55 protein-coding genes (1 of these 55 cut by a window edge) are annotated in these 55,844 nt (G+C 70.4%); 41 read left to right on the forward strand and 14 right to left on the reverse strand.

Annotated elements, in window-relative coordinates:
- Window positions 1-1,681: the 5' portion of a diguanylate cyclase gene (locus V5F53_RS11525; RefSeq protein ID WP_393997651.1), read on the reverse strand. It extends 914 nt beyond the left edge of the window; only the first 1,681 of its 2,595 coding nucleotides appear in the window; the start codon lies at window positions 1,679-1,681; the stop codon falls past the left edge of the window.
- A 128-nt stretch (window positions 1,682-1,809) separates the two neighbouring features.
- Window positions 1,810-2,400 (reverse strand): ribonuclease HII, encoded by a 591-nt coding sequence (gene rnhB / locus V5F53_RS11530; RefSeq protein ID WP_445329447.1) that lies wholly within the window; start codon window positions 2,398-2,400, stop codon window positions 1,810-1,812.
- Window positions 2,401-2,708: 308 nt separating this feature from the next.
- Here rnhB and ypfJ point away from each other — a divergent pair, with 308 nt between their 5' ends.
- The 14 genes from ypfJ to pgi all read left to right on the forward strand — a co-directional run bounded on the left by ypfJ (window position 2,709) and on the right by pgi (window position 16,125).
- On the forward strand, window positions 2,709-3,617 hold the full coding sequence (gene ypfJ / locus V5F53_RS11535; RefSeq protein WP_393997649.1) for a KPN_02809 family neutral zinc metallopeptidase: 909 nt from the start codon (window positions 2,709-2,711) through the stop codon (window positions 3,615-3,617).
- Window positions 3,618-3,886: 269 nt separating this feature from the next.
- On the forward strand, window positions 3,887-4,168 hold the full coding sequence (locus V5F53_RS11540; RefSeq protein ID WP_012113283.1) for an acyl carrier protein: 282 nt from the start codon (window positions 3,887-3,889) through the stop codon (window positions 4,166-4,168).
- A gap of 15 nt (window positions 4,169-4,183) precedes the next feature.
- Window positions 4,184-4,657 carry a 3-hydroxyacyl-ACP dehydratase FabZ family protein gene (locus V5F53_RS11545; RefSeq protein ID WP_393997648.1) on the forward strand — a complete coding sequence of 158 codons (474 nt, stop codon included), beginning with the start codon at window positions 4,184-4,186 and terminating at the stop codon, window positions 4,655-4,657.
- Window positions 4,650-5,837 (forward strand): beta-ketoacyl-ACP synthase, encoded by a 1,188-nt coding sequence (locus tag V5F53_RS11550; protein ID WP_393997647.1) that lies wholly within the window; start codon window positions 4,650-4,652, stop codon window positions 5,835-5,837. Before V5F53_RS11545 ends, V5F53_RS11550 begins: the two co-directional genes overlap by 8 nt.
- A 283-nt stretch (window positions 5,838-6,120) precedes the next feature.
- Window positions 6,121-7,404, forward strand: coding sequence for a beta-ketoacyl-ACP synthase (locus tag V5F53_RS11555; protein ID WP_393997646.1), 1,284 nt, complete (start codon window positions 6,121-6,123; stop codon window positions 7,402-7,404).
- Between the two features lie 37 nt (window positions 7,405-7,441).
- A complete protein-coding gene (locus tag V5F53_RS11560; protein WP_393997645.1) occupies window positions 7,442-8,194 on the forward strand; it encodes an SDR family NAD(P)-dependent oxidoreductase in 753 nt (250 codons plus the stop codon).
- 22 nt (window positions 8,195-8,216) lie between these two features.
- Window positions 8,217-9,239: a zinc-binding dehydrogenase gene (locus V5F53_RS11565; RefSeq protein WP_393997644.1), complete on the forward strand. Its 1,023-nt coding sequence runs from the start codon at window positions 8,217-8,219 to the stop codon at window positions 9,237-9,239.
- A gap of 94 nt (window positions 9,240-9,333) precedes the next feature.
- Window positions 9,334-10,269, forward strand: coding sequence for a lipid A biosynthesis lauroyl acyltransferase (locus V5F53_RS11570; RefSeq protein WP_393997643.1), 936 nt, complete (start codon window positions 9,334-9,336; stop codon window positions 10,267-10,269).
- A 192-nt stretch (window positions 10,270-10,461) separates the two neighbouring features.
- Window positions 10,462-11,415, forward strand: coding sequence for a GGDEF domain-containing protein (locus V5F53_RS11575; RefSeq protein WP_393997642.1), 954 nt, complete (start codon window positions 10,462-10,464; stop codon window positions 11,413-11,415).
- A gap of 127 nt (window positions 11,416-11,542) precedes the next feature.
- Entirely contained in the window at window positions 11,543-11,998 is a 456-nt protein-coding gene (gene purE, locus V5F53_RS11580) for a 5-(carboxyamino)imidazole ribonucleotide mutase (RefSeq protein ID WP_393997641.1), read from the forward strand.
- A gap of 4 nt (window positions 11,999-12,002) precedes the next feature.
- Window positions 12,003-13,124 carry a 5-(carboxyamino)imidazole ribonucleotide synthase gene (locus V5F53_RS11585; protein ID WP_393997640.1) on the forward strand — a complete coding sequence of 374 codons (1,122 nt, stop codon included), beginning with the start codon at window positions 12,003-12,005 and terminating at the stop codon, window positions 13,122-13,124.
- Between the two features lie 46 nt (window positions 13,125-13,170).
- Complete coding sequence (locus V5F53_RS11590) at window positions 13,171-13,542, forward strand: hypothetical protein (RefSeq protein ID WP_393997639.1); 372 nt, start codon at window positions 13,171-13,173, stop codon at window positions 13,540-13,542.
- A 191-nt stretch (window positions 13,543-13,733) separates the two neighbouring features.
- Complete coding sequence (gene rpsU / locus V5F53_RS11595) at window positions 13,734-13,964, forward strand: 30S ribosomal protein S21 (RefSeq protein WP_237345760.1); 231 nt, start codon at window positions 13,734-13,736, stop codon at window positions 13,962-13,964.
- A 532-nt stretch (window positions 13,965-14,496) separates the two neighbouring features.
- Window positions 14,497-16,125, forward strand: coding sequence for a glucose-6-phosphate isomerase (gene pgi, locus V5F53_RS11600; RefSeq protein ID WP_393997638.1), 1,629 nt, complete (start codon window positions 14,497-14,499; stop codon window positions 16,123-16,125).
- 37 nt (window positions 16,126-16,162) lie between these two features.
- On the opposite strand, the gene V5F53_RS11605 is transcribed toward pgi, so the two are convergent.
- Together V5F53_RS11605 and carA are read right to left on the reverse strand one after the other, a co-directional pair.
- Window positions 16,163-16,633 carry a CBS domain-containing protein gene (locus tag V5F53_RS11605; RefSeq protein ID WP_393997637.1) on the reverse strand — a complete coding sequence of 157 codons (471 nt, stop codon included), beginning with the start codon at window positions 16,631-16,633 and terminating at the stop codon, window positions 16,163-16,165.
- A gap of 420 nt (window positions 16,634-17,053) precedes the next feature.
- On the reverse strand, window positions 17,054-18,253 hold the full coding sequence (gene carA, locus V5F53_RS11610; RefSeq protein ID WP_393997693.1) for a glutamine-hydrolyzing carbamoyl-phosphate synthase small subunit: 1,200 nt from the start codon (window positions 18,251-18,253) through the stop codon (window positions 17,054-17,056).
- A gap of 347 nt (window positions 18,254-18,600) precedes the next feature.
- Between carA and V5F53_RS11615 the strand changes: the two genes are divergently transcribed.
- Complete coding sequence (locus V5F53_RS11615; protein ID WP_393997636.1) at window positions 18,601-19,062, forward strand: GatB/YqeY domain-containing protein; 462 nt, start codon at window positions 18,601-18,603, stop codon at window positions 19,060-19,062.
- Between the two features lie 521 nt (window positions 19,063-19,583).
- On the opposite strand, the gene V5F53_RS11620 is transcribed toward V5F53_RS11615, so the two are convergent.
- Complete coding sequence (locus tag V5F53_RS11620) at window positions 19,584-21,002, reverse strand: alanine/glycine:cation symporter family protein (protein WP_393997635.1); 1,419 nt, start codon at window positions 21,000-21,002, stop codon at window positions 19,584-19,586.
- A 288-nt stretch (window positions 21,003-21,290) separates the two neighbouring features.
- Here V5F53_RS11620 and dnaG point away from each other — a divergent pair, with 288 nt between their 5' ends.
- Window positions 21,291-23,276: a DNA primase gene (dnaG, locus tag V5F53_RS11625; RefSeq protein ID WP_393997634.1), complete on the forward strand. Its 1,986-nt coding sequence runs from the start codon at window positions 21,291-21,293 to the stop codon at window positions 23,274-23,276.
- Window positions 23,277-23,487: 211 nt separating this feature from the next.
- On the forward strand, window positions 23,488-25,488 hold the full coding sequence (rpoD, locus tag V5F53_RS11630) for an RNA polymerase sigma factor RpoD (RefSeq protein ID WP_393997633.1): 2,001 nt from the start codon (window positions 23,488-23,490) through the stop codon (window positions 25,486-25,488).
- A gap of 203 nt (window positions 25,489-25,691) precedes the next feature.
- Here rpoD and V5F53_RS11635 read toward each other — a convergent pair whose 3' ends face one another.
- Window positions 25,692-26,711, reverse strand: a complete 1,020-nt coding sequence (locus V5F53_RS11635; protein ID WP_393997632.1) for a peptidoglycan -binding protein — start codon at window positions 26,709-26,711, stop codon at window positions 25,692-25,694.
- A gap of 3 nt (window positions 26,712-26,714) precedes the next feature.
- Window positions 26,715-27,776, reverse strand: coding sequence for a flagellar motor protein MotA (locus tag V5F53_RS11640; RefSeq protein ID WP_393997631.1), 1,062 nt, complete (start codon window positions 27,774-27,776; stop codon window positions 26,715-26,717).
- A gap of 257 nt (window positions 27,777-28,033) precedes the next feature.
- Between V5F53_RS11640 and V5F53_RS11645 the strand changes: the two genes are divergently transcribed.
- The 13 genes from V5F53_RS11645 to V5F53_RS11705 all read left to right on the forward strand — a co-directional run bounded on the left by V5F53_RS11645 (window position 28,034) and on the right by V5F53_RS11705 (window position 39,580).
- On the forward strand, window positions 28,034-28,249 hold the full coding sequence (locus V5F53_RS11645) for a hypothetical protein (protein WP_393997630.1): 216 nt from the start codon (window positions 28,034-28,036) through the stop codon (window positions 28,247-28,249).
- Window positions 28,250-28,321: 72 nt separating this feature from the next.
- Window positions 28,322-29,611 (forward strand): UDP-N-acetylglucosamine 1-carboxyvinyltransferase, encoded by a 1,290-nt coding sequence (gene murA, locus V5F53_RS11650; RefSeq protein ID WP_393997629.1) that lies wholly within the window; start codon window positions 28,322-28,324, stop codon window positions 29,609-29,611.
- A gap of 62 nt (window positions 29,612-29,673) precedes the next feature.
- Window positions 29,674-31,314 (forward strand): putative bifunctional diguanylate cyclase/phosphodiesterase, encoded by a 1,641-nt coding sequence (locus tag V5F53_RS11655; protein ID WP_393997628.1) that lies wholly within the window; start codon window positions 29,674-29,676, stop codon window positions 31,312-31,314.
- Between the two features lie 116 nt (window positions 31,315-31,430).
- Window positions 31,431-31,880, forward strand: a complete 450-nt coding sequence (locus V5F53_RS11660; protein ID WP_393997627.1) for a DUF2948 family protein — start codon at window positions 31,431-31,433, stop codon at window positions 31,878-31,880.
- Between the two features lie 80 nt (window positions 31,881-31,960).
- Window positions 31,961-33,265 (forward strand): histidinol dehydrogenase, encoded by a 1,305-nt coding sequence (gene hisD, locus V5F53_RS11665; protein ID WP_393997626.1) that lies wholly within the window; start codon window positions 31,961-31,963, stop codon window positions 33,263-33,265.
- A gap of 4 nt (window positions 33,266-33,269) precedes the next feature.
- On the forward strand, window positions 33,270-33,752 hold the full coding sequence (locus tag V5F53_RS11670) for a UPF0262 family protein (protein WP_393997625.1): 483 nt from the start codon (window positions 33,270-33,272) through the stop codon (window positions 33,750-33,752).
- Window positions 33,753-33,757: 5 nt separating this feature from the next.
- Window positions 33,758-34,231, forward strand: coding sequence for an arsenate-mycothiol transferase ArsC (locus V5F53_RS11675; RefSeq protein WP_393997624.1), 474 nt, complete (start codon window positions 33,758-33,760; stop codon window positions 34,229-34,231).
- Window positions 34,232-34,359: 128 nt separating this feature from the next.
- Window positions 34,360-35,562, forward strand: coding sequence for an ABC transporter substrate-binding protein (locus V5F53_RS11680; RefSeq protein ID WP_393997623.1), 1,203 nt, complete (start codon window positions 34,360-34,362; stop codon window positions 35,560-35,562).
- A gap of 128 nt (window positions 35,563-35,690) precedes the next feature.
- Window positions 35,691-36,611, forward strand: a complete 921-nt coding sequence (locus V5F53_RS11685; protein ID WP_393997622.1) for a branched-chain amino acid ABC transporter permease — start codon at window positions 35,691-35,693, stop codon at window positions 36,609-36,611.
- An 11-nt stretch (window positions 36,612-36,622) separates the two neighbouring features.
- Window positions 36,623-37,555, forward strand: a complete 933-nt coding sequence (locus tag V5F53_RS11690) for a branched-chain amino acid ABC transporter permease (RefSeq protein ID WP_393997621.1) — start codon at window positions 36,623-36,625, stop codon at window positions 37,553-37,555.
- Window positions 37,548-38,309 carry an ABC transporter ATP-binding protein gene (locus V5F53_RS11695; protein ID WP_393997620.1) on the forward strand — a complete coding sequence of 254 codons (762 nt, stop codon included), beginning with the start codon at window positions 37,548-37,550 and terminating at the stop codon, window positions 38,307-38,309. The genes V5F53_RS11690 and V5F53_RS11695 overlap by 8 nt, the downstream gene beginning before the upstream one ends.
- Window positions 38,306-39,016 carry an ABC transporter ATP-binding protein gene (locus V5F53_RS11700; protein WP_393997619.1) on the forward strand — a complete coding sequence of 237 codons (711 nt, stop codon included), beginning with the start codon at window positions 38,306-38,308 and terminating at the stop codon, window positions 39,014-39,016. The genes V5F53_RS11695 and V5F53_RS11700 overlap by 4 nt, the downstream gene beginning before the upstream one ends.
- 102 nt (window positions 39,017-39,118) lie before the next feature.
- The gene (locus V5F53_RS11705; RefSeq protein ID WP_393997618.1) at window positions 39,119-39,580 is read left to right on the forward strand and encodes a GNAT family N-acetyltransferase; all 462 of its coding nucleotides are present in this window, start codon (window positions 39,119-39,121) and stop codon (window positions 39,578-39,580) included.
- 28 nt (window positions 39,581-39,608) lie between these two features.
- Here V5F53_RS11705 and V5F53_RS11710 read toward each other — a convergent pair whose 3' ends face one another.
- The gene (locus V5F53_RS11710; RefSeq protein ID WP_393997692.1) at window positions 39,609-41,345 is read right to left on the reverse strand and encodes an ABC transporter transmembrane domain-containing protein; all 1,737 of its coding nucleotides are present in this window, start codon (window positions 41,343-41,345) and stop codon (window positions 39,609-39,611) included.
- Between the two features lie 218 nt (window positions 41,346-41,563).
- Here V5F53_RS11710 and rpmE point away from each other — a divergent pair, with 218 nt between their 5' ends.
- Window positions 41,564-41,788, forward strand: coding sequence for a 50S ribosomal protein L31 (gene rpmE, locus V5F53_RS11715; RefSeq protein WP_393989907.1), 225 nt, complete (start codon window positions 41,564-41,566; stop codon window positions 41,786-41,788).
- A gap of 157 nt (window positions 41,789-41,945) precedes the next feature.
- Here the strand turns inward: rpmE and V5F53_RS11720 are convergent, their stop codons facing one another.
- Window positions 41,946-42,527, reverse strand: coding sequence for a hypothetical protein (locus tag V5F53_RS11720; protein WP_393997617.1), 582 nt, complete (start codon window positions 42,525-42,527; stop codon window positions 41,946-41,948).
- Between the two features lie 282 nt (window positions 42,528-42,809).
- Window positions 42,810-42,992, reverse strand: a complete 183-nt coding sequence (locus tag V5F53_RS11725; RefSeq protein WP_393997616.1) for a DUF1192 domain-containing protein — start codon at window positions 42,990-42,992, stop codon at window positions 42,810-42,812.
- A 152-nt stretch (window positions 42,993-43,144) separates the two neighbouring features.
- Between V5F53_RS11725 and V5F53_RS11730 the strand changes: the two genes are divergently transcribed.
- Window positions 43,145-44,158, forward strand: coding sequence for an NAD(P)H-quinone oxidoreductase (locus V5F53_RS11730; protein WP_393997615.1), 1,014 nt, complete (start codon window positions 43,145-43,147; stop codon window positions 44,156-44,158).
- Between the two features lie 46 nt (window positions 44,159-44,204).
- Here the strand turns inward: V5F53_RS11730 and V5F53_RS11735 are convergent, their stop codons facing one another.
- Window positions 44,205-45,023: a phosphatase PAP2 family protein gene (locus V5F53_RS11735; RefSeq protein ID WP_393997614.1), complete on the reverse strand. Its 819-nt coding sequence runs from the start codon at window positions 45,021-45,023 to the stop codon at window positions 44,205-44,207.
- A 136-nt stretch (window positions 45,024-45,159) separates the two neighbouring features.
- Between V5F53_RS11735 and V5F53_RS11740 the strand changes: the two genes are divergently transcribed.
- The 3 genes from V5F53_RS11740 (at window position 45,160) to V5F53_RS11750 (ending at window position 47,744) form a co-directional block, all read left to right on the forward strand.
- The gene (locus V5F53_RS11740) at window positions 45,160-45,813 is read left to right on the forward strand and encodes a 2-hydroxychromene-2-carboxylate isomerase (RefSeq protein WP_393997613.1); all 654 of its coding nucleotides are present in this window, start codon (window positions 45,160-45,162) and stop codon (window positions 45,811-45,813) included.
- A 156-nt stretch (window positions 45,814-45,969) separates the two neighbouring features.
- On the forward strand, window positions 45,970-46,668 hold the full coding sequence (locus tag V5F53_RS11745; RefSeq protein WP_393997612.1) for an orotate phosphoribosyltransferase: 699 nt from the start codon (window positions 45,970-45,972) through the stop codon (window positions 46,666-46,668).
- Window positions 46,669-46,673: 5 nt separating this feature from the next.
- Window positions 46,674-47,744 carry a quinone-dependent dihydroorotate dehydrogenase gene (locus tag V5F53_RS11750; protein ID WP_393997611.1) on the forward strand — a complete coding sequence of 357 codons (1,071 nt, stop codon included), beginning with the start codon at window positions 46,674-46,676 and terminating at the stop codon, window positions 47,742-47,744.
- 35 nt (window positions 47,745-47,779) lie between these two features.
- Here V5F53_RS11750 and mscL read toward each other — a convergent pair whose 3' ends face one another.
- Window positions 47,780-48,241: a large conductance mechanosensitive channel protein MscL gene (gene mscL, locus V5F53_RS11755; protein WP_393997691.1), complete on the reverse strand. Its 462-nt coding sequence runs from the start codon at window positions 48,239-48,241 to the stop codon at window positions 47,780-47,782.
- A gap of 268 nt (window positions 48,242-48,509) precedes the next feature.
- Between mscL and fabA the strand changes: the two genes are divergently transcribed.
- The 5 genes from fabA (at window position 48,510) to V5F53_RS11780 (ending at window position 53,525) form a co-directional block, all read left to right on the forward strand.
- Complete coding sequence (gene fabA / locus V5F53_RS11760; RefSeq protein ID WP_393997610.1) at window positions 48,510-49,043, forward strand: 3-hydroxyacyl-[acyl-carrier-protein] dehydratase FabA; 534 nt, start codon at window positions 48,510-48,512, stop codon at window positions 49,041-49,043.
- 219 nt (window positions 49,044-49,262) lie between these two features.
- Window positions 49,263-50,480, forward strand: coding sequence for a beta-ketoacyl-ACP synthase I (gene fabB, locus V5F53_RS11765; protein ID WP_393997609.1), 1,218 nt, complete (start codon window positions 49,263-49,265; stop codon window positions 50,478-50,480).
- Window positions 50,481-50,683: 203 nt separating this feature from the next.
- Window positions 50,684-51,532, forward strand: coding sequence for an enoyl-ACP reductase FabI (gene fabI / locus V5F53_RS11770; RefSeq protein WP_393997608.1), 849 nt, complete (start codon window positions 50,684-50,686; stop codon window positions 51,530-51,532).
- 187 nt (window positions 51,533-51,719) lie between these two features.
- The gene (locus V5F53_RS11775) at window positions 51,720-52,481 is read left to right on the forward strand and encodes a bestrophin-like domain (RefSeq protein WP_393997607.1); all 762 of its coding nucleotides are present in this window, start codon (window positions 51,720-51,722) and stop codon (window positions 52,479-52,481) included.
- Window positions 52,482-52,634: 153 nt separating this feature from the next.
- On the forward strand, window positions 52,635-53,525 hold the full coding sequence (locus tag V5F53_RS11780; protein WP_393997606.1) for a cation diffusion facilitator family transporter: 891 nt from the start codon (window positions 52,635-52,637) through the stop codon (window positions 53,523-53,525).
- A 33-nt stretch (window positions 53,526-53,558) separates the two neighbouring features.
- On the opposite strand, the gene mog is transcribed toward V5F53_RS11780, so the two are convergent.
- Complete coding sequence (mog, locus tag V5F53_RS11785; protein WP_393997605.1) at window positions 53,559-54,086, reverse strand: molybdopterin adenylyltransferase; 528 nt, start codon at window positions 54,084-54,086, stop codon at window positions 53,559-53,561.
- 280 nt (window positions 54,087-54,366) lie between these two features.
- Between mog and V5F53_RS11790 the strand changes: the two genes are divergently transcribed.
- Window positions 54,367-55,254: a substrate-binding domain-containing protein gene (locus tag V5F53_RS11790; protein ID WP_393997604.1), complete on the forward strand. Its 888-nt coding sequence runs from the start codon at window positions 54,367-54,369 to the stop codon at window positions 55,252-55,254.
- Window positions 55,255-55,358: 104 nt separating this feature from the next.
- Here the strand turns inward: V5F53_RS11790 and V5F53_RS11795 are convergent, their stop codons facing one another.
- Window positions 55,359-55,565 (reverse strand): TOBE domain-containing protein, encoded by a 207-nt coding sequence (locus V5F53_RS11795; protein ID WP_393997603.1) that lies wholly within the window; start codon window positions 55,563-55,565, stop codon window positions 55,359-55,361.
- Window positions 55,566-55,844 lie beyond the last annotated feature (279 nt).

A 55,844-nucleotide genomic window follows, 5' to 3' on the forward strand; every position in this document is an offset into this window, starting at 1 on the left:
GCACGTAGAGCGCCCCGGCCTCGCCGGGAAACAGGCGCACCGCATAGGTCTGCACCGAGCGGAACACCTCCTCCATGCCGCGACAGGACTGCAGCACCCCGCTCAGCTCGGTGAGCAGGGCGATCTCCCCCGCCCGCGTTTCCGCCGCGTGCAGCGAGGCGGTCAGGCGCGCGTTGGCCGCGCTCAACGCCAGGCCATGGGCCTGGCGCTCGGCTTCGCGCAGCAGGGCGTCGGTCCGGTCCTGCACCACCCAGATGGTGTGGCTGGCGCCGCGCCGCCCGCCCGGCGTCAGCGGCCGGCCGAACGTGTCCACGGGCACCGGGGCGTCACGACCCTTCAGCTGCAGCTCCAGCCCCGCCGTGCCGCCCCGCTCCACCGCCTCCAGGGCGCTCAGGAAGGCCGGCAGCTCATGGGCGTCGGCCAGCAGGGCGCAAATGTCCTGCCCCGCCAGCGCCTCCGGCTCCAGGCCGCACAGCTCCGCCACCCGGCGATTGGCCCGCGCCACCACCCGCCCGCGCAGGAACAGCACGCCGGCCAGCGGATTTTCCACCAGCGCCCGCTGCTCCACATCCAAAGCGTGCAGGTCTCCCGACAGGCGGCGTGCCCGCAGCGCCGACCAGGCCATGACCCCGGCCAGCAGGGAAATGATGGCGCCGCTGGCCAGCACCAGGTCCGGCAAGGCGCGATCCACCTCGTAGGTGGAGCCGGACTTAGCGGCGAACTGCACCCGCCACAGGCGATCGCCCACCACCAGGGACTGATCGGCACTGATGCCGATGGGCGCCGACGCCACCGGCGTCACCAGCCGCAGGTTGGGCTCGCGGCTGTCGTACATCAAGGTGCCCTCGGCGTCCGGATCCTCGGGCGCGGCGCTCACCACGCCGTCGGACGAGACCTTGGCATAGCCGCGATCCACCACGCGAACGATCATCTGCTGGAGGGTGCGGGCGTCGAGGGCGCCTTGCATCAGGTCGTTCAGGCGGTAAACCGCCGCCGCGAAGCCGAGCAGGGCGGCACGCCGCTGCTCGGCATTGGCCACCGGCACGCCCACCCGGTAGATGGGCGCGCGCAGGATGAAGCCGAGGCCGCCGCTGGCGTCCTGCACCAGCTTCACCGGCGGCGTGGCGACGATCCGCCCGGTGCCGGCGCCGCGCTCCAGCCCATCGAGCTGGGCCGGATTGGAGCCGACGTCGAAGCCGAACGCGCCCTCGTTGCCGCGCATGGGCTCGATGAAATGGATGACATAATAGGCCGGCCGCTGGCCGGGCGGATGAATCGCGAACGCGCCCTGGCCGCGCCCGTCCAGGCTGGTATCGGCGCGCACCTCGCCGACGAAGGCGTCGAGGTCCTCCGGTGACACGCGCCGCAGCACCTGCAATGCGGTGAAGCCCGGATAGCGCCGCACCAGATCCAGCACGTCCACATAGCGCTGGAACTGGGCGCGGTCGATGCGCCCCACGGTGGCGTAGAGCCCCTGCATGCTCACCAGCACCTCGGCATGGGCCCGCAGGCGCTGGCCGATGTCGGAAACCACCGAGGCGGCGTCGGCCGTGAAGCGCGCCTGCGCCCCCGAATGCAGCAGGTGCCGGGCCAGCCGCTGCCCGGCGAAGCTGGCGGCGAGGCCGGCACAGAAAATGAGCACCGCCGCCAGAAAGGCGCGACGCGCTGGCGTGATCGTCATGAGCCCCGACCCGTATCCATCCCGATGATGGCGCGGATCGCCCCCGCTCCCGTGCCAGCCTCCCGCATATACACCCTTCGGTTGCGGCGCACACGCGCCGCCGACATCCCGCGCGCCGGCCGGCCCCCTCAGCCGGCCTCCCCGGCGGGCGCCACCAGCGCGCGCACCGGGGCGAACGACCGCCGGTGGTGGCGGCACGGCCCGTTCGTCCGCAATGCCGCCGTGTGGGCGGCGGTGCCGTAGCCCATGTGCCGCTCGAAGCCGTAGGCGGGAAAAGCCGCCCCGAGCTGCGTCATCAGCCGGTCGCGCACCACTTTCGCGACGATGGAGGCGGCGGCGATGGAGGCCACCCGCGCGTCGCCGCCGACGATGGTCTCGACTGAACAGGATACCTCCGGCGCGTCGTTGCCGTCCACCAGGAGGAGCGCCGGCGGGCGTGGCAGGCCGGCCACCGCCCGGGCCAGCGCCCACAGGGTGGCCTGGCGGATGTTGTCGCGGTCGATGCGGGCCGGCGGGGCGAGGCTCACCGCCACCTCCGCGCTGGCGCAGATCTGCGCGTAGAGCGCCTCGCGCCGCGCCGCCGAGAGCTTCTTGGAATCGTTGAGGCCGGCGGGCACGCGGGCGGGATCGAGCACCACCGCCGCGGCCACCACCGGACCGGCCAGCGGCCCGCGCCCCACCTCGTCCGCTCCGGCGACCGGAAGGATGCCCCGCGCCATGAGCGCCCGCTCGCGGCTGAAATCCAGCCACGCGAAGCCGTCGTCGGCGTCGCGGTCCTTCGTCGGGCCGGCGCCCCGCCCCTTGGCCATCGTGCGTTTCCTCCCCCTGTCCGGGCTCGCCACCGGCACATAGCACGAAACATCGAAGCCCCTGCGAATCCCGGTCGTCCCGCCCCGGCTCCCGGAGGGGTCCCCGACGGGGCGGGGGTGGTGAGCGCGCGGCGCGCGGTGTAACACAAGGCGAGGGCGCCGCGCCCGGCCGCCGCCGGCCCGCGCGACGTCGCCGGGTGCGCGCAGGAGGCGAGCCGATGCGTTGGGAAGACTACCGCTCCAGCGACAACGTGGAGGACCGGCGCGGCCAAGGCGGCGGCGGCTTCCAGATGCCCGGCGGACGCGGCGGGCTCGGCATCGGCACCCTCATCATCGTCGGCATCATCGGCTGGGCGCTGGGCATCAATCCGGCGGTGCTCATCGGCGGCCTCGAGGCCATCAACGGCATGGGCGGCGGCCAGCAGCAGCAATATGCCCCGCCGCGCCAGACCGCGCCGCAGGGCGCCAGCCCCGGCGCCCCCAAGGACCAGCTCGGCGCCTTCGCCGCCAAGGTGCTGGCGCAGACCGAGGACGTGTGGACCGACCTGTTCCGCGCCGAGGGGCGGACCTATCAGGACCCGAAGCTGGTGCTGTTCTCCGGCTCCACCCGCTCGGCCTGCGGCGGCGCGCAGAAATCCATGGGCCCGTTCTACTGCCCGCTGGACCAGAAGGTGTATCTCGACCTCTCCTTCTTCCAGGAAATGAAGACCCGCTTCAACGCCGGCGGCGACTTCGCCTCCGCCTACGTCATCGCCCACGAGGTGGGCCACCACGTGGAAAACCTCATCGGCATCCTGCCCAAGGTACAGCAGGCCCAGGCCCGCGCCGGCTCGCGGGCGGAGGCCAACGCGCTCTCGGTGCGGGTGGAGCTGATGGCCGACTGCCTCGCCGGGGTGTGGGCCTACCATGCCAACGCGCGCTACCGCATCCTGGAGGAAGGCGACGTGGAACAGGCGCTCAACGCCGCCAGCGCCATCGGCGACGACCGCCTGCAGAAGCAGTCCCAGGGCTATGCGGTGCCCGACAGCTTCACCCACGGCTCATCGCGCCAGCGCGTCGCCTGGTTCACGCGCGGCCTGAAGACCGGCTCCACCCAGCAGTGCAACACCTTCCAGGGGCCGATCTGACCACACCGCCCGGCGGCAAGCCCAGCGCGGCGCTTGCGGCCGCCCGGGCGGCGTGCGATGACACACGGACGCGGAGGGATCGGTTGACGCAGGGTCCGGCGGACACCTGCCGGACGGACCATTGAAACCTCCGCCAGCGTTCGCTATAGGGGCCGTCAACTCATCCCAGGGCCAGACCGGCCGCACCCTCGGCCGTGGCCGTCGGCAGCGCGCCGCCCGCACATTGCGGGTGCGGCGGGGAACGGCCAGTACACGAGAGGCGTCAGTCCATGTCTTCCACGTTCGACACGGTGGCCAACATCATCGCGGAAACGTGCGATATCCCGCGGGACACCATCACGCCGGACAGCCACGCCATCGACGATCTGGGCATCGACAGCCTCGACTTCCTGGATATCGCCTTCGCCATCGACAAGGCGTTCGGCATCAAGCTGCCGCTGGAGCAGTGGACCCAGGAAGTGAACGACGGCAAGGCCACGACCGAGCAATATTTCGTGCTCAAGAACCTGTGCGCGCGCATCGACGAGTTGGTCGCTGCCAAGGCCGCGTGAGGTCGGACGGAGCTGATGCGTCCTGAAGTCTTCAAGATGATCGACCGGGTCGTCACCATCGACCCGTCGCTCACGAAAATTCACTGCCAGGGCCTGGTGCCGCAGGAAAGCTCCATCTTCGAGGGGCATTTTCCCGGCTATCCCATCATGCCCGGCGTCCTGCTCATCGAGGCCATGGCCCAGACCACGGGCTGGCTGATCCTGGCGCGCAACCGGTTCGACCGGATGCCCTTCCTCGCCACCGTCAAGGAGGGCAAGCTGCGCACCTTCGTGGTGCCGGGGCAGAACCTCGATCTGTACTCCGAAATCCTGCACGAGGGCTCCGGCTTCGTGGTGGCCCGCACCCAGGCCACCCTTGAGGGCAAGCTCGTCTGCTCGGCCGAGCTCACGTTCCGCGTGCTGCCCTGGCCCGAGGGCAAGATGAAGGCGGTGGTGATGAAGGTGGCCGAACACGTGTCCTTCCCCCTGGCGGACTTCACCGATGCCTGAGGCGCGCGGCGCGCGGCGCGACGTCTGGATCACGGGCATCGGCCTCGTGTCCGCCTTGGGCGAGGGCCTCGACGCCCACTGGGCCGCCCTGACACAGAGCCAGGGGCCGGTCACCGACGCGACCACGTTCGCGCCCTACGTGGTGCATCCCCTGGTCAAGGTCAGCTTCGACTCGCAGATCCCCAAGAAGGGCGACCAGCGGCAGATGGAGCCCTGGCAGCGCATCGGCACCTACGCCGCCGGGCTGGCGCTGGAAGCGGCGGGCATCGCCAAGAACGCGGAGATCCTGTCCCGGACCGACATGGTGGTGGCGGCCGGCGGCGGCGAGCGCGACTTCGCGGTGGACGCGGCCATCCTCAACGACCTTGCCACCTCCAATGAGCCCGGCCGGCTGCTCAACGAGCGGCTGCTGTCGGACCTGCGGCCGACCCTGTCGCTGGCGCAGCTCTCCAACCTGCTCGCCGGCAACATCTCCATCGTGCACGGGGTCACCGGCTCGTCGCGCACCTTCATGGGTGAGGAGAGCGCCGGGGTGGACGCGGTGCGCGTGGCCTACGCCCGCATCGCCTCCGGCCAGAGCGAGATCGGCCTCGTCGGCGGCGCCTACAATGCCGAGCGCGAGGACACGTTGCTTCTGAACGACCTCGACGACTTCTGCCTGAAGGGCGCGTTCCAGCCCGTCTTCTCCACCCCCGAGCCCGGCATCGCCGCCGGCTCCATGGGTGCGTTCCTGGTTCTCGAATCGCCGGAGCACGCCAAGGCGCGCGGCGCGACCCCCATCGCCAAGCTCTCCGGCGTGTGGTCGGAACGGGCCCGGCGGCAGGTGGAAGGGGCGGTGCGCGACAAGGTGCACGCCCTGCTGACCACCGCCGGCACCGCGACGGGAACCGCCATCATCTCCGGCGCCACCGGCGCGCGCGGCGCCACCGCGCCCGAGGCCGAGGCGCTGGCCGCCACCGGCCTGCCGGTGCGGGCGGTGGCCAACCGGCTCGGCCATGGCTTCGAGGCGCAGTTCATCGCCGGCCTCGCCCTCGGCGCCCTGTGCGTGTCGAAGGGCGCGCTCTATCCGGCGCTCGCGGGCGACCCGGTGGAACGCGACGGCGACGGCATCAGCCGCGTGGTGGTCACAGCGGTCGGCCATTGGCGCGGCGAAGGCGCCGGCGTGGTGGAAAAGGCCTGAGGCTCCACGCCGCCCCGTCCTCCCGGACGGGAACCGGCGGCGGATCACCCGTCCGTCGCGAACGGCCCGCGCGACCCGCGCCGGGCCGTTCGCTGCTTTGAGGCGGCCGGTCACGGGCCGGGGCATGCCGCGCATTTACCTTGCGCGCGGCTTCGGCGTATTTTCCGGCCGGACCAATGCGAGGGCGCCTCGGGCGGGCGCACCCTCGATCATCTTGCCGATGCGTTTTCGGAGCGAGCCGGTGCCCACTTCGCTCGAAAACGCTCCACTGGGGAGCCGCGACATGACGCAGGCGCATCTGGACACATTCGGACGACCCGTCGTCGTCGTCACCGGCATCGGCCTCGTCACCTCCCTCGGCCAGGGCAAGCAGGACAATTGGCGGCGCCTGACGGCGGGCGAATCGGGCATCCACACCATCACCCGCTTCCCCATCGAGGGCATGCGCACCGCCATCGCCGGCACCGTGGACTTCCTGTTCGACCACCGGGTGCCCGCTCCCGACCTGTCGGAGAAACTGGCGACGCTGGCGGTGGAGGAGGCCATCGCCGAGGCTGCCATCGGCGCCGCCGGTGATTTTCCCGGCCCCCTGTTCGCCGCCGTGCCGCCGGTGGAAATCGAATGGCCGGAGCGGCGCCAGCTCGCCGACGCGGTCGGCCATTACCCCATCGTCTATCACGACCTGCTGGCGGCGGCGGATTCGGGCAAGTTCCGCCCCTGGCATGAGCGCTTCCTGTTCGGCTCTGTGGCCGACCGCCTCGCCGACCGGTTCGGCACCCGCGGCCAGCCCATCTCCCTCTCCACCGCCTGCGCCTCGGGGGCCACCGCCATCCAGCTCGGCGTCGAAGCCATCCGCCGCGGCGACACCGAAGTGGCGCTGTCGCTGGGCACCGATGGCTCGGTGCATCCCGAAGCGCTCATCCGCTTCTCCCTGCTGTCCGCCCTCACCACCGCCAACGACAAGCCGGCCGAGGCCTCCCGCCCGTTCGCCAAGAATCGCGAGGGATTCGTGATGGCCGAGGGCGCCGCCGCTCTGGTGCTGGAGAGCTACGCCCACGCGGTGGCCCGCGGCGCCCGCATCCTCGGCGTGCTGGAGGGCTGCGGCGAGATGGCGGACAATTTCCACCGTACCCGCTCCAGCCCCGACGGGCGCCCGATCATCGGCTGCATGAACAACGCCTTCAAGGATGCCGGCATCACCCCCGACGACGTGGACTACATCAACGCCCACGGCACCTCGACCCCCGAGAACGACCGCATGGAATACGTGGGCCTGAAGGGCGTGTTCGGCGAGGAGAAGCTGGCGGGCATCCCGATCTCGTCCAACAAGTCCATGATCGGCCACACCCTGACGGCGGCCGGCGCCATCGAGGCGGCGGTGTCGCTGCTGACCATCGCCAACGGCCGCATTCCCCCGACCATCAACTATCACATCCCGGACCCCGCCATTCCGCTGGATGTGGTGCCGAACGTGGCCCGCGACGCCACCGTGCGGCGGGTGATTTCGAACTCGTTCGGCTTCGGCGGTCAGAACGTGTGCCTGGTGCTGGCGGCGGAGCCGGCGTGAGCCGCAAGGCGATCCCCGCGCGAACGGAAAGGCGCCCATGACCCAGCCCATCCTCGTCACCGGCGGCGGCCGGGGCCTCGGCGCCGCCATCGTGCGCCGCCTGGCGCAGGCCGGCCATGCGGTGACCTTCACCTATCGCTCCGCACACGCGGAGGCGGAGGCGCTCATCGCCGAGATCCGCGCCACCCAGCCCCAGGCGCAGGTGACGGCCCGGGCCCTGGACCTCGCCGACCGCCCGGCGGTGGACGCGTTCGCGGACGAGCTGGAGGCGGGCGCGACCTGGTACGGCTTCTGCCACAACGCCGGCGCCTCCTATGACACGCTCGCCGCCATGATCGACCAGGACAAGGCCGAGAGCGTGATGCAGGTGAACCATTTCGCCTTCGTGCGGCTCGCCCGCGCCCTGGTGCGGCCGATGACGCGGGCGCGCGCCGGGCGCATGGTGGCCATCGGCTCGGTGGCCGCGCTGCAGGCCAACCCGGGCAATGCCGCCTACGCTGCCTCCAAGGCGGCGCTTCTCGCCCATGTGCGCGGCCTGGCGGTGGAAACCGCCCGGCGCGGCGTGACCGTAAACTACGTGGCCCCCGGCTTCATCGACACCGCCATGCTCGAGAAGTACGCGGACTATCGGGCCCGGCTGGAGGCACAGATTCCGGCCGGCCGCTTCGCCACGCCCGACGACGTGGCGCAGGTGGTGGCCTTCCTCTTCTCCCCCGGCGCGGGCTATATCACCGGCGCCGTCCTGCCGGTGGATGGCGGGCTGTCCGCCTCGCTCGCTGCCCATCGCTGAACCCGTTTTCAAGAGAAAAAGAATGCGCGCCCTGCAACTCGTCTCCGACCGCAAGCTCGAACTCGTCGACCTGCCCGAGCCCGACGCCCCCGGCGCCGGCGAGGTGCAGATCCGCGTCAAGGCGCTGGCGCTCAACCATATCGACGTGTGGGGCTGGCGCGGCATGGCGTTCGCCAAGCGCAAGATGCCGCTGGTGGTGGGGGCGGAAGCCGCCGGCGAAATCGTGGCGCTGGGCGCCGACGTGCGCGGCCTGAAGGTCGGCCAGACGGTGGCCATGTATGGCGCCCTGACCTGCGGCCACTGCCCCAACTGCCTCAAGGGGCGCGACAACCTGTGCCAGAACGTGGGCGGCGTGCTGGGCTTCCACATCGACGGCTTCGCCCGCGACGTCATCAACATGCCCGAGCGGCTGGTCATCCCCGCCCCCGAGGGGGTGAGCTTCGAGGACGCGGGCTGCGCCGGCATCACCTTCTCCACGGTCGAGCACATGCTGTTCGACAACGCCAAGCTGGAGCAGGGCGAGACGGTGCTGGTGCATGCCGGCGGCTCCGGCATCGGCTCCGCCGCCATCCGCCTCGCCAAGGACGTGGGCGCCACCGTCATCACCACCGTGGGCGACGACGAGAAGATGGAAAAGGCGCTGGCGCTCGGCGCCGACCATGTCATCAACTATCGCCGCGACCGCTTCGAGCACGAGGTCCGCAAGATCACCAGGAAGGTGGGCGTGGACGTGGTGTTCGAGCACGTGGGCGCCGACACCTGGAACGCCTCGCTGCTCTCCATGAAGCCCGGCGCGCGGCTGGTTACCTGCGGCTCCACCTCCGGGGTGAGCGTGCAGATGAACCTGATGCAGCTGTTCCAGCGCCAGTACAAGATTTTCGGCTCGTTCGGCGCCACCATCAAGAATGTCGCCGACGGCTTGCAGAAGATGGGCCGCGGCATCCGCCCTGTGATCGATACCGTGGTGCCGCTGGAAAACTTCAACGAGGGCCTGGAGCGGCTGGAAAGCCGCAAGGTGTTCGGAAAGATCGTCGTGAAGTTCTGACCGGGCCGGCACGACCGGCCGTCAGAGCCGACGCCATGCGCCTTTCGCCGTCCTGCCGGCGTTCCCCCGGCCCCTCCCGCCCGCCGACATCGCCGTGCCGAAGCTGAAAAAACTCCTCCGCCGCCTCAAGAACCGCCTGCGCCCCATGGTGGCGCCGGTGGCGGCCGCCATGGTCGGCGGCTATGTGCGCTTCTCCATCTGGTGGCTGCGGCTGTGGCCGCTGTGGCTGTCCTCGGGCGGCATGGCCTTCTGGGCGCGCCTGTTCGGCCCGTTCTTCCCGGTCAGCAACACCGCCCGCCGCAACCTGAAGGCCGCCTATCCGGAGAAGAGCCCGGCCGAGATCGAGCGTCTGGTGCGCGGCGTGTGGGCCAATACCGGCCGCCTCGCCGCCGATTTCGCCCAGCAGGACCGCCTGTGGGACTACGACCCCGCCAACCCCGGCGCCGGCCGCATCGAGGTGAAGGGCGCCGACATCCTGGCCCGCCTGCGCGACGACGGGCGCCCGGCCCTGTTCTTCACTGCCCACACCGGAGACTGGGAGTTGTGCGCCATCGCCGGCGCCAAGTTCGACGTGCCCGGCGGGGTTCTCTATCGCGCGCCCAACAACCGCCAGGCGGCCGATCTCATCGAGGAGATGCGCGCCGGCACCATGCCCGGCCTCATCCGCGCCGGGCGCGACGCCGGCCGCGTCATGGCCCGCATGCTGGCCGACGGCCAGCACCTGGGCATGCTGGTGGACCAGTACTGGACCGGCGGCCCGCAAGTGCTATTCTTCGGGCGGCCCTGCGCGACCAATCCGACCCTGGCGCGGCTTGCCAGGCAGTTTGACTGCCCGGTGCATGGCATGCGTGTCATTCGCCTGCCGGGGGCGCGATTCCGGGTCGAGATTACCGAAGAGGTGCGCTTGCCCCGCGATGGCGAAGGCAAAGTGGATGTGATCGGCGCCATGCAGGCGGTAACGTCGATCATCGAGGAGTGGGTACGCGAGTATCCCGAGCAGTGGTTGTGGCTCCACCGCCGCTGGCGATAGTACATTGCATTCAAGGCGTTTGCGGTGCACAACACGCCTCACGTTTGGGATGTTGAATGAGAGGGGGAGCGCTTCCTCGCCGGTGGGCGGAACAGCGCTCCTTGTTCACGCCAGGCCCTGGTCCGGACGGAGCGGGCTCAGCGGATTGAGGTGACAGGTCTGTGAGCCCGGCGAAAAGACACGGCGGCGGTGATGCAAATCGTTCTGGTGGACTCCAGTCGCGTTTCCCTGAAGCTGATCAGCCAGCTGCTTCATCTCGCCGGCCATGACGTCATTCCCTTTTCGGATGGCGCCTCGGCGCTCGACTATCTGCAGAGCGGCTATCCCATCGATGTGCTGTTGACCAGCTTCGAGCTGCCCCACGTTTCCGGCCTGGAACTGTGCTGGGAGGCGCGTCTCGTCTCCAACGAGGGCCGGCCGCTGTATGTGATCGCCATGTCCTCGAATGCCGATGGCAGCCAGCTGGTGGAAGCCCTCGATTCCGGCGCCGACGATTTTGTGGCGAAGCCGCCGGTGCCGGCGGAGCTCTATGCCCGGCTGCGGGCCGCCGAGCGCCTGAACCAGGCCCGCCGCGAGCTGATCCGGCTGGCCACCATGGACCCGCTGACCGAGCTGCTCAACCGTCGCGCCTTTTTCGACCGCGCGCGGATCGCCTGCGCCAATGCCGGCGCCACCACCCCGGTATCGCTGGTGATGTTCGACATCGACCATTTCAAGGTGGTGAACGACACCCGCGGCCACGACGCCGGCGACAGCGTTCTGAAGGAGGTGGCGGCCCTGGTGCGCCACGGGCCTGGCCACGCGGCGCGGCTCGGCGGCGAGGAGTTCGTCGTCATCCTGTCCGGCCACGATGAGCAGCAGGCCTGGGAGATGGCCGAGCGGCTGCGCCTGGCGGTGGCGCAGATGAAGGTTCCCCTGCCCCAGCCGTCGAACGGAACCGTCAGCGTCACCATTTCCCTGGGCGTGGCGCAGTATCGCGCCGGCGAGAGCGTCGACGAGTTCCTCAAGACCGCCGACGTGGCGCTCTACGCGGCCAAGGCCGGGGGCCGCAACCGCACCGTCATTGCCGATGGCCCGGGCCATCCCGGCCCCGTCCGGGAGCGCGGCGCCGCGCGGATGTCGATGCGCGCGCCCAGCCACGGGTAAAAGGTTTTCCTCCGCCACCGCCACGCCGGCACGCGCGACCCTTGCCGGACCGGCGCCGATCCGATAAACGCGCGCTTTGCGTTTGCTGAGGGTGATCGAGATGGGATCGCGGCCGGTAGCGATCATCATGGGTAGCCAGTCCGATTGGGAGACCATGCGCCACGCGGTCGAGACGCTGACGGCGCTCGACATCCCGCATGACGCGCTGATCGTGTCGGCCCACCGCACGCCGGAGCGCATGTTCGACTTCGCCCGCGGCGCCAAGGCCGCGGGCTACAAGGTCGTCATCGCCGGGGCCGGGGGCGCCGCGCACCTGCCCGGCATGGTGGCCGCGCTCACGCCGCTGCCGGTATTCGGCGTGCCGGTGGAATCCAAGGCCATGTCGGGGCTCGACAGCCTCTATTCCATCGTCCAGATGCCGGCCGGCGTGCCGGTGGGAACGCTGGCCATCGGTAAGGCCGGCGCCACCAACGCCGCCCTGCTCGCGGCCTCGGTGCTCGCCCTGGGCGACGCCGCCCTGGCCGGGCGGCTGGAAGCCTGGCGCGCCGCGCGCACGGCCGCGGTCACGGAGCGTCCCGTCTGATCCCATGCTGAAGCCCGGCGACACCATCGGCATCCTCGGCGGAGGCCAGCTCGGACGCATGACGGCGCTCGCCGCCGCGCAGCTTGGCCTCAAGAGCCTGATCTTCTGCCCCGAGGCGGACAGTCCGGCGTTCCAGGTGAGCGACGGGCATGTCTGTGCCGCCTATGACGACTGGGAGGCGCTGGCGCGCTTCGCCGCCGCCGTTCAGGTGGCCACCTACGAATTCGAGAACGTGCCCCTCGACACCGCCGAGTTCCTGGCCGCCCGGGTGCCGCTGCGCCCCGGCGCCCACGCCCTGGCCGTGACACAGGACCGCCTGCGCGAGAAGACCTTCGTCAACGATCTCGGCATCGAGACCGCGCCGTTCGCGGCGGTGGACGACCTCGACGGGCTGACGCGCGCCGTGGCCGCCATCGGCCTGCCGGCGGTGCTGAAGACCCGCCGCTTCGGCTATGACGGCAAGGGCCAGGTGACCTTGCGCCCGGGCCCCGACCTCGCCGCCGACCTTGCCGCCGCCTGGGCCGCCATCGGCGCCCAGCCGGCCATCCTCGAGGGTTTCGTCCGGTTCGAACGGGAGGTGTCCATCATCGCCGCGCGGCGCGCGGACGACGCCTTCGCCGCCTATGAGGTCACCCAGAACGTCCACCGCGACCATATCCTGCACACGTCCACCGTTCCGGCCGAGATCAGCGCCGGCGCGGCGCGGCAGGCCCGCGGCTTCGCCTGCGCCATCGCTGGCGCCCTCGACTATGTGGGCATTTTCGCGGTCGAGCTGTTCGTGGTGGGGCACGGTGCCGACGAGCGGGTGATCGTCAACGAGATCGCGCCCCGTGTCCACAATTCCGGCCATTGGACCCAGGATGGGGCCGGCACCTCGCAGTTCGAGCAGCACGTGCGCGCCATCGCCGGCTGGCCGCTGGGCGGGACCGCCCGCATCGGCCGCGCGGAGATGACCAACCTGATCGGCGACGACATCGCCTCCTGGCCGGAAATCCTGGCGGAGCCCGGCGCCCACCTGCATCTTTACGGCAAGGCGGAGGCGCGGCCGGGCCGCAAGATGGGCCATGTGAATCGCATCCGGCCCGACGCATCCATTACTTCCGAGCTCGCCGCCAAAACCTGCTGACATCCCCGACTCACGGTGTGATACAACCTTTTGCGAATCAGTATTGGTGATTCTTTTCGGCGGCGGGGAAGCCCGGATGGCTCACGGCGAGGTCGTGCCCGATGTCCGGCACATGGCGCTTCATCTGGCGCGCTCAGGTCGGTTCTGCGGTTGGCGACTCATCGAAATCGAGCTGCGCTTCATCAGGGGCCTCCGGATCGCGCATGCGTTCTTCGCCGACCTCGCCTTGAGGGATGAGCTCGACGCCCTGTGCCGGGTGGCGCAGCGCCACCGCCGGCACCATCCCGCCCTGCCCGCCACCCTGCCTCCGGTGCCGCGCTTTCGCTTTCGCGGCGGCGCCCTGCCCCGTCCCCGGGTGATCGAGTTCCTCCCCGAGGCCGCCGCCCCGCCCGCGCCGCTGCCGGCGACCGGCGATTAATGAGCCGGCGCAACGGTTCGCGCGGCCTGGCAAGGCTGCGCCGACGAGTGGACAACCCCGGCCGTCTTTGATAAGAGAGCGGCTCCTTCGGACACGCCGCAGGGGCGCCGGTCGGCGCGCTGCTCCGAGGTTCGGAGTCCCAGATCGCTTCCGCACCAGATCGGCGCGCACCATCTCGAAGAGGCAAACACGTGCAAGTTCTCGTCCGCGACAACAATGTTGATCAGGCCCTTAAGGCGCTCAAGAAGAAGATGCAGCGCGAAGGGATCTTCCGCGAGATGAAGCTGCGTGGCCACTACGAGAAGCCTTCTGAGAAGCGCGCCCGCGAGCAGGCCGAGGCCATCCGCCGCGCCCGCAAGCTGGCCCGTAAGCGCGCTCAGCGCGAAGGCCTGCTGCCGTCCAAGCCGCGCCCCACCCGCTGAGCGGCGCTATTTTTCCAATCCGGTCTCGTGACGTTTGACCTCCGCGTGGATTTTCCGCGCGGAGGTTGTTGTTTGTCCCGGTGCGGCCCCGATCACGGCGCCGACGGCAGGCCAGGGCCGGAGGGCGCGGCGGCCCGGACCGGACGGGACCCGCGCCGCTCCGGCACCGGTGGCCCCATGCGTCGATTCGTGTCGATGCGCGACGAACCTGCGGCGCCGGCTGCGTCCGCCATCGGAACAAGATGCAAGCCGGGGTGCGCATGCTATAGGGAAGCGGGTTCCGCAACGGGCCGGCCCCGCCTTGGGCATGGGCGCGCCTGTGGCGGACCGGCGAGACGGCCTGCCCCGCCGTCTTCACCAACCCTTCACGCAATCGCCAATGATTGGGCGGTCACGGCACATGAGCGACGTACTGCGGCCAACGTCCGGGTGTAACCCTTCCACCGGTACGCCTTCCCCTTCAGGACCGGCTCTCGCCGGGCGGCATGGCTCTGCCGCCGGTGCGCCGGAGGATCCAAGGACCGCCTCGTCCATGACCGCGACGCAACCCTTCTGGCCCCTGCTGTCCTCACTCCGGGCCGCCGGTCCCCGCGCGCTGCGCGAGCTCAATGCCGACCCCGGCCGCTTTTCCGCCTTCTCCCGCGCCGACGGCGACCTGCTGCTCGATTTCTCCAAGACCGAGCTGTGCGCGGAAACCCTGGCGCTGCTGCTGCGGGTGGCGGAGGCCGCCGGCGTCGCCCGGCTGCGCGACGCCATGTTCGCCGGCGCCCGCATCAATCTCACCGAGAATCGCGCGGTGCTGCACGTGGCCTTGCGCGACAGCTCGCCCGAGCCCCTGGTGTTGGACGGCGTGGACGTGAAGGCGCAGGTGCGCGCCACCCTCGAGCGCCTGTCGGCCTTCGCCACCGCGATTCGCGAGGGTGCCCTCGTCGGCGCCACCGGACGCGCCATCACCGACGTGGTCAACATCGGCATCGGCGGCTCCGACCTCGGCCCGGCCATGGCCACCCTGGCGCTGGCCCCCTATCATGACGGGCCGCGCAGCCATTTCGTCTCCAACGTGGACAGCGCCCATATCGCCGACACGCTGCGCGGACTTGACCCGGCGACCACCCTCGTCATCATCGCCTCCAAGACCTTCACCACCGTCGAGACCATGTACAACGCCCGCACGGCGCGGGCCTGGATCACCCGCGCCCTGGGCGAGGACGCGGTGAGCGCCCATTTCGCCGCCGTCTCCACCGCCCGGGACAAGGTGAGCGCCTTCGGCATCCCGCCCGAACGCACCTTCGGCTTCTGGGACTGGGTGGGCGGGCGCTACTCCCTGTGGTCCGCCATCGGACTGCCGGTGATGCTGGCCATCGGGCCGCAGCGGTTCGCCGAGCTGCTGGCCGGCGCCGAGGCCATGGACCGGCACTTCCGCACCGCGCCGCTGGCTGACAACCTGCCGGTACTGCTGGCCCTCGTGGGTCTGTGGCACCGCGACGTGTGCGGCTACGGCAGCCGCGCCGTGGTGCCTTACGACCAGCGCCTCGCCCGCTTCCCGGCCTACCTGCAGCAACTCGACATGGAGAGCAACGGCAAGCGCGTCACCCGCGACGGACTGCCGGTGGCGCAGCCGACGGGGCCGGTGGTGTGGGGCGAGCCGGGCACCAATGCCCAGCACGCCTTCTTCCAGCTGCTCCACCAGGGCACCGAGGTGGTGCCGGTGGAATTCCTCATCGCCGCCGAAGGCCACGAGCCGGACCTGAAGGACCATCACGACCTGCTGGTGGCGTGCTGCCTCGCCCAGTCGGAAGCGCTGATGACCGGGCGCACCCTGGCGCAGGCCACCGATCAGTTGCGCGCGCAGGGCAAGTCCGAGACCGAGGCGGCGATGCTGGCGCCACACCGGGTATTTCCCGGCAACCGCCCATCGGTCACCCTCGCCTACCGGCGGCTCGATCCGCACACCCTTGGCCGGGTGATCGCCCTCTACGAGCACCGGGTGTTCGTGGAAGCGGCGGTGTGGAACATCAACGCCTTCGATCAATGGGGCGTGGAACTGGGCAAGGAGCTGGCCACCGCTTTGCTGCCTGCCGTGCGCGGCGAGGCGGTCCCGACCAGCGCCTCCGGCTCCACCCGGGGGCTCCTGGCCCATCTGGCGACCAGCGCCCGCTGACCGTGCGCCGCGGCCTCCGGCAGGCCGCCGGAGGCAGTCACAGCAGCGCGGTGAGTTCCGGGCTGCCCGATCGCAGCATGGCGTCCGCCATGCCGCGTGCCTCGGCCTCGCGGAGGAAATGCCGCAGCAGATCGGTGGCGGTGATAACCCCCAGCAGCGCATAGTCCTCCATCACCGGCAGCGAGCGGACCTGATGCTCATTCATCAGCCGCAGGGCAGTGACCAGGGAATCCGACGGCGCGCAGCAGATCAATTCCCGCTCCAGGAACGAGGCCAGGACCATGCCCGGCGTGGCCGGCCCATGCTCCAGCACCGCGCGGGCCACGTCGCGCTCCGAGAACACGCCGATGACGGTGCCGTGCTCGGAATTGCATTCATCCATCACCAGGACGGAAGAGATGTTCTCCCGCTTCATGAGCAAGGTGGCCTTGGCCACGGTCTCGGTGAGGCGGATGGCGATGATGCGGGTATCGCGCTTCTCGCGCAGGATGTCGTCCACGGTGATCACTGGCGGTCCCTCCTCGCCGGCTGACGGCGATGTTCCCGGGCGGCGCTCTGCGGCGTCTCTGGCCCGGGACTATGCTGGGGTGCGACAAATGATCCTGTCAATGAAAACTGCGACGATTTAGCTCAGATCGTCCCCTTGCATCTCCCAGATACCACCAGCCGGAGCAGAGGTGGCATGGAAACGCCCGACAGGGCGGGCCATCACTCCGGCTCGGCCGCGCACGGGGGCGAGACCCGACGCGGACGGAACGCGGGGAGGCTGGAAACCGGGATGGGGAAGGAACGGGGTGGCGCCAGGGAGAAGCGAAGGTGGCGCGGCAGCGGCACGCACCGCCGGGCCCCGGCAATGCCGCGGGGGACCCGGCGCCGGATCGAACCCGGCGCGCTTCGCCCGCGGGAAGGAGCGAAGCGCGCGGACCGATCAGGTTGCCTTGTGCTTCTCGATCAGCTCGACGAAGCGGCCGAACAGATAGTGGCTGTCCTGCGGGCCCGGGCTCGCCTCGGGATGGTATTGCACCGAGAACACCGGCTTGTCCGCCAAGGCGATGCCGGCGTTCGAGCCGTCGAACAGGGAGACATGGGTTTCCACCGCGTTGGCCGGCAGGCTGTCGCGGTCCACGGCGAAACCGTGGTTCATGGAGGTGATCTCCACCTTGCCGGTGGCCAGGTTCTTCACCGGGTGGTTCGCCCCATGATGACCCTGGTGCATCTTCAAGGTGCGCCCGCCCACGGCAAGGCCAATCATCTGGTGGCCAAGGCAGATGCCGAAGGTGGGCACGCCGGAGGCGATCACCTCGCGGATCACCGGCACCGCGTAATCCCCCGTGGCCGCCGGGTCGCCGGGACCGTTGGAGAGGAACACGCCGTCGGGCTTCAGGGCCAGGATGTCGGCGGCGGAGGTGGTTGCCGGCACCACGGTGACCTTGCAGCCGGCGCGGGCGAGCAGGCGCAGAATGTTGCGCTTCACGCCATAGTCCACGGCCACCACGTGATGGCGCGGCTCGTCCTGGCGGCCGTAGCCGGTCTCCCACTCCCAGGGCGTCTCGTCCCAGTCGAAGCGCTGGGCCGAGGTGACCGAAGGCACCAGGTCCATGCCCACCAGGCCGGGCCAGGCCCGCGCCTCCGCCTTCAGGGCGGCGATGTCGAACTGGCCGGAGGCCGAATGGGCGATCACCGCGTTGGGCATGCCCGCCTCGCGGATGAGCGCGGTCAGCGCCCGGGTGTCGATACCGGTGATGCCGGGAATGCCGCGCGCCTTCAGCCACGCATCGAGGGAGCGTGTGGCGCGATAGTTGGAGGGGGCGGTGATGGCGGTGCGCAGCACCACCCCGCGGACGCCGGACGCCGCCGCCATGGACACCGTCTCGATGTCCTCTTCATTGGTGCCGACGTTGCCGATGTGCGGGAACGTGAAGGTGATGATCTGCCCCGAATAGGACGGATCGGTGAGGATTTCCTCATAGCCGGTCATGGCGGTATTGAAGCACACCTCGCCGGCGAGCGTGGCCTCGGCACCAATGCCGAAGCCTTCCAGCACCGTGCCGTCGGCAAGGACGAGAACGGCGGTGGGGACGGGCTCGCTCCAGCCGTCAGCCGCAGGAGAGCGCCCGGAACCGGTCAAAACCGGCTCGGTGGGGGTCTGGTCTTGTTCGTTCGTCATGGATGGCTTAGATAGAGCGTCACGCGCCGCGTTTCCAGCGTCCGCGCGCGAAATTGTGTGCGCCAATCCCGGCGACCGAGAGTGGAACCCGCGACCGACCAGACCCATGGCCCACGCCGACGGGGCCGGCGCGCGGAGGTTCCATCGGCCTGGGCCATGGGATGTTGGAGCATCATGACGCTGGACTATTCGCGTTTGACCGGGTGACGCCGCCTTCAGCCTCGCAGCCCCCAGCCTCGCAGCCCTGACCGGCAACCGAGGCGCGCGGCTCCTCCCCCGTGCCTGACCGTCTTCAAGGAACCAGATCCGTGCTTCGTGACGATATCAATGCCGCCCTCAAGGAGGCGATGAAGGCCCAGGACAAGCGCCGGCTGGCGACGCTCCGGCTGGTCAATGCCGCGCTGAAGGACCGCGACATCGAGCAGCGCGGCCATGGCAAGGACCCCCTCACCGACGACGAGCTGCGCGCCCTCTTGGCCAAGATGGTGAAGCAGCGGGAGGAAAGCGCCAAGATCTATGACGAGGGCGGCCGCCCCGAGCTCGCCGCCCAGGAGCGGGAAGAGATCGTCTACATTCAGGCGTTCCTGCCGCAGCAGCTCGGTGAGGCCGATACCCGCGCCGCCATCGCCGCCATCATCGGCGAGATCGAGGCCAAGGGCATCAAGGACATGGGCCGCACCATGGCGGCGCTGAAGGAGCGCCACGCCGGCGCCATCGATTTCGGCAAGGCGTCCCAGTGGGTGAAGGACGCCCTCACCGCCGCCGGCTGAGCCGCCGCCGGACGACACGCCGCGCAGCCGGACCACAGGCCGCGCATCGCGCGCGCCTTCAAGCCGGGTGCATCGCGGCTGCGTCCGGGGACAGGACGGTCCAAACGCGGAGCGGTCACTCCGGGCGGCGGACGCCCGGAGCCAGTCGCGGGCCCTCCTCGCCGGCCGCCCGGAGTGAGCGTTCCGGTGACGGGTCCGGCTCGAAACCGATAGTCGCCTTGCCGGCCCGGTGGAGCGCTGGAGGCGACCTCATCCATCCCCCCTCGCCGCAGCGAGGGGGCAGCGAGGGGGCGCCGCTCCGCCGGACCGCCACGCGCGCTACCCGCGATTCGCTGCGGCGCCGTTGCGACGCCCCACCGCCCAGATTCCACGCACCGCGACTCAAAGGGGCGGCACGCGCCCTGAGGCTCCGTGCCACGGGCGGGCGCGGAGCCTCCCTCCTGGTCGGCCAGCCGCCGTTCAGCGCGGGGTGACCGGGCGCGGGACCAGCGGAGTGATTCGGGCCCGGCCCGGAGCCCGGCTCAATGCCGGCTCCAGATCTCGCCGTCGATCTCATCCTTGAGGTCGGGCATCTCGGTGGCCAGGAACACCGGCTCGTGTCCGGCCCGCCGCTTGTCGAGATAATCCCGCGCCAACCGGCCCACCAGGCCGGACAAGAGCACGATGGCGACGAGGTTGATGGAGGCCATCAGCCCCATGGCCGCGTCCGCCGTGTTGAACACGGTGGCCACGCTTTCCATCGCCCCCCAGACCACCATGGCGAGCAGCGCCACCCGCAGCACCGCGATGCCGGCCACATGGCCATGCCCCAGGAACACCAGGGCGTTCTCGGCATAGGAGTAATTGCCGATGATGGAGGTGAAGGCGAAGAAGAAGATGGCGATGGCCACGAAATAGCGCCCGGCCGAGCCGATGTGCACTTCCATCGCCGCCTGGGTGAGCTGGGTGCCGGTGACGCCGTTGCCGGGCACCAGCACGTCCGCGAGCAGGATCAGCAGGGCGGTGGCGGTGCAGATGACGATGGTGTCGATGAACACCCCCAGCGACTGCACGAAGCCCTGGCTCACCGGATGATGGGGATCGGGGGTGGCCACGGCGGCTATGTTGGGGGCGCTGCCCATGCCGGCCTCGTTGGAGAACAGGCCGCGTTTCACGCCGTTCATCATGGCGAGGGCGATGGAGCCCGCCACCCCGCCGGCCGCCGCCTCCAGGCCGAAGGCGCTGGCGACGATGTGATAGAGCATCGCCGGCACCTCGGTGATGTTGATGGCCAGGGCGTAGAGGGCGAAGCCCACATAGGCGGCGGCCATGAACGGCACCACCAGTTCCGCGGTGCGGGCGATGGCGGCGATGCCGCCGAAGATGATGATGCCGGAGCACGCCGCCACCGCGACGCCGGTGCCGAGCTTCGGCAGGCCGAACGCGCCTTCCATGGCATCGGCAATGGAATTGGCCTGGACCGCGTTGAACACCAGCCCGAACGACAGGATGAGGCAGGCCGAGAACACCGCCCCCGCCCACGGCGCCTTGAGCCCCTTGGAGATGTAGAAGGCCGGGCCGCCGCGATAGCGGCCGGTCTCGTCCCTCACCTTATAGAGCTGGGCCAGCGTGCTCTCGGCGAAGGCGGTGGCCATGCCCAGGGACGCGACCACCCACATCCAGAAGATCGAGCCCGGCCCGCCAAGATAGAGCGCCACCGCCACGCCGGCGATATTGCCGGTGCCCACCCGCGAGGCCAGCGACGTGCACAGGGCCTGGAATGGCGTGATCCCCGACTTGTCGGTGGCATTGGCCCGCAGCACCGAGCGCAGCATTTCCGGAAAGTGGACGATCTGAATGAATTTCAGCCGCAAAGTGAAATACACGCCCACCGCCAGGAGCCCGTAGATCAGGATGTAGCCCCAGAAGATCGTGTTCAGAAAATTGATGACCGTGTCCATCGCCCAGCCCCCTGGTTGCATCGGCGAGGCTATCGCCCTCAGCCGCCACGGTCCACGGCAAAGCTCGCGCCGGGCGCCGTCCCGCGCGGCGCGCCCGGCCCGGAGCGGGCGTGTGGATAACGAGGATAGCGGGGGTTCCGGGCGCGCCCGCGCCACCGCCCCGCCATCACGCCGCCCCAGCGGTCCGCTTCGATGCTGGCGTGCGCCAGGACCGGCGCACTAGGATGGGGGCAAGCGGGAGCGCGGGATCGTCCCCCGTCCCCCTCCCTTGGATGAGCTGATTCGCGAATGCGCTTTCCCCCGGCGTTCCTCGACGAGATCCGCGCCCGCCTGCCGGTGTCGGAAGTGGTGGGCCGGCGCGTCAAATTGCGCAAGCAGGGCCGCGAGTTCGCCGGCCTCTCGCCGTTCAACGCAGAGAAGACACCGTCGTTCTTCGTCAACGACCAGAAGGGTTTCTATCACTGCTTCTCCTCCGGCAAGCACGGCGACGTGTTCGATTTCCTGATGGAGACCGAGGGCCTGCCGTTCGGCGAGGCGGTGGAGCGGCTGGCCGCCATGGCCGGCCTGCCGCTGCCGGAGGTGACGCCCGAGGCGGCCGCCAAGGAGGAGCGCCGGCGCTCACTTTATGAGGTGATGGCGCTGGCGGTCCGCCATTTCGAGGAAACGCTGCAATCGCGCCTCGGCGCCAAGGCGCGCGGCTATCTGGCCGATCGCGCCCTGGGCCCCGCGCCCCAGCAGCGCTTCCGCCTCGGTTATGCCGCATCCGAGCGCTTTCACCTGAAGGAGGCCCTGGGCAAGCAGGGCGTGCCGGTGGAAGCCATGGTCGAGGCCGGGCTGCTGGTGTCGGGCGCGGACATTCCGGTGCCCTTCGACCGCTTCCGCGACCGGGTGATGTTCCCCATCACCGATCTCAAGGGCCGGGTGGTGGCCTTCGGGGGTCGGGCGCTGGAATCGGGCGTCCCGGCCAAGTACCTGAATTCGCCGGAAACACCGCTGTTTCACAAGGGCAGCCTGCTTTACAACGGCTTCGAGGCCCGCGCGAGCGCCCACAACGGCGCCCGGGTGATCGTCGTGGAAGGCTATGTGGACGTCATCGCCATGGTCGAGGCCGGCTTCACCGCCACCGTGGCGCCGCTGGGCACGGCACTGACCGAGGAGCAATTGCAGGTGCTCTGGCGCATGTCCGACGAGCCCCTGCTGTTGTTCGACGGCGACAAGGCCGGACGCCGCGCCGCCCATCGCGCCATCGACCTCGCCCTGCCCCACCTCAAGGCCGGGCGCAGCCTCTCCTTCGCCACCCTGCCCGAGGGCCAGGACCCCGACGATTTGATCCGCCATTCCGGCCGCGAGGCCATGGCGCAGGTGCTGTCCGGCGCCCGCCCGCTGGCGGTGGAACTGTGGGCGCGGGAGAGCGAGGGCGCCGCCCTCGACACTCCCGAGCGCCGGGCGGCCCTGGAAGCGCGGCTCAACGAGGTGGTGGGCGCCATTGCCGACGAAACCGTGCGCAAGCATTACCGGCAGGACATGAACGAGCGCCTGCGCGCCCTCCTCGCCCCGGCCGGCGCCCGCGGCCCCTGGCGCGAGGGCGGCCGGCAGGGCGGCAGGGCGGCCACCCAGGGCGGCGGCTGGCAAGGCGCGGGCTGGCAAGGCGGCGGGCGCGGCAACGGACGCGGCCCGGCATCCCGCGGGCGCGACGCCGGGTTCGGCTCCATCAGCGGGGAAATGGCCCAGACGGCGCTGGTGCGCGGGCCGTTGGCGACGCTGCCGCGCAACGAGGCGCTGCTGCTGTTCTGCCTCGTCAACCACCCCTTCCTGCTGGACGAGATGAGCGAGGACGTCGCCGCGCTGCCATTCGCCAATCCGGAGGCGGACCGCCTGCGCCAGGCGCTCATCGCCGCCCATCTGGACGGGCTGCACCACGAGGCCGGCCCCACCGACGACCTCGCCGAGCGGCTCGGACGGGAGGATCTCGACGGCCTTTTTCGCCGCGTCAAGGCCCTCGCCAACCCCCTGATGGACTGGCCGGCATATCCTGATACCGCAAAAGAGGACGCACGACTCTGGTGGCAGCAGCGGACGGCCTTGCATCACAAGGCTTACGCGCTATCTAGAGAGCTGAAGGAAGCCGAGCGGTCCCTGGGGGAAGACCCTAGCGAGGCGAATTTCGCCTGGCTGCGCGACGTCCGCGAGCGTCTCTCGACGGTCGAGGGGATGGAGGCGCTGGTGGAGGGATTTGGCGCCCTGTCGGGCCGCAAGGCGGTTCGTTCGGTCTGAGGCGCGAGGTCCGGCGCGGCGCGCGGCGGGGGAGAGGGTGCTTCACGTTCCGCGGGTCCGGGTCCCGCGCGAATGGATCGCCGTTCAGGCGGGCTTAACGGGCGTGCGTCCACAAAGGGCGCGACCGGAGCCGAATACGACAGGCGGCGGGGCCGGGAGGCCGCGTCGCCGTTTCGCCGTTGAAGATCGGCGAGATCATCAGGAGATGTCCATGGCGAAGCAATCTGCCGAGACGACCGAAGCGCCCGAGAAGGAGACCGACGCCCCCGACGGGCCGTTGCTCGACCTCTCGGATGCGGCCGTCCGGAAGATGATCAAGAACGCCAAGCGCCGGGGCTATGTGACCTACGAGCAGCTCAACGAGGTGATGCCTTCCGAGGAAGTCACCTCCGAGCAGATCGAGGACACCCTCGCCATGCTCAACGACATGGGCATCAATGTGATCGAGGCCGAGGAGGCCGAGAGCGAGGAAGGCGGCGAGGAGGGCGAGGCGGCGGAAGAGCCGGAGGAGGCCGAGGGCGGCGAGCTGGCCGAGCCGGCGCCGCGCGCCCTGACCCGCGCCGAGACCAAGTCCGAGCCCGCCGAGCGCACCGACGACCCGGTGCGCATGTACCTGCGCGAGATGGGCTCCGTGGAGCTGCTCTCCCGCGAGGGCGAGATCGCCATCGCCAAGCGCATCGAGGCCGGCCGCGAGGCCATGATCGCCGGCCTGTGCGAAAGCCCCCTCACCTTCCAGGCCATCATCATCTGGCGCGATGAGCTGACCGAAGGCAAGGTGCTGCTGCGCGACATCATCGACCTGGAGGCGACCTACGCCGGCCCCGAGGGCAAGAACCCGCCGGCGGCGCTGGGCGAGGAAGCCGCCCTGGCCCCCGAGGCGGGCGAGGACGGCCTGCTGGGCGACGCCCCGATCCCCGAGGGCGACGAGGACGACATGGAGAACTCCATGTCGCTGGCGGCCATGGAAGCGGAGATCAAGCCGAAGGTGCTGGAGACCTTCGACCGCATCGCCGGCTCCTATGTGAAGCTGCGCCGGCTCCAGGACCAGAATGTCGAATCGAAGCTGAAGAACGAGAGCCTGTCCCCGGCGCAGGAGCGCAAGGCCAAGAAGCTCAAGGAGGACCTCGTCCTCGACGTCAAGAGCCTGTCGCTCAACCAGGCCCGCATCGACGCCCTGGTGGAGCATCTCTACGAGATCAACAAGCGCCTCGTGTCCCTGGAAGGCCGCCTGCTGCGCCTTGCCGAGAGCTATGGCGTTTCCCGCGACGACTTCCTGAAGAACTATGTGGGCTCCGAGCTGGACCCCAAGTGGGTGCTGCGGGTGTCGAAGCTGGGTTCGCGCGGCTGGAAAGGCTTCGTGGCCCACGAGAAGGACGGCATCAAGGACCTGCGCGGCGATATCCACGCTTTGGCCACCGAGACCGGCCTTGAGATCGCGGAATTCCGCAAGATCGTGCAGATGGTGCAGAAGGGCGAGAAGGAGGCCCGCCAGGCCAAGAAGGAAATGGTGGAGGCAAATCTTCGCCTCGTCATCTCCATCGCCAAGAAATACACCAACCGCGGCCTGCAGTTCCTGGACCTGATCCAGGAGGGCAACATCGGCCTCATGAAGGCGGTGGACAAGTTCGAGTACCGGCGCGGCTACAAGTTCTCGACCTATGCCACGTGGTGGATCCGGCAGGCCATCACCCGCTCGATCGCGGATCAGGCCCGCACCATCCGCATTCCGGTGCACATGATCGAGACGATCAACAAGATCGTGCGCACCTCGCGCCAGATGCTGCACGAGATCGGCCGCGAGCCGACCCCGGAAGAGCTGGCCGAGAAGCTCGGCATGCCGCTGGAGAAGGTGCGCAAGGTGCTGAAGATCGCCAAGGAGCCGATCTCCCTCGAGACCCCCATCGGCGACGAGGAAGATTCGCACCTGGGCGATTTCATCGAGGACAAGAACGCCATCCTGCCCATCGACGCGGCGATCCAGAGCAATCTGCGCGAGACCACGACGCGGGTGCTGGCATCCCTCACCCCGCGCGAGGAACGCGTGCTGCGCATGCGCTTCGGCATCGGCATGAACACCGATCACACGCTGGAGGAAGTGGGCCAGCAATTCTCGGTGACGCGCGAGCGCATCCGCCAGATCGAGGCCAAGGCCCTGCGCAAGCTCAAGCACCCCAGCCGGAGCCGCAAGCTCAGGTCGTTCCTGGACAACTGACACCGTCAGTCCGGGGGCGCTCCCCGGGCGCGGGGGCTGGCACGGGCCGCACCGGCGGCATCACGACAAGGCGGCCACCACGGCCGCCTTTTCTTTTCCCCGGCCCGCCGGCGGGCCGGCCGGACACACCGCGGCCCCTGCCGACGCCATCGGCTGCTCCGAAGTCACCGAAAGCCCAGGCGCCGGACGCATGGGCTTTTGGCCTACCGGTCCGTCAGCTTCAGCTCGATGCGGCGGTTGCGGGCGCGGGCGTCGTCGGTGGTGCCGGTGTCGAGGGGCTGGAACTCGCCGAAGCCGGCGGCGATCAGATGCCTCGGACTCACCCCCTTGCCCACCAGATACTGCACCACCGCGATGGCGCGGGCCGCCGACAATTCCCAGTTGGAGGGGAATTGGGAGGTGGCGATGGGCCGGTTGTCGGTGTGGCCGTCGATGCGCAGGGCCCAGTCGATGTCCGGCGGGATCTGCTTTTCCAGGTCGAGGATGGCGGCGGCCAGCTTGTCCAGCTCGGCCTGGGCCTCCGGCTTGAGGGTGGCTGAGCCGGGATCGAAGAACACTTCCGACTGGAACACGAAGCGGTCCCCCACCACCCGCACCTCGGGCCGGTTGCCGAGGATGTCGCGCAGGCGGCCGAAGAATTCGGACCGGAACCGGGTCAGCTCCTGCACCCGCTGCGCCAGGGCCACGTTCAGGCGGCGGCCGAGATCGGCGATCCGGGCCTGGCTCTCCTTGTCCTTCTGCTCTGAGGTGTTCAGCGCCTCCTCCAGCGCCGCCATCTGCCGGCGCAGGGCGGCGAGCTGCTGGTTGAGCAGGTCGATCTGCGACAGCGCCCGCGCCGCCACGTCCTTCTGGGCGTCGAGGTCGCGGGCCAGCGCCTGCGCGCGGCCGGCGTCGGGGGCGGCGGGCACGGCGGACAATTGGCCGCGCAGGCGGTCGCGCTCGGCCTCGGTCGCCTCCAGCGAGGCCCTGACAGCGGCCAGCTCGCTCTCGGCGCCCTGCCCGCTGGCCCGCTCCAGGGACAGAAGCTCGGTGAGCTGGCGGATCTGCGCCTGAAGGCGCTGCAACACGTTGTCCTTGCCCGTCATCTCCTGGGTCAGGAAGAACTGGGTGAGCATGAACACGGACAACAGGAAGATGAACACCAGCAGCAGCGTCGACAGCGCGTCAACGAAGCCGGGCCAATAATCGATGTGGCGGTCACGCCCGCGGCGGCCAAGGGCCATGGCTCACCTCCGCTCAAGGCCGCGCTCGGGGCCACGCTCGCCGCCGGAGGTCCGCTCCAGCCGCTGCACCAGATGGCGCAGGTCCTCCTGCTGGCGCCCCTGGGTGTCGATGAGCTGCTTGATGAGCGCCTGCTCCGAGCGCAGGTGCGTCACCAGCCCCTGCAGGCTCTCGGCCAGATGCGACATGGCGCTGGTGACCCGCTGGGAGCCGGCCTCCGACATGGTCTTCTCCAGCCGGTTGATGGCGCTGACCAGGGCCTCGGTGTCGGCGCGCGGCGGCGGCAGCGCCAGCGGCGCGGCGCCCCCCGCCACCGGCCGCGGCGCGTCGGCCTCCGCCGGCAGCCGGTCGAGATCGCGCACCGTGGTGGAGAGCCAGTCCTCGAGATCGGTATAGAAGCGGGTCTGCGCCTGCCCCGCCTGCAGATCGAGAAAGCCCAGAACCAGCGAGCCGGCAAGGCCGAACAGCGACGACGAAAAGGCGATGCCCATGCCGCCCAGCGGCGCCGCGAGCCCCGTCTTCATGTCCTCGAACACCGAGCCGGAATCGGGCCCCACCTGGAGCGAGCCGATCACCGCGCCGATGGACGAGACGGTTTCCAAGAGGCCCCAGAAGGTGCCGAGCAGGCCCAGGAACACCAAAAGGCCGGTGAGGTAGCGCGCCATGTCGCGGCTCTCGTCGAGCCGGGTGCCGATGGAATCGAGGATGGAACGCATGGTGGTCTGCGAGATCGCCATGCGGCCGATGCGGTCGCCCAGCAGCGCCGCCATGGGCGCCAGCAGGGTCGGCGAGCGCGACACCGCCAGCCCCGGGTCGGCGAGGCGGAAGGAATTCACCCATTCCACCTCCGGGAACAGCCGCGCCACCTGCCGGATGGCGAGGATGATGCCCACCGCCAGCACCCCGAAGATGACGCCGTTGAGGCCGGGATTGTTGAGAAAGGCGGCCAGGATCTGCCGGTGCAGCACCGCCGCCAGCGCCGCGCACAGCGCCAGGAACACCACCATGCGCACCAGGAAGATGCGCGGCGACGACAGTTTCAGGAAGGGATCGACGACGCGCGCCATGCTCGCTCCAAGTGGGGCTCCAGAGGCACCGGTGGGGGCTCCAGAGGCACCGGTGGGGGCTCCGGGGGCCGGGAGGCGGCCGGCGGGGGCACCCGCCCCCGCATCCCGGACTATGGCATAGCACGCGGAAAATGACACCGCGCCGCGCGCGCCGATGATGGGGACGCGGCAGCTTGGAACCGTTCGAGGCCCGCCCGGGCCCCGCGCCGCCGCCGGCGGGCCTTGCGCCCGGGCCGCGCCGGCACTAATCCGGTTCCATGTCGCAGCCATCGGACAAGTCGGCCCGCCTCGCCGCCGCCCTCAGGGCCAATCTGGCGCGCCGCAAGGACCAGGCCCGCGCCCGGCGCCAGCCGGCGACGCCCGACGCGCCGCCGCCAACCGCAGCCCGCGCGCCGAACGATGGCGCACGCGCAGGTGGTATCGAAGAGCCGTCAGGCGAGCCGGCGATTGTGCCGGACGAGAAGGCGCGCTAGAGCTACTTTTTTAAGGAGCGCCGCGGCCGGACCGGATGCCGGCTGCGTGGCTCCCCCGGGGACAGGACCAGCATGGACAAGATTCGCATCGTCGGCGGCCACGCGCTCAAGGGCACCATTCCCATCTCCGGTGCCAAGAACGCAGCCCTCCCGCTGATGATCGCGAGCCTGCTCTCCGAGGAGAAGCTGGTGCTGGAGAATGTGCCGCGCCTCGCCGACGTGGCGCTGCTGCAGCGCATCCTGGGCAACCACGGGGTGGACATCACCACCAACGGCAAGCGCAACGGCGACGACCCCGACGCCGGCCAGACGCTGGAGATCGACGCCCGCGTCATCGTCGACACCACCGCGCCCTATGAACTGGTCTCGCGCATGCGCGCCTCGTTCTGGGTGCTGGGCCCGCTGGTCGCCCGCATGGGCGAGGCGAAGGTGTCGCTGCCCGGCGGCTGCGCCATCGGCACCCGGCCGGTGGATTTCCACCTCGATGCGCTGCGGGCGCTCGGCGCCGAGCTGGACATCGACGCCGGCTATGTGCGCGCCCGCGCGCCCAAGGGGCTGAAGGGCGCCCGCATCGTGTTCCCCAAGGTCTCGGTGGGCGCCACCCACACCGCGCTGATGGCCGCCACCCTCGCCGACGGCCAGACCGTGATCGAGAATGCCGCCCAGGAGCCGGAGGTGACCGACCTCGCCGACTGCCTGGTGAAGATGGGCGCGCGCATCCAGGGCGCCGGCACCTCCACCATCCAGGTGGAAGGCGTGCCGCGCCTGCGCGGCGCCCGCCATGCGGTGCTGCCGGACCGCATCGAGACCGGCACCTACGCCATGGCCGCCGCCATGGCCGGCGGCGACGTGCTGCTGGCCGGGGCCCGCCCCGACCTGCTGGAGAACGCGCTCGACATCCTGCGCGCCACCGGCGTGGAGATCGACGCCACCAACGAGGGCATCCGGGTGCGCCGCAACGGCACCGGCATCCTGCCGGTGGAGGTGAGCACCGCCCCCTATCCCGGCTTCCCCACCGACCTGCAAGCCCAGTTCATGGCCCTCATGACCAAGGCCAAGGGCCGCTCGCGCATCACCGAGACCATTTTCGAGAACCGCTTCATGCATGTGCAGGAGCTGGCCCGGCTCGGCGCGCGCATCCAGCTCGACGGCGACACCGCCACCATCGAGGGCGCCGAGCGCCTCACCGGCGCGCCGGTGATGGCCACCGACCTGCGCGCCTCCGTCTCCCTGGTGATCGCCGGCCTCGCCGCCGAGGGCGAGACCCTGGTGCAGCGCGTGTATCACCTCGATCGCGGCTTCGAGCGGCTCGAAGCGAAGCTCTCGCGCTGCGGCGCGGAGATCGAGCGCATCAGCGGCTGACCCCCCACGGCGGGGGGGAACGACGCAGGCCCGCATTGACACCTCCGCGAAGGTATGAGGACATGGCGCGGCAAATTGCCCGACGTTCCGCCGCCCGTGATGCCGGCGACGGGCAGCAGGACGCCGGGCTGGGGCCGGTGCTGGTTTCGAAGGTCGCAGTGGGCGGATCCAACTGGAAATACTGGAGACTTTATCTCCTCATCGCGCTGCTCGCGTGCGGGCTGTTTGCCCTCCTGAGCTTCGGAAACGTGCTGGAGCACGCGGCCCAGGCGACGGGGCGCTACACGTCGTGGCGCGTGGAGGATCTGTTCGCGCTGCTGACCGCGGCCACCTTCGCGCTGATCGCCGTCTTGACCGTGCACGAGCGCCAGCTTCAGGCCGCCATCGGCCAGCGCAAGCGGGCGGAGATCCAGGCGCGGACCGCCTCCCGCTATGATGCCCTGACCGGTATCGCCAATCGCGCCGTGTTCCAGGAGGAATTCGCGCGCGCCGTCGGCGCCGCCCAGGCCACCCACGCCCGGCTGGCGCTGATGGTGATCGACATCGACGCCTTCCACTCGGTCAACGAGACCCTGGGGCATCGCGGCGGCGACCGGGTGCTCTCGACCGTGGCGCTGCTGCTGCGGACGCTGATGCGCAAGGACGACATCCTCGCCCGCCTCGGCGGCGACGAGTTCGTGGTTCTCTCCCCGGTGACCGCCGACGACAGCGGCGACCTGTTCCGCCTGGCCGAGCGCATGCTCAAGCTGGTGCGCGAGGGGGTCGACGCCCAGGGCATGCCCACCGGCGTGTCGGTCTCCATCGGCATCGCAAAGTTCCCCCGCGACGGCGATTCGGAGACCGTCCTGCTGCGCTGCGCCGAGACCGCCCTGGCGCAGGCCAAGGCGGTCGGGCGGGACCGCTACGCCCTGTACGATTCCACCCTCGACGCCCGCCGCCGCGCGCGCCTCGACACCGAGGCCGAGCTGCGGGAGGGGCTGGAGCACGACCAGATCGTCGCCCTCTACCAGCCGCTGGTGGACCTCAAGACCGGGCATCCGGTGGGCTTCGAGGCGCTGGCGCGCTGGAACCATCCCCAGCGCGGCCTGCTCGGGGCACCCGAATTCATCCCCATCGCCGAGGATGCCGGCCTGGTGGGCCGCCTGCTGACCGCCATGCTCCGCCGCGTGTGCGAGGACACCCGGCATTGGCCGGACGGGGTATCCATCGCCGTCAACCTGTCGCCGCCGCAATTACTCGACCCCGCCCTGCCGGACGAGATCCTGAGCATCCTGGCGCAGACCGGCGTGCCGCCGCGGCGGATCGAGATCGAGATCACCGAAACGGCGCTCCTGCAGGATTTCGAGACCGCCCGGCGCACCATGTCGGCGCTGCGCGCCGCCGGCATCCGCATGTCCCTGGACGATTTCGGCACCGGCTTTTCCAGCCTGCGGCATCTCCAGGAACTGCCCATCGACAAGATCAAGATCGACAGTTCCTTCACCCGGCGGCTGATCGGCGATCCCCAATGCCAGAAGATCGTGGCCTCCATGCTGGGGCTGGCCACGGCGCTGGAGCTGGTCACCGTGGCCGAGGGGGTGGAGACCGCGCAGCAGGCGGACTGGCTGCGCGCCCATGGCTGCACGCTCGGACAGGGCTATCTGTTCGCGCGGCCCGTGCCCGCCGCCGAGGCTCTTGCCACGCTCCCCCGGCACGAGGCGTGACGCCATCGGCGGCGGCGTCGTCGCCATGCGCGGGCGCCACATTGAAACCTGCCCTGCCCCTCTCTATGTGGAATGCAGCCGCGCACCGGCGCAGAAGATCCAAGAAGGCGCCCGCCATGACCGATCTCAAGCTGCTCGCCCTCGACGAGGAAGACCTCGCCGTCGTCTCCGCCCATCTGCAGGATGCGGTCGTGAAGGTGGAGGACATGGGCTTCCTGCCGCGCGTCCAGCGCTTCGCCCTGCTCCTCAACCGGTTCGACTGGGACCAGCAGGTGGTGGCCAACGAGAAGGTGCGCCGGCGCGCCGGGCTGCATTTCGAACGGGTGCGCGACGCCAAGTGCCGGGGCCTGGACGTGGCGACGCTCAACGGCGTGCTCAACCTTCTGGCCGTCACCTTCATTCCCACCGACACCCCCTCCGGCTATGTGCTGCTCACCTTCTCCGGCGGCGCCGAGGTGCGCCTGGAGGTGGAGTGCATCGAGGCCTGCCTGAAGGATCTCGGCCCGGCCTGGGGCTGCGCCCATGCCCCGCGCCACGAGGGCAAGGCCGGCTCCGACGCCGCCTGAGCGGCTCGCCGCCGCCGGGCGCGACGCAAACGACACGGCGGGGCTTCCCTCCGCCTCCGCTCTGATCTAGCAAGGCGCCCATGCCTATCCGTCTCGACACCGAACATTCCGATTTTCCCGCGCGCTTCGCCGCTTTCCTCGGCTCCAAGCGGGAAGCCTCCGTCGATGTGCAGGACCAGGTTTCCGCCATCATCGCGGATGTGCGCGCGCGCGGCGACGCCGCCCTGGTGGACCTGTCGCGCACCTTCGACCGGGTCGATCTGGACGCCCTCGGCATCAAGGTGAGCGACGCCGAGCTCGACGCCGCGCTGGCCTCCATTCCGGCCGAGACCCGCGCCGCGCTCGAATTCGCCAAGGCGCGCATCGAGAGCCACCACGCCCGCCAGCGGCCGAGCGACGACACCTATACCGACGCGGCCGGCGTCACCCTCGGCCATCGCTGGACCAGCGTCGATGCAGTCGGCCTCTACGTGCCCGGCGGCACCGCCGCCTATCCCTCCTCGGTGCTGATGAACGCGGTGCCGGCGCAGGTGGCGGGCGTGCCGCGCATCGTCATGGTGGTGCCGGCGCCCGATGGGCAGATCGCGCCGCTGGTGCTGGCGGCGGCCCGGCTCGCGGGCGTCAGCGAGGTCTATCGCGTGGGCGGGGCCCAGGCGGTGGCGGCGCTGGCCTACGGCACCCAGACCATCGCCCCGGTGGACAAGATCGTCGGCCCCGGCAACGCCTATGTGGCCCAGGCCAAGCGCCAGGTGTTCGGCAAGGTGGGCATCGACATGGTGGCCGGCCCCTCGGAAGTGCTGATCCTCGCCGACGCCGACGCCAATGCCGACTGGATCGCCGCCGACCTGCTGGCCCAGGCCGAGCACGACACCGCCGCCCAGTCCATCCTGGTCACCGATTCCGACGATCTCGCGGCCCGGGTGGTCGCCGCCGTCGAGGGTATGCTGGAGACCCTGCCGCGGGCGGAGATCGCCCGCGCCTCCTGGCGCGACCACGGCGCCGTCATCAAGGTGCGCGACCTGGACGAGGCCCCGGCCCTGGTGGACCGGGTGGCCCCCGAGCACCTGGAGATCCAGGCGCAGGACGCCGACCGGCTGGCCGCCCGCATCCGCCATGCGGGGGCCATCTTCATCGGCGCCTATACGCCCGAGGCCATCGGCGACTATGTGGGCGGCAGCAACCACGTTCTGCCCACCGCCCGTTCGGCGCGCTTCTCCTCGGGCCTGTCCGTGCTCGACTTCATGAAGCGCACCTCCATCCTGAAGCTGGATGCCGACGCCCTGGAACGGCTGGGCGACGCCGCCGTGCGGCTGGCGGAGGTGGAGCGCCTGCAGGCGCACGGCCGGTCGGTGTCGATCCGCACCAATGCCGGAGCAGGACGGTGACGGCATGAACGCGAAATCCCCTGCCCGTCTCTCTTCGGTCACGCTCGACGATTCCTCCATCGGCCATGCCGGGCCGGAGATCGACCACGAGCGCGCCACCGCCATCTGGGACCTGATCGAGGACAATTCCTTCTTCCCGTGCGGCGACCCCGGCGAGGGGCCCTACAAGCTTCATATCTCGCTGATGGACAACCGCCTGGTGCTCGACATCAAGCGCGAGGGCGACGAGCAGGTGGTTCAGCACCATCTGTCCCTCACCCCCTTCCGCAAGGTGGTGAAGGATTATTTCCTGATCTGCGAGAGCTATTACGCCGCCATCCGCACCGCCTCGCCAAGCCAGATCGAGGCCATCGACATGGGTCGCCGCGGCGCCCACAATGAGGGCTCGGAGCTGCTGCAGGAACGGTTGAAAGGCAAGATCGAGGTGGATTTCGACACCGCCCGGCGCCTGTTCACCCTCATCTGCGCCCTGCACTGGAAGGGCTGAAGGCGATGGCCTCGGCGGCGGACCCTTCGGTCACCCGCTCGCGGTCGGTGCGGCCGCAGGCGGTGCTGTTCATGTGCGGGCAAAACGTGGTCCGCTCGGTGATGGCGGCGGCGCTGCTGCGCCATCTCTACGGCAAGTCCATCTATGTGGGCTCGGCCGGCGTCATCGCCGGCGATCCCGACCCGTTCGTGACCGCGGTGATGGAGGAAATCGGCCTCGACGTGCACAAGCACCGGCCCAAGACCGTCGAGGACCTGGAGGAATACGAGGGGCTGGGCTTCGACCTCGCCATCTCGCTGTCGCCCGACGCCCACCACCGCGCCCTGGAGCTGACCCGCACCAACGCCCTCGACGTGGAATACTGGCCCACGCCCGACCCCACCCGCGAGGGCGGCAACCGCGAGCAGCGCCTGGACGCCTATCGGGCCGTGCGCGACGAGCTGGAGCAGCGCATCCGCGCCCGCTTCCGGCATACCTGAGTGTGCGAAAGGACGCGCCGGCGCGCCATATCTGCGGCGGAAACGCCGGTTCTTCCATCTTGTGAAGGCGCCGCGCCTCTGCGACCTTGCGGCAGCACCGCCGTCGCCATCTTGAGGACACGCGCTCCATGTCGCTGAAGGGTCATCTCTCCGCCACCGCCCTGACTGGCGTTCTTGCCGGCCTCGTTGCCGGCACCCTGGCGGGGCCGCTCGCCGGCGCCGCGCGCGCCGAGCCGGTGAAGGTGGGCCTCGTCTCCACCCTGTCCGGCCCGCCGGCGGTGCTGGGCCAGCACCTGCGCGACGGCTTCCTGCTGGCGGTGAAGGAGCTTGGCGGCAAGCTGGGCGGCCAGGAGACCGAGATCATCGTGGTGGATGACGAGCTGAAGCCCGATGTCGCGGTGCAGAAGGTCAAGGGCCTGATCGAGCGCGACAAGGTGGATTTCGTTGCCGGCGTGGTGTTCTCCAACGTGCTCGGCGCCATCGCCAAGCCGGTGACCGCCAACGAGGTGTTCCTGATCTCCGCCAATGCCGGCCCCTCGCCGCTGGCCGGGGCGGGCTGCAACCCGTTCTTCTTCGCCGCCTCCTACCAGAACGACCAGGTCCACGAGGTGCTGGGCCAGCACGCCCAGAACAAGGGCTACAAGCGCGTGGTGCTGATGGCGCCCAACTATCAGGCCGGCAAGGACGCACTGGCCGGCTTCAAGCGCCGCTACACCGGCGCGGTGGTGGAAGAGATCTATACTCCGCTGGGCCAGCTCGATTTTTCCGCGGAGCTCGCCAAGATCGCCGCAGCCAAGCCGGACGCGGTCTTCACCTTCATGCCGGGCGGCATGGGCGTGAACCTGGTGAAGCAGTATCGCCAGGCCGGCCTTGCCGAAACCACGCCGTTCCTGTCGGCCTTCACGGTGGATGAAACCACCCTGCCGGCCACCGGCGAGGCGGCGCTCGGCTTCTTTTCCGGCGCACCCTGGGCACCAGACCTGAAGGTGCCGGCCAATGCCGCGTTCGTGGCGGCATTCGAGAAGGAATATGGCTACGTGCCGGCGCTCTACGCCGCCCAGGGCTACGACGCCGCCAAGCTGATCGATTCGGCACTGAAGGCCACCGGCGGCAAGACCTCCGACAAGGCGGCCCTGCGCGCCGCCCTGAAGGCCGCCGACTTCCCCTCCGTGCGCGGCTCCTTCACGTTCAACACCAACCAGTTCCCGATCCAGGACTTCTATCTTGTGACCGCGGCCCGCCGCCCGGACGGCAAGTTCGAGACCCAGGTGACGGAGAAGATCTTCTCCGCCTATGGCGATGCCTATGCCGAGAAGTGCACCATGAAATGACGGCGCGCCGCGCCGCCTGACGCCGACCGCCCTGGCGTTCCGCATGCCCTGCGCCCCGCCTGCCCTGGCGCCCCGCCTGCCCTCTTGTCCCGCCTGCCCTCTCGTCCCGCACGGCCCCTCGCCCCGACATGTCCCTCGCCCTGCTCCTGGTCCAGATCCTCAACGGCCTGCAGCTCGGCCTTCTGCTGTTCCTGGTGGCGGCGGGGCTGACGCTGGTGTTCGGGGTGATGGACGTCATCAATCTCGCCCATGGCGTGCAATACATGCTGGGGGCCTATCTGATGGTCACGGCCACGGCCCTCACCGGCTCGTTCTGGCTGGGCCTGGGGCTGGCCATGGGAGCGGCGCTGATGCTGGGGCTGGGGCTGGAACGGCTGGTGATCCGCCACCTCTATGGCCGCAGCCACCTCGAACAGGTGCTGGCCACCTTCGGCATCATCCTGTTCCTGAACGAGGCGGTGCGGATGATCTGGGGCGCCTCGCCCCTCTCCATCCCCATGCCGGCGACCCTGGCGGGCACGGTGACGCTGATGGACGGGCTGCACTATCCGGTCTACCGGCTGGTGCTGATCGTGGTGGCCCTGGCGCTGGCGGGCGGGCTCTACCTGCTGGTCACCCGCACCCGGTCCGGCATGCTGCTGCGCGCCGGGGCCACCAATGCGCCCATGGTGTCGGCGCTGGGGGTGGACATCACGGCCCTGTTCGCGCGCGTGTTCGCCTTCGGCGCCATGCTGGCGGCCTTCGCCGGAGCGCTGGCCGGGCCCATCCTCTCGGTGGAGCCGGGCATGGGCGACAGCCTGCTGATCCTGGCGTTCGTGGTCATCGTCATCGGCGGCATCGGCTCCATGCGTGGCGCCTTCGTGGCGGCGCTGCTGGTGGGGCTCATCGATACCCTCGGCCGGTCCTTCCTCACCGACCTGCTGAAGCTGGCCATGCCCGCCCCCGACGCCACCCAGGCCGGGCCGGCGCTGGCCTCCGTCAGCGTCTATGTGCTGATGGCCGTGGTGCTGTTCTTCCGGCCGCGCGGCCTGTTCCCGGCTCCGGCGTGAGGGCCGTCCCCATGCGCCCCGCTCTCATCCCCCTGCTGCTGCTGGCACTGCTGGCGGCGGCGCCGCTCGTCGGCGACACCTACACCCTGTCGCTGCTGGCGCGGGGCATGATCTTCGCCCTGGCGGCGGTGAGCCTCGATTTCATCCTGGGCTATGGCGCCCTGGTCTCGTTCGGCCACGCCGCCACCATGGGCATCGGCGCCTATGCGGTGGGAATCCTGGCGGAAGAAGGCATCGGCGACGCGCTGATCGCCTTTCCCGTGGCCATGGCCGCGGCCGGCCTGTTCGCCGGCCTCACCGGTGCCATCTCGCTGAAGACGCGCGGCGTCTATTTCATCATGATCACCCTGGCCTTTGGCCAGATGGCTTATTTCCTGGCCCAGGCCCTCTCCGCCTATGGCGGCGACGACGGGCTGGCGCTGGCCACCCGCTCCACCCTCGGCGGCGGCCGCTGGCTGCGCGATCCGCTGGTGTTCCACTATCTCACCCTGGGCCTGCTGGCCCTCACCCTGCTGGTGTGCCGCATGCTGGTGCGCGCGCCGTTCGGCCGGGTGCTGGAGGGGGCGCGGGAAAACGAGCGGCGGGTGGCAGCGCTCGGCGTCGATCCCTATCCCTATCGCCTCATCGCCTTCACCATCGCCGGCGCCCTGGCCGGGCTGGCCGGGGCGCTCTATGCCAATCTCACCGAGTTCGTGAGCCCGGCCTACCTGTCGTGGCACCGCTCCGGCGAGTTGATCGTGATGGTGGTGGCGGGCGGCGTTGGCACCCTTTACGGCGCCATTCTCGGCGCCCTCGGCGTGGTGCTGCTGGAAGAGGGCCTGTCGCAGCTCACCGCACACTGGCGCATCCTGTTCGGGCCGCTCCTGGTGCTGCTGGTGCTCACCACCCGCGGCGGCCTCGCCGCCCTGCTCGGCTCCGGCGGCGGGGAGCGGCGCGATGGCTGAGCCGCTGCTGTCCATCCGCGCCCTGGCCAAGGCCTATGGCGCGCTGCGCGTCACCGATGGCGTCGATCTCGACGTGCACGCGGGTGAGGTCCACGCCATCATTGGCCCCAACGGCGCCGGCAAGACCACCCTGGTGGCGCAGATTGCCGGCGAGGTGGCGCCCGACAGCGGCCACATCCGCTTCGCCGGGGCCGACATCACCGCCCTGCCGGTGCATCGCCGGGCGCGGGCGGGGCTGGCCCGCTCGTTCCAGATCACCTCGGTGCTCAGCGGCTTCACCGCGCGGGAGAATGTGGCGCTGGCGGTGATGGCGGCGGAGGGGCGCACCCTGCGCTTCATCCGCCCCGCCGCCGGCGATCGCGCCGCCACCGCCCGCGCCGAGGTCCTGCTGGAGCGCGTGGGCCTTTCGGCACGGGCCGCCGCGCGCGCCGCTGCCCTCAGCCATGGCGAGCAACGGGCGCTGGAACTGGCCATGGCCCTGGCCGGCCGGCCGCGCCTGCTGCTGCTGGACGAGCCCATGGCCGGCACCGGCCATGCCGAATCCGCCGCCATGGTGCGGCTGCTGGAAGAGGCGCGGGGCGAGGCCGCCATCCTGCTGGTGGAGCACGACATGGACGCGGTGTTCCGGCTGGCCGACCGCATCAGCGTGCTGGTGGCCGGCCGCGTCATCGCCTGCGGCGCGCCGGATGCGGTGCGCGCCGACCCCGCGGTGCGCGCCGCCTATCTCGGCGACGGGCTGGAGGGCGCGGCATGAGCGCGGCACTGCTCACCGTCCGCGGACTAGAGGCCGGCTATGGCGCCGCCCCGGTGCTGTTCGGGGTCGATCTCCAGGTGCCCGAGCGGGGCGCGCTGGCGCTGCTCGGCCGCAACGGCATGGGCAAGACCACCACCGTGCGCGCCCTGATGGGCCTCATTCCGACCCGGGCCGGCGAGGCGCGGCTCGGCGGGGCCCGGCTCACCGGCCTGCCGCCGCACCGGGTGGCGCGGGCCGGGCTCGGCCTGGTGCCCGAGGGCCGGCAGGTGTTTCCCACCCTCACCGTGGAGGAGAACCTGGTCGCCACCGCCGCCGCGCCGCGGACCGGGCTGCCGGCGTGGACGCTGGCCCGCGTCTACGCCCTGTTCCCGCGCCTGGAGGAGCGACGGCGCCACTTCGGCAACCGGCTGTCCGGCGGCGAACAGCAGATGCTGGCCATCGGCCGTGCGCTGATGACCAATCCCCGCGTGCTGATCCTCGACGAGGCCACGGAGGGCCTCGCCCCGCTGATTCGCGACGAGATCTGGCGGGTGATCGAAATGCTGAAGGCGGAGGGCCTGTCGCTGATCGTCATCGACAAGCACATCGCCGCCCTCGCCCGCATCTGCGAGCAGGCGGCGGTGATGGAGAAGGGCCGCGTGGTCTGCGCCGGGCCTTCTGCCGCCGTCCTGGCCGACCCTGCCGCCCATCGGCTGCTGTCGGTGTAACCGCCCACCCCGCCGGAGCGGCGACGGGACAGACCGCCGGCGCCCCCGGCGCGGCCCCGGCGCCGGATGACGCCGCCGCTCGCCCCCAACCCCGGACCGCCCATGCCAGAGCCCACCTTTCTCCTGCGCTCCGCCACCGCCATCGACCGGCCGGCCATGGCCGACCTGTGGGTGGACAGCTGGGTAAGAACGCTGCCCGAGATCGATTTCGAGGCCCGCCGGGCGTGGCTCGCCGGCCATCTCGACACGCTGGCGGCCGCGGGCACGCTGATCCGCGTGGCGGAGGCGGAGGGCATCGTCGCCGGCTTCGTGGCCATTCATCCGGGAACCGGCTACCTGGACCAGATCGCCGTCGCCCCCGCATTCTGGGGACGCGGCGCGGCCGAGGCGCTGATGGCGGAGGCCAGGCGCCTCTCGCCCGCCCGCGTGGCTCTCGACGTGAACCAGGAGAACCCGCGCGCGGTGCGCTTCTATGTGAAGATGGGCCTCGTCATCACCGGCGAGGGGGAGAACCCCATGTCCGGCCGGCGCACCTTCCACATGGAATGGCGCCCGGCTGGCTGATGTCGCCGCCGGCGGGTGCGCGGCGGCCTTACGCCGCCGCGTGGAACTGGAGCGCGGCGAGGCGGGCATAAAGGCCCCCCTTCGCCACCAGCTCGGCATGGCGGCCCTCGTCCACGATGCGCCCGGCTTCCATCACCAGGATGCGGTCGGCGGACAGGACGGTGGACAGGCGATGGGCGATGACCAGGGTGGTCCGCCCTTCCATGGAGCGCTCCAGCGCCGTCTGCACCAGGGTTTCGCTCTCGGCATCGAGGGCGCTGGTGGCCTCGTCCAGCAGCAGGATCGGCGCCGCCCGCAGCATGGCGCGGGCGATGACGATGCGCTGGCGCTGGCCGCCGGAGAGCATGACGCCGCGCTCGCCCACCTCCGTGTCCCAGCCGCGCGGCAGGGCGGTGGCGAACTCGTCCACCACGGCGGCGCGGCCGGCGGCCTCCACCTCGGCGTCGGTGGCCTGCGGACGGCCCAGGCGGATGTTGCCGCGCACGGTATCGGCAAAGATGGCGACGTCCTGCGGCACCAGCGCCAGCTGTCGGCGCACCGCCACCGGGTCGCAGCCGCGGATGTCGATGTCGTCGAACAGGATGCGGCCGGCCTGCGGATCGTAGAAGCGCTCCAGCAGCTGGAACACGGTGCTCTTGCCGGCCCCGGAGGGGCCCACCAGCGCCACCCGCTCGCCGGGGCGGATGGTGAAGGACACCCGGTGCAGCGCCGCCGAATCGGGACGGCCGGGATAGGCGAAGCTGACTTCGTCGAAACGGATGGCGCCGCTGAGGCGCGCCGGCAGTGCCACCGGCTTGGCCGGCGCCTTCACCTGCGGCTCCACCCGCAGCAATTCGCCGATGCGCTCGGCGGCGCCGGCGGCGGCGGAGGCCTCGCCCCAGGTCTGCGACAGGTCGCCGAGAGAGGTGGCGGCCAGCACCGCATAGAGCACGAACTGGCTCAGCGCCCCGGCGGTCATGGTGCCGTTGAGCACCGATTGCGCGCCCACCCACAGCACCGCGACGATGGAGGCGAACACCAGGAAGATGCCGATGGCGGTGAGGATGGCACGGGCGCGGGTGGCGTCCCGCGCGGCGTCGAAGGCGCGGTCCACCGCACCGTCGAAGCGGGCGCGGGCGGCCTCCTCGGCGGTGGCGGCCTGCAGCGCGCGCATGGCGGAGAGCGCCTCGGCGGCATAAGCGGAAGCATCCGCCAGGGTGTCCTGGGCGGTGCGGGAGCGGCGCCGCACCCGGCGCCCGGACGCCACCAGCGGCAGCACGATCACCGGAATGGCGATCAGCACGAGGCCGGACAGATGCGGGCTCGTCACCACCATCATGACGATGGAGCCCAGGCACAGCATCAGGTTGCGCAGGGCGGTGGAGGCCGAGGCGCCCACCGCCGCCTTGATCTGGGTGGTGTCGGCGGTGAGGCGCGAGGTCAGCTCGCCGGAGCGGGCGGAATCGTAGAAGGCGCCGTCCAGGGTCACGAGGCGGGCGAACACCGCCGTGCGCAGGTCCGACACCACCCGCTCGCCGAGCGTGGTGACAAGATAATAGCGCGCGGCGGAAGCGGCGGCGAGCACCGCCACCACCGCCACCAGCACCGCGAAATAGCGATCCACCAGCCCGGCCTGGTCGGCGGCGAAGCCGAAGTCGATCATGCGCCGCACCGCCAGCGGCAGCGCCAGGGTGGCGAGCGCGGCCACCAGGATGGCGCCGAGGGCGGCGGCGAGCCGGCCGCGATAGCGCTTCAAGGTCGGCCACAGCCCGGCCAGCGGCCTCAGGCTGCGCCGGCCACGGGGGGCATCGCCCCCGGACGCGCGGGGCTCGGCCCCAGGGCTCGGGGGCGCGCGGTCGTGGGCGGCTTCTGGTGCGAGGTCGGCTTGTGTCACGGGAGGCTCTCGGCTATAGACCCGCCACTTCCGGCAGGAAACGACTTTCAGCGCGTCGGGGTCTTATGGGGTCGTCTCATGAGCCCGGCGAGGCGAAAAGGATTGAGACCATGAAGAGCGACATCCATCCCGACTACCATTTCATCAAGGTGGTCATGACGGACGGCACCGAGTACACGACCCGGTCGACCTACGGCAAGGAGGGGGACACCCTCCAGCTCGACATCGATCCGCGCACCCATCCCGCGTGGACCGGCGGCACCCAGCAGCTGATGGACCGTGGCGGCCGCGTGTCGCGCTTCAAGAACAAGTTCGGCGCCCTGCTCAAGGGCTGAGCCGAAGGGGTCCGTGCCTCAGGGAGAGCTGCGCGCACGCGTCGCAGCCTCTCTTACGCCGGCATGACGGCGGCGGCGCGGAACAGGTGGGGTACGCCCGCGCCCGAGCGGCCTCTCCTCCCGGTCCCGCGCATCCGCTTGCGAGGCGCGCGCGGACCTACGGGACGTCCTCCCGCGTCAACACGTCCCAGCCCATGTCGTCCAGCGACAGATCCTCCAAAGGGAGATCGTCGGGGAGATCGTCCAAAGGCAAATCCCGGGGCAGGTCCCGCGACGACACGAGATGAAGCCGCGGGCGTCCAGCCGGACGTCGCCGCGGCTTTTCCATTGGCGCGCCCACGCGCAACTCCACGGGGGCGCAGCCCTCGTCCGATACGGGATGCGCCAGGGCATCGAGCCCCACGAGCAGTTGGGCGGCAAGACCCGACACCTGCAGCAGCACCACCTGCAACGCCGGCGCGCGGGCCTCGCGCAGGGCCGGCGTCAGCGCCCGCGCCACCTGGCCCGGCAGGTCGAGCTGCTCCGCCGCGTCGCGGGCGCGGCACGCGGGCATGTCGCCCTCGGTGGCGGCGCGCAGCAGCAGCAGGGTGGCCGACAGATCCAGCAGCAGCACGCCGAGCGCGCCGCGCCCCGCCTCCTCCAGGCCGACGCACACCCGCTCATCGGCCAGCCGCGCCCGCGCCTCCGCCAGCAACGCCATGCCGCCGTCGAACATCGCCTCCAGCGCGCGCGTTCCCATGTTCGCGTCCCGTCCCACGCCCCGCCTCTTTCTCAAGGGGCGACACCAAACGCTGGCGCGCGCCAAAGGTAAAGGCCGGGTGATCACGGTGCTCTGGGGAAATCGGGCACAGGCCGGTGGCATGGCGCATCGCCGGACCGCCAAAAGAAGAGCCGCCATGCGGCGGCGGCTCAGTCTCACAGGGAGGAATGCCGGGCGGTCGATGCGGATGGGACGACCACCTGACCCCACCAGTTTCACGCCGGAAGGTTAACGCGGAATGAACGCTCGGCAGCCTCGCCGTCACAGCTTGAAGGCGGCATCGGCGGCCGCGCGCGAGGCCTCCTTGGCCGCCAGCGCCGTTTCCAGGCGCACGATCTCCGCCTTCAGGTCGTCGATGCGGGCGCGGATCTCGTCCACCGACAAACGCGAGATGTCGCCGCCGGTCAAAGTCTCCCGCCGGGGCGCCGGCCGTTCCTCGTCCATGCCATCCTCCTGTCGCTGCGGCGGCGCCAGGATAGAGCGCGCAGGCGGCGACATGAAGGGCGGTGACGGCCACGGGCAACGTGTGGCCAACGCTTGGCCCTCCCCCCGGCCAAGGGGTACAAGGCGCCACCAGAGCCTTTGGGAGCCCATCCATGACCGAGCCGGCGCCGTCCCTGCCCTCCACCATGACCGCCATCGCCATCACCGCCCCCGGCGGGCCGGACGTGCTGGCGCCGGAAGCGCGCCCGGTGCCCGTGCCGGCGCCCGGCGAAGTGCTGGTGAAAGTGGAGGCGGCCGGGGTCAACCGGCCCGACGTGATGCAGCGCAAGGGCCTCTATCCGCCGCCGCCCGGCGCCTCCGACATCCCGGGCCTGGAGATCGCCGGCACGGTGGTGGCGCTGGGCGCAGGCACCGGCCGCTTCGCCATCGGCGATCGCATCTGCGCCCTGGTCTCCGGCGGCGGCTATGCCGAATACTGCCCGGCCCCCGAAGCCACCGCGCTGCCGATCCCGACCGGCCTCTCCGCCACCGAGGCGGCGGCGCTGCCGGAAACCGTGTTCACGGTGTGGAGCAACGTGTTCGAGCGCGGCGCCCTCAAGGCCGGCGACTGGCTGCTGGTGCACGGTGGTTCGAGCGGTATCGGCACCACCGCCATCCAACTCGCCAAGGCGTTCGGGGCACGGGTGATCGTGACCGCCGGCTCGGACGAGAAGTGCGCCGCCTGCCTCGCGCTCGGCGCCGACGTGGCGGTGAACTATCGCGACACCGATTTCGTGCCGCAGGTGAAAAGCGCCACCGGCGGCAAGGGCGCCAACGTGATTCTCGACATCATCGGCGGCCCCTACATCCAGAAGAATTACGAGGCCGCGGCCGTGGACGGGCGGATCGTACAGATCGCCTTCCAAAAGGGCGCCAAGGCGGAGGTGGACTTCATGCGCCTGATGCTGAAGCGCCTCACCCACACCGGCTCCACCCTGCGCGCGCGCCCGCTCGCCGAGAAGGCGGCGCTCGCCGCGGCCGTGGTGGAGAAGGTGTGGCCGCTGGTGGCGGCCGGCGCCATGCGCCCGGTGATGGACAGCGCCTTCCCCCTGGCCGAGGCGGCCGCCGCCCACGCCCGCATGGACGCCAGCACCCACATCGGCAAGATCGTGCTGACGGTGGACTGAAGGCGGAGCGGGGCCTGCGCCGGCCCCGCCTCTCCCCGGGCTGCGCTCAGGCCCCGCCGCCGGCCGCCCGGCGGACGCGGGCGACGAGGCGCCGGACCGCCGCCCGGGCCCCCTTCTGCGCCTTGAGGGCGACCCGGCCGATGGCCAGTTCCACCACCATGTCGGACGGCGCGCCGCGCCGGTCGTAGAGCCAGAACCGCGCCAGCACCACGATCAGCACCACCAGCACGCCGGAAAACACCACATCGGTGAAGAAATGGCCGCCGAAGGCGATGCGCAGGCCGCCGGCCGCCGCGCCGAACGCCACCGCCGCCACCAGCGCCACCGCCCGCACCGGGCCGGGCGGCAGGAGGCTCGCCGGCGCCACCAGCCAGAAGCCGAGCGCCCCTTCACCCGACACGAACGAGCAATTGCCGGGGCAGGTGCCGTCGGTCTCGTACCAGGACTTGAACCCGTCCTTGCCGCCAAACGTGTCCACATGCACCGGGCGCGGCCGCCCCCATTCCTGCTTGAGGATGCCGTTGACCACCAGCCCCGGCCCCAGCGCCATGGTGAGCGCCAGCAGCACCGCGGCGCGCGCCGGCATGAACATGCGCCGGCGCGGGAAGATCAGCTTCAGCACCAGGGCGGCGAAGGCCGGCGCGGCGATGATCCAGGGAATGTAGTTGCCGAGCGCCCGCGCCGTCTGCGCCCAGGGCACGCCGGCCAGGGCGAAGTGGCGGCGCGGGGCATCCCAGAACAGGCTGGTGATGGCGAGGTCCCACTCGGGGAACACGGTGAACAGGATCGCCACCGCGGCGCCGATGACCAGCGCGAAGAACAGCACCCACTTCACCGCGTCACCTTCGCTCCTCTGCGTAGCCACCCATCGGGCTACCGCCACAACCCGGGGCATCCGCCCGCTTGGCAAGATGGGAACATCCCGCCCTTGTGGAAGCCGCGCGCGCGGAGGCACATTGGCAACCGCTCGTCACCTGCGCATCTACAGGCAGGAGGGTCCGATGACCAGCGCCACGCTCGATTTCTATTATGAGTTCGCCTCCCCCTATTCCTACCTGTCGGCCATGCGCATCGCCGCCGTCGCCGAGGCGGCCGGCGTGCGGGTGCATTGGAAGCCGTTCCTGCTCGGCCCCATCTTCGCCGCCCAGGGGCATGCGGACTCGCCTTTCAACGTCTTCCCCATCAAGGGCGCGCACATGTGGAAGGACATGGACCGCCTGGCCGCCCGCCAGGGCCTGCCGCCGGTGACCCGGCCCGACCCCTTCCCCGGCCATAGCCTGCTGGCGGCGCGGGTGGCGCTGTTCCTGGACGAGGGCTCGCGCCCGTCCTTCTCCCGCGCCCTGTTCCAGGCGCAGTTCGCCGGCGGGCGCGACATCGGCGCGCGCGAGACGGTGCGGCAGGTGCTGGCGGGCCTCGGCCACTTCTGCGCCGACATCATCGCCGAGGCCGAATCCCCCGCCAACAAGGAACGCCTGCGGGCCCGCACGGAGGAGGCGAAGGCCCGCGGCGTGTTCGGGGCGCCGAGCTTCGTCACCGCCGACGGCGAGCTGTTCTGGGGCAACGATCGCCTGGAGATGGCGGTGGACCATGCCAGCGCCCTCGCCCGGACGCCGGGCGATAATTCCGCCCGCGCGCGGCGCGAGGGCACCGGCTGAATCGCCCGGCGCGGAGCGGCGGCCCGCGCCCCGCCATTTTCGCGCCCCCCACCCGGCGCCGGCGGGGTGGCGCCGGGCGCCGGCTCTGCTATATGCGCGGCCTTGGGCAGCCATCGTCCGCCCGCAATCCTTCCCCCATCGAGAGGCGCGCCGCACATGGCCAATGTCACAGCTTTTGCCGATCCGGCGACCATCGCCGAGCAGACCGCGCGGATGCTCCTGGAGGTGGAAGCGGTGCGCTTCTCGTCGGGCGAGCCCTTCATCTTCACCTCCGGCTGGGCCAGCCCGGTCTATATCGACTGCCGCCGGCTGATCTCCTTCCCCCGCGTGCGCCAGACCCTGGTGGACTTCGGCGTCTCCACCATCTACCGCGAGATCGGCTACGAGCAGATCGACACCGTGGCCGGCGGCGAGACCGCGGGCATCCCGTTCGCCGCCTGGGTGGCCGACCGGATGATGCTGCCCATGCAATACGTGCGCAAAAAGCCCAAGGGCTTCGGCCGCAACGCCCAGATCGAGGGCCACCTCGCCCCCGGCCAACGGGTGCTGCTGGTGGAGGACCTGACCACCGACGGCCGCAGCAAGGTGAATTTCGTCAACGCCCTGCGCACCGCCGGGGCGGAGTGCGGCCACTGCTTCGTCTTCTTCTATTACGACATCTTCTCGGAGGCCTCGGGCATTCTGAAGGATGCCGGCCTCAGCCTGCACCGGCTCGCCACCTGGTGGGACGTGCTGGCCGAGGTGAAGAAGTCCAACCGCTTCGAGAACAGCCAGGTCGGCCAGATCGAATCGTTCCTGCACGATCCCCACGCCTGGTCCAAGGCCCACGGAGGCACCGCCGTCACCGGCGAGTGACCGCCATGGATCTCTACGCCCTCGCGCGGCCGCTGCTGCGCTTCATCTCGCCGGAACGGGCGCACACCTTCGCCATCACGGCGCTGCGCCGGGGCCTGGTGCCGTCTCTGGCCGGCGCCGACGACCCGGTGCTGGCCACCCGGCTCTGGGGCATCGACTTTCCCAACCCCATCGGCCTGGCCGCCGGCTTCGACAAGGATGCGGAGGTGGTGGACGCGGTGCTGGCGCTGGGCTTCGGCTTCACCGAGGCCGGCACGGTCACGCCGCGCCCGCAGCCCGGAAATCCCAAGCCGCGCCTGTTCCGGCTCGACGAGGATGACGGCGTCATCAACCGGTTCGGCTTCAACAGCCAGGGGCTGGCGCCGTTCGTCTACCAGCTCGGCCGGCGCCGCGCCGCCGGCGCGACCGGCATCGTCGGCGCCAACGTGGGGAAGAACAAGGAGAGCGAGGACGCCGTCGAGGACTACGCCGCCGGCATCGCCGCCACCTGCCGGCTCGCCGACTATCTTGTCTGCAACATCTCCTCGCCCAACACGCCGGGGCTGCGCTCGCTCCAGGCCCGCTCGGAAATGTCGGCGCTGCTGACCCAGGTGCTGGCGGTGCGCGACGCCTCCATCCCCGACCCCGCCGCCCGCCCGCCGCTGCTGGTGAAGGTGGCGCCCGACCTCGACGACGCCGGCCTCGCCGACGTGGCCGAGGTGGCACTCGGCGCCGGCATCGACGGGCTCATCATGGGCAACACCACGCTGTCGCGGCCGGCGAGCCTGAAAAGCCTTCACAAGGGCGAGACCGGCGGCCTGTCCGGCCGGCCTCTCCTGGCGCTGTCCACGGAGCGGCTCGCCGCCCTGTCGCGGCTGGTGGAGGGGCGCCTGCCGCTGATCGGCGCCGGCGGCGTGGCCTCGGGCGCCGACGCCTATGCCAAGATCCGCGCCGGCGCCAGCCTGGTGCAGCTCTATTCGGCCCTGGTCTTCCACGGCCCCGGGCTGGTGAACCGCATCAAGGCGGATCTGGCGGCCCGACTCAAGGCGGACGGATTTCGCCACGTCAGCGATGCGGTGGGCGCAGACGTGCGTTGAGCCCGGCGCCGCGCCCGGCGGGCGCGGCGCGCGGCTCATGCTCCCGGCGTGCGGCCTTCGGCGGCGGCCTTGGCAGCGACGTCCTTGGCCAGCAGGTCGCGAATCTCCTCCAGCAGCACCTCCGAGCGCGGCGGGGCCGCCGGCGCCTTGGCGGCATTCTTCTCGGCATTGCGGCGCAGGGTGTTGATGGCCCGCACCAACAGGAACAGCACGCCGGCCACGATCAGGAAATTGATGGCGATGGTGATGAAGGCGCCATAGGCCAGCACCGCGCCCTGCTTCTTCGCGTCCACCAGGTTCTCGGCCGTCACCGATTTGGCCAAGGGAATGAAGTAGTTCGAGAAATCGAGCCCGCCGGTGACGGCGCCGATGACCGGCAGGAAGATGTCGCCCACCAGGGAAGTGACGATATTGCCGAAGGCGGCGCCGATGATCACGCCGACGGCGAGATCGACCACGTTGCCCTTCACGGCAAACTCTTGGAACTCCTTCAAAATCGCCATGCTGCGGCTCCCTGGTCCGGCAAAGATCACGGTGGCGCACGCCAAGCCGCCCCCCATCTCACCCGATCGGGCCGGGCGCGGCAAGGCGACGGGCGCGCCGGCGCGCGCCAGGCGGCGGACGAGTTTCGAGGCCGTGACGCTTTCATGACTTTGAGCCCGCCCGCGCCTATGTTAGGGAGTGCCCCGCCGCCGGCATCGGGGGTGGGCCGCAAGGCCCGGTGGAAACGACCCTGACGGGCAGCAAGGCGATTAAGCTCAGAAAATGGCGGAACGGCAGACCAGCTTCGGGTATGAGGATCTCCTCGCGTGTGGACGTGGCGAGCTGTTCGGGCCGGGCAATGCGCAATTGCCGCTGCCGCCCATGCTCATGTTCGACCGCATCTCGGAGATTTCCGAAACCGGCGGAGAATTCGGCAAGGGCATGGTTCGCGCCGAGCTCGATGTGAACCCGGACCTGTGGTTCTTCGGCTGCCACTTCAAGGGCGATCCGGTGATGCCCGGATGCCTGGGCCTCGATGCCATGTGGCAGCTCGTGGGCTTCTTCCTGGGCTGGCTCGGTGCCCCCGGGCGCGGGCGGGCGCTGGGGCTCGGCGAGCTGAAGTTTTCCGGCCAGGTGCTTCCGGACGTGAAGAAGGTGGTGTACGGCGTCGACTTCAAGCGCGTGATGCGTTCCAAGCTGGTGCTCGGCATCGCCGATGGCTGGCTGGCCGCCGACGGCACCGTCATCTATCGCGCCCGTGATCTCAAGGTGGGCCTGTTCCAGGCCGACACGGCCGCCGCGACCACCGGCGCCTGACAAGGCGTCGCCACGATCGCAGGCCACCATGCCCGCCGCCGACGCGCCCCAGGACGGGCACGCCGGCGCGGCCCAAGCCGGGCCATCGGCAAGCCCGCGCGGCGCAGGAGCCTCGAGCTCACGGCGCCGTTCCAGGACCTTGGCCGACACCCGGGCGCGACGCCCGGGCCGCGGGCCGGGGCCAGCAGCCCTTTTTGTGCGTTCCAATGGGGATTTGACATGCGCCGCGTCGTCGTCACCGGGATGGGCATCGTCTCGTCCATCGGCAACACCACGCAGGAGGTGCTCGCCAGCCTGCGCGAGGCCAAGAGCGGCATTTCCTTCGCCGAGGACTACGCCAAGCTGGGCTTCCGCTCCCAGGTACACGGCGCGCCGACCCTGAACGCGGAAGAGGTGGTGGACCGCCGCGCCATGCGCTTCCACGGCGGCGGCACCGCCTGGAACCACGTGGCCATGGACCAGGCCATCCGCGATGCGGGACTGGAGGCGAACGAGGTCTCCAACGAGCGCACCGGCATCGTCATGGGCTCCGGCGGGTCTTCCACCAAGACCATCGTGGATGCCGCCGACATCGCCCGCGACAAGGGCCCCAAGCGCGTGGGTCCGTTCGCGGTGCCCAAGGCCATGGCCTCCACCGCCTCGGCCACGCTGTCCACCTGGTTCAAGATCAAGGGGCTCAGCTATTCCATCTCGGCCGCCTGCGCCACCACCAACATCTGTATCGGCAACGCCTATGAGCTGATCCAGTACGGCAAGCAGGACATCATCTTCGCCGGCGGCTGCGAGGACCTGCACTGGACCCTTTCGGTGCTGTTCGACGGCATGGGCGCCATGTCGTCCGCCTATAACGACCGCCCCGCCGTGGCGTCCCGCGCCTATGACAAGAATCGCGACGGCTTCGTCATCTCCGGCGGCGCCGGGGTGCTGGTGCTGGAGGAGCTGGAGCACGCCAAGGCGCGCGGCGCGCGCATCTATGCCGAAGTGGTGGGCTATGGCGCCACCTCCGACGGCGTCGACATGGTGGCCCCCTCCGGCGAGGGCGCGGCGCGGGCCATGCGGCTTGCCACCTCCACGGTGTCCGCGCCCATCGACTACATCAACCCGCACGCCACCTCGACCCCCATCGGCGACCTGAAGGAGATCGAGGCGATCCGCGCCGTGTTCGGCGCCGCCTGCCCGCCGATCTCGGCCACCAAGTCGCTCACCGGCCATTCCCAGGGGGCCACCGGCGTGCACGAGGCCATCTATTCCATCCTGATGATGCAGAACGGCTTCATCGCCGAGAGCGCCAACATCGAGGAACTGGATCCGGCCTTCGCCGACATGCCCATCGTGCGCAAGCGGGTGGACAATGTGAAGCTCGGCCATGTGCTGTCGAACGGCTTCGGCTTCGGCGGCACCAACGCCAGCCTGGTGCTCAAGCACCCCGAGGCCTGAGGCCGCGGCAGGAAAGCGTACACGCTTTGTAACGATCGGTGGGAAGAGGTGACGGCGAGGCCGTGGCGCGACCCGCCCGGGTCTGCTATCGCCGGGTGATGCGCGGTTTTGCCGCCGCGCGACGGCGGCGGTTCGGCGTTCCTGGCGCGCCGGGCCGGCGGGACGGCCGCTCCCTTCACGGGACAATGCTCTAAGGGTGGGTGATGCAGGACCTGATGAAAGGCAAGCGCGGCCTCGTGATGGGCGTCGCCAACGACCACTCCATCGCCTGGGGCATCGCCAAGGCGCTGGCGGGACAGGGGGCGGAAGTGGCCTTCACCTACCAGGGCGGCGGCATGGCCAAGCGGGTGCGGCCGCTGGCGGAAAGCCTCGGCTCCTCGATCCTGCTGCCGTGCGACGTGGAGGACCTGGCCAGCGTCGACGCCGTGTTCGCGACCCTGAAGGAGACCTGGGGGAGCATCGACTTCCTGGTGCACGCGGTGGCCTTTTCCGACAAGTCGGAGCTGAAGGGCCGCTATGCCGACACCAGCCGCGAGAACTTCTCGCGCACCATGGTCATCTCCTGCTTCTCCTTCACCGAGATCGCCAGGCGGGCCGCGACGCTGATGCCCCAGGGCGGTTCGCTCATCACCCTCACCTATGGCGGCTCCACCCGGGTGATGCCCAATTACAACGTGATGGGCGTGGCCAAGGCGGCGCTGGAAGCCTCGGTGCGCTATCTGGCCGCCGATTACGGCCCGGCCGGCGTGCGTGTGAACGCCATCTCCGCCGGCCCGGTGCGCACGCTCGCCGGCGCCGGCATCGCCGATGCCCGCCTGATGTTCAATTACCAGAAGCGCCACGCGCCCCTGCGCCGCACGGTGTCCATCGAGGAAGTGGGCGGCTCGGCGCTCTATCTCCTCTCCGATCTGTCCACCGGTGTCACCGGCGAGGTGCACTTCGTGGACTCGGGCTACAACATCATGTCCATGCCCCACCCCGACGTGCTGAAGACCCAGGAAGACGCGGAGGCGAAGCTGGCGGCGGAGGCCCCCTCCAAGGCCGCCGAATAGCGCCGGAACGCCCTCGGCGGAGCCGGCCTCGCCCGCCCGGCACCGGCACCGGCACCGGGGCGTGCCGGCCCCGTTGAAGCCCTGCCGTATTCGTGATTTGAGACGGCATGCGGCCGCCGCGCGGGGCCGTGCGGCACGGCGCGGCGGCGGGAAGCGCCGGCCCGGTCCGGCACGCGGGGGAACGGCCATGCAGGCACTGCTGGTGGGGGGACTGGTGTTCATCAGCCTGTTCGCGGGTGTCTGCGGCGGAATGTGGGGCGCGCGCCGGCTGAAGGAACAGCACCTGTCCAAGGAAACCCAGGAGGCCGTGAAGCTGGGCGTGGGCATGGTGGCGGCCATGTCGTCCCTCATCCTGGGCCTGATGACGGCCTCTGTGAAAGGCAATTTCGACGCCACCGCCAAGGACGTGCAGCAGTTCGCCACGGACCTCATCACCGTCGACGTCTCCCTGCGCACCTATGGGCCGGCGGCGAACGACGCCCGCCAGGCGCTGATCGCCTATACCCGCCATGCCCTGGCCGAAACCTGGCCCGGCGAAAGCGCCGGTCGCAGCCGGGTCCAGAGCGCCAGCTCGGAAATCCTGCTGGAGGCGGTGGGCCACCAGATCCGCATCCTCGCCCCCGCCACCCCGGTTCAGGCGGAGCTGCGCGCGGAGGCCCTGGAGCGCTACAAGACCGTCACCTCCCTGCGCTGGACCGTGGTCGGCGAGGCGATCACCAGCGTGCCGCCGGTGTTCATCGCCGTCCTCATCGTCTGGCTGACCCTCATCTTCATCAGCTTCGGCCTGTTCGCGCCGGTGAACGCGGTGTCGGTGGTGATGTTCTTCCTGTGCTCCCTGTCGCTGGCGGGGGCGCTGTTCCTGATCCTGGAGATGAGCGGGCCGTTCGACGGCATCATCCAGATCCCCAGCTCCGCCATGCGCCACGCCCTCGACCAGATGCGGCGCTGACGGGCCGCGGCCGGTCGCGCCGCCCGCGCCGTCTTGCAGGACAATTTTGGAATCGCTAAAAACTGCGAACCGGACATGGGCCGGTCGCGCATCCATGGCACCTTGCGCGCGCCCGGCCACGCCGATGCCAGCTTCAGGAACGGGAGACGAGGGATGACCCGCAGAGCCCTTTGGGTTGCGGCCGCGAGCGTGGCCGTGGGCATCGTCGTCCTCGGCCTGAAGACCATGGCGTGGTGGGTCACCGGCTCGGTGGCGCTGCTGTCCGACGCGCTGGAGAGCATCATCAACGTCGCCGCCTCCCTCGGCGCGCTGGTGGCGATCCACATCTCCTCGCGCCCCGCCGACGACAACCACCAGTTCGGCCACTACAAGGCCGAGTATCTCTCGGCGGTGGTGGAAGGCGTGCTGGTGATTCTGGCCGCCATCACCATCCTGCGCGAGGCCTACAACGGCCTGATGGCCCCCCGGCTGCCCGACGATCCGCTGCTGGGCATGGCGTTCAACGGCGCCGCCACGGCGCTGAACGGGCTGTGGTGCTGGGTGCTGATGCGGGAGGGCCGGGCCCATCGCTCGCCCGCCCTCATCGCCGACGCCAAGCACCTGTTGGCCGACGTGGTGACCTCGTTCGGCGTGCTGATCGGCTTCGTGCTGGTGCCGCTCACCGGCTGGCCGCAGCTCGATCCGCTCATCGCCGCCCTGGTGGCGCTCAACGTGCTGTGGATGGGCTGGGGCCTGATGCGCGAATCGGTCGGCGGCCTGATGGACGAGGCCGCCCCGCCCGGGGTGGTGACGCGCATCCGCGAGCTTGTGTCCCTGCATGCCAACGGCGCGCTGGAGGTGCACGATCTGCGCACCCGCCACGCCGGCCGCATCACCTTCGTGGAATTTCACATGGTGGTGGCCGGCGACATGACGGTGGCCGCGGCCCATGCCATCTGCGATCGCATCGAGACCGCGTTCGCCACGGACATGGAGGATGCGGTCCTCACCATCCATGTGGAGCCGGAGGGAGAGGCCAAGCTCCAGGGCGTGGTCGTGCTCTGATTCCCCCGCGCGCCGGGCTCCTGCCCCTGCGAATCAGGCACCCTTCGGGCGGAACGCCGCCACCACCCGCGGATCGGTCTCGATGCGCCCGGCGCCGATCAGGTCCAGGCAGTAGGGAATGGCGGGGAACACCGCGCCGAGACACACGGCGATGGACGCCGGCTTGCCCGGCAGGTTGACGATGAGGGTCTTGCCGCGCACCCCGGCTTCCTGGCGGGAGAGAATGGCGGTGGGCACCTCGTTGAGGGAGATGCGCCGCATCTGCTCCCCGAAGCCCGGAAGCGGCTTGTGAATCACCGCCGCCATCGCCTCCGGCGTCAGGTCGCGCGGGGCCGGGCCGGTGCCGCCGGTGGTGCACACCAGATCGAGCCCGCCCCGGTCGCACATGTCGACCAGGGTATCGCGCACGCTTTCGAAGCCGTCCGGAATGACCCGGTAATCCACGCTCCAGGCACTGGAGATGGCGCGCCGCAGCCAGGCTTCGATGGCCGGGCCGCTCTTGTCCTCATAGGTGCCCTGGCTGGCGCGGTCGGAAATGGTGACGATGCCGATGCGAACCATCGCAATGTCCCTGCTGCGAGAGAGGAGTGGGCTGATCCGCCGCCGCCGGGACGGCGACACGGCGGACCCTGCCCGCCGCTCTAAAGCATTTTCACCCGAGGCTGAATCGCGAAACGGCGGGTGGTGGCGGCCCGGGCCGCCTCCCTATCCCGGCAGGGCCGCGATCCTGTTGGGAGCGCGCGGGTTTTTGTTGCGTCGCCGCGATGACACCGTATCTATGTGGATATAGCTGTTCTTATGTGTTTCTTCCGATCTCCCTGCGTCTTTCCCGGGTCCCGACATGTCGGAATTTCTCACCACGCGTGAGCTGGCCACTCTTTTGAGGGTGAAGGAGCGCAAGGTCTACGACCTAGTGGCGGCGGGCACGCTGCCCTTCCGCAAAGTCACGGGGAAGCTGCTGTTTCCCCGCAAGGACATCGAGGGCTGGCTGGGCGCCGAGACCGGCGAGGTGAACGCCGACCCGCCGGCGGGTGTCTCGGCACCGGCGCGGCCCCTGGTCTTCGCCGGCGGGCATGATCCCCTGCTCGAGTGGGCCCTGCGGGAGTCGCGCTCGGGCATCGCCGCCTTCTTCGACGGTGCGCTCGACGGACTGGAGCGCGCCGCGGCGGGCAATTGCATCGCCGCCGGCCTCCACATTCCCGACGAGACCGGCTGGAACGTCCACGCCTTCGAGGACCGGTTCGGCCAGGAACCCTGGGTGCTGCTGGAATGGGCGTGGCGCACGCGCGGTCTCATGTCCCGGCCCGACCTGCCCCGCGCGCCAGCCCGCCTGAAGGACATCCGCGGCCTGCGCTTCCAGGGCCGCCAGCCGGAAGCGGGCAGCGAGCTGGTGCTCGACCGGCTGCTGAAGGAGGCGCGGATGTCGCGCCGGGACCTGTCGCCGGTGGACACCGTGGAGCGCTCGGAGATCGACCTCGCCATGGCCATCGGCAGCGGCCGGGCCGACGTGGGCCTGGGCATCGAGGCGGCGGCGCGCCAGTTCAATCTGGATTTTGTGCCGCTGCTGAAGGAGCGGTTCGATCTGCTGGTCTGGCGCAAGGCCTATTTTGACCCCCCGTTCCAGCAATTCATGGCGTTCTGCCGCGGTCCGGCCCTCGCCGCCCGCGCCGCCGCGCTCGGCGGCTACGACGTCACCGGGCTGGGCACGGTGCGCGCCAACGGCGACTGAGCCCGCCCGAGCTGGCGACGCGGCCCACGGACCGCGCCCGATGGCCCGCCCCGGACACCGTCGCGAGCGAGGGCGGGGCTTTCGCCGCCCTCGCTCGCCAGACGTCACGCCACTGCGATGATGACGTCCGAGGATTTCACGATGGCGGTGGCGCTGCCCCCCACCTTGAGCCCCAGTTCATCCACCGACTCGTTGGTGATGGAGGCGGTGATCTTGATGCCGTTCACGTCCAGCACCACGTGGGCGGTGGTGGCGCCCTTCTTGATGTCGACGATGGTGCCGGGCAGGGCGTTGCGAGCGGAAACCTTCATTTTCATTCTCCTTGCTGCTGGACCGGATGACGTCGCGACGCGGGGCCCCCGGCCCGATCGGCCGGGCACGCGCGGCGGACGGGTGAGCAGCTCCTTGCCGGCGGGCGACGTGTGATCCATCCCGCCCTCCCCTTTTTCCGGAGCTGCCCTCACGGGCGCGTGCGGGCGGCCCCGCCCGCCGAAAAGCTATGTTGCATTGGCTACAGCTTGTCGACGCCGACGGCATTGCGCCAGCTCACATCCCCGCGACGCCACCCGGCCAAAAACGACGCCCGCGCC

Source organism: Xanthobacter cornucopiae (assembly GCF_043195065.2).
Classification (GTDB): Bacteria; Pseudomonadota; Alphaproteobacteria; order Rhizobiales; family Xanthobacteraceae; genus Xanthobacter.

Coding starts and splice junctions, on each gene's coding strand:
- V5F53_RS11740 (WP_393997613.1), top strand. CDS start 45,160: ATGACCAGCGCCACGCTCGATTTCTATTATGAGTTCGCCTCCCCCTAT.
- V5F53_RS11695 (WP_393997620.1), top strand. CDS start 37,548: ATGGCTGAGCCGCTGCTGTCCATCCGCGCCCTGGCCAAGGCCTATGGC.
- V5F53_RS11540 (WP_012113283.1), top strand. CDS start 3,887: ATGTCTTCCACGTTCGACACGGTGGCCAACATCATCGCGGAAACGTGC.
- V5F53_RS11750 (WP_393997611.1), top strand. CDS start 46,674: ATGGATCTCTACGCCCTCGCGCGGCCGCTGCTGCGCTTCATCTCGCCG.
- V5F53_RS11640 (WP_393997631.1), bottom strand. CDS start 27,776: ATGGCGCGCGTCGTCGATCCCTTCCTGAAACTGTCGTCGCCGCGCATC.
- rpmE (WP_393989907.1), top strand. CDS start 41,564: ATGAAGAGCGACATCCATCCCGACTACCATTTCATCAAGGTGGTCATG.
- rnhB (WP_445329447.1), bottom strand. CDS start 2,400: ATGGCGCGGGGCATCCTTCCGGTCGCCGGAGCGGACGAGGTGGGGCGC.
- V5F53_RS11720 (WP_393997617.1), bottom strand. CDS start 42,527: ATGGGAACGCGCGCGCTGGAGGCGATGTTCGACGGCGGCATGGCGTTG.
- mog (WP_393997605.1), bottom strand. CDS start 54,086: ATGGTTCGCATCGGCATCGTCACCATTTCCGACCGCGCCAGCCAGGGC.
- V5F53_RS11690 (WP_393997621.1), top strand. CDS start 36,623: ATGCGCCCCGCTCTCATCCCCCTGCTGCTGCTGGCACTGCTGGCGGCG.
- fabI (WP_393997608.1), top strand. CDS start 50,684: ATGCAGGACCTGATGAAAGGCAAGCGCGGCCTCGTGATGGGCGTCGCC.
- fabB (WP_393997609.1), top strand. CDS start 49,263: ATGCGCCGCGTCGTCGTCACCGGGATGGGCATCGTCTCGTCCATCGGC.
- fabA (WP_393997610.1), top strand. CDS start 48,510: ATGGCGGAACGGCAGACCAGCTTCGGGTATGAGGATCTCCTCGCGTGT.
- V5F53_RS11560 (WP_393997645.1), top strand. CDS start 7,442: ATGACCCAGCCCATCCTCGTCACCGGCGGCGGCCGGGGCCTCGGCGCC.
- V5F53_RS11745 (WP_393997612.1), top strand. CDS start 45,970: ATGGCCAATGTCACAGCTTTTGCCGATCCGGCGACCATCGCCGAGCAG.
- V5F53_RS11725 (WP_393997616.1), bottom strand. CDS start 42,992: ATGGACGAGGAACGGCCGGCGCCCCGGCGGGAGACTTTGACCGGCGGC.
- V5F53_RS11795 (WP_393997603.1), bottom strand. CDS start 55,565: ATGAAGGTTTCCGCTCGCAACGCCCTGCCCGGCACCATCGTCGACATC.
- purE (WP_393997641.1), top strand. CDS start 11,543: ATGGGTAGCCAGTCCGATTGGGAGACCATGCGCCACGCGGTCGAGACG.
- V5F53_RS11545 (WP_393997648.1), top strand. CDS start 4,184: ATGCGTCCTGAAGTCTTCAAGATGATCGACCGGGTCGTCACCATCGAC.
- V5F53_RS11705 (WP_393997618.1), top strand. CDS start 39,119: ATGCCAGAGCCCACCTTTCTCCTGCGCTCCGCCACCGCCATCGACCGG.
- dnaG (WP_393997634.1), top strand. CDS start 21,291: ATGCGCTTTCCCCCGGCGTTCCTCGACGAGATCCGCGCCCGCCTGCCG.
- V5F53_RS11635 (WP_393997632.1), bottom strand. CDS start 26,711: ATGGCCCTTGGCCGCCGCGGGCGTGACCGCCACATCGATTATTGGCCC.
- rpoD (WP_393997633.1), top strand. CDS start 23,488: ATGGCGAAGCAATCTGCCGAGACGACCGAAGCGCCCGAGAAGGAGACC.
- hisD (WP_393997626.1), top strand. CDS start 31,961: ATGCCTATCCGTCTCGACACCGAACATTCCGATTTTCCCGCGCGCTTC.
- ypfJ (WP_393997649.1), top strand. CDS start 2,709: ATGCGTTGGGAAGACTACCGCTCCAGCGACAACGTGGAGGACCGGCGC.
- V5F53_RS11680 (WP_393997623.1), top strand. CDS start 34,360: ATGTCGCTGAAGGGTCATCTCTCCGCCACCGCCCTGACTGGCGTTCTT.
- murA (WP_393997629.1), top strand. CDS start 28,322: ATGGACAAGATTCGCATCGTCGGCGGCCACGCGCTCAAGGGCACCATT.
- V5F53_RS11780 (WP_393997606.1), top strand. CDS start 52,635: ATGACCCGCAGAGCCCTTTGGGTTGCGGCCGCGAGCGTGGCCGTGGGC.
- V5F53_RS11685 (WP_393997622.1), top strand. CDS start 35,691: ATGTCCCTCGCCCTGCTCCTGGTCCAGATCCTCAACGGCCTGCAGCTC.
- V5F53_RS11575 (WP_393997642.1), top strand. CDS start 10,462: ATGCAAATCGTTCTGGTGGACTCCAGTCGCGTTTCCCTGAAGCTGATC.
- V5F53_RS11555 (WP_393997646.1), top strand. CDS start 6,121: ATGACGCAGGCGCATCTGGACACATTCGGACGACCCGTCGTCGTCGTC.
- V5F53_RS11645 (WP_393997630.1), top strand. CDS start 28,034: ATGTCGCAGCCATCGGACAAGTCGGCCCGCCTCGCCGCCGCCCTCAGG.
- V5F53_RS11550 (WP_393997647.1), top strand. CDS start 4,650: ATGCCTGAGGCGCGCGGCGCGCGGCGCGACGTCTGGATCACGGGCATC.
- V5F53_RS11585 (WP_393997640.1), top strand. CDS start 12,003: ATGCTGAAGCCCGGCGACACCATCGGCATCCTCGGCGGAGGCCAGCTC.
- V5F53_RS11675 (WP_393997624.1), top strand. CDS start 33,758: ATGGCCTCGGCGGCGGACCCTTCGGTCACCCGCTCGCGGTCGGTGCGG.
- V5F53_RS11790 (WP_393997604.1), top strand. CDS start 54,367: ATGTCGGAATTTCTCACCACGCGTGAGCTGGCCACTCTTTTGAGGGTG.
- pgi (WP_393997638.1), top strand. CDS start 14,497: ATGACCGCGACGCAACCCTTCTGGCCCCTGCTGTCCTCACTCCGGGCC.
- V5F53_RS11730 (WP_393997615.1), top strand. CDS start 43,145: ATGACCGAGCCGGCGCCGTCCCTGCCCTCCACCATGACCGCCATCGCC.
- V5F53_RS11660 (WP_393997627.1), top strand. CDS start 31,431: ATGACCGATCTCAAGCTGCTCGCCCTCGACGAGGAAGACCTCGCCGTC.
- V5F53_RS11655 (WP_393997628.1), top strand. CDS start 29,674: ATGGCGCGGCAAATTGCCCGACGTTCCGCCGCCCGTGATGCCGGCGAC.
- V5F53_RS11620 (WP_393997635.1), bottom strand. CDS start 21,002: ATGGACACGGTCATCAATTTTCTGAACACGATCTTCTGGGGCTACATC.
- V5F53_RS11565 (WP_393997644.1), top strand. CDS start 8,217: ATGCGCGCCCTGCAACTCGTCTCCGACCGCAAGCTCGAACTCGTCGAC.
- V5F53_RS11670 (WP_393997625.1), top strand. CDS start 33,270: ATGAACGCGAAATCCCCTGCCCGTCTCTCTTCGGTCACGCTCGACGAT.
- V5F53_RS11700 (WP_393997619.1), top strand. CDS start 38,306: ATGAGCGCGGCACTGCTCACCGTCCGCGGACTAGAGGCCGGCTATGGC.
- V5F53_RS11775 (WP_393997607.1), top strand. CDS start 51,720: ATGCAGGCACTGCTGGTGGGGGGACTGGTGTTCATCAGCCTGTTCGCG.